Genomic DNA, 45,973 nt, shown 5'->3' on the forward strand with positions numbered 1-45,973 from the left:
ATTCATTTCGCAAAACCCCTATCTGCGTGAGCAGGTAGGGGTTTTGTCTTTTCTGGTTCCGACCGCTACGCTCCTCTGGCAAGCGGTCAGGCATCCAGAGCCATCCCTATGGCCATCATCTCCCACAATTTGAGTCAGAGCACTAGAATAGCGTCCATTCATCTATTCAGACTTTCGATATGCCTAATTCTGTCGACTCCGAAGCGCTGCTGGCCCATTTGCCGCTGGATAAGCTTGTGGCTTGTCACGAATGTGACCTGTTGATGCGTAAGCCGGTGTTGCAGAATGACGAAAAGGCACATTGCCCACGCTGTGGCTACGAGCTCTATGCCCATCGTCACAACGTGGTCAATCGCAGCCTCGCGTTAGTATTGACGGCTTTGCTGCTCTATGTGCCCGCCAACTTTCTGCCCATCATGCAGCTGCACTTGCTCGGCCAGACGTCGGACGACACTGTCTGGAGTGGGGTGCTGGGCCTATTCAACTCGAACATGCGTGGCGTTGCAGTCGTCGTATTCCTGTGCAGCATGGCGATCCCGTTGCTCAAGCTTCTCTGCCAGTTACTGGTTCTGTTGAGCATTCGCCTGGGTATCGGGCGAAGTTACGGATTGCTCTTCTATCGTATTTATCACCACCTGCGTGACTGGGGCATGCTCGAGGTCTACTTCATGGGAGTTCTGGTTGCCATCGTCAAACTGGTCGACCTCGCTGAACTGACCATAGGCCTGGGGCTGTTTTGTTTCATCAGCTTGTTATTGGTCCAGGTATGGCTGGAGGTAGTGATGTCGCCACATCAGATCTGGAGTGCGCTGTCGGGGGAGGATGAGCATGCGGGCGATTGATGCAGGCATCCTGGTCTGCAATGAGTGTCATGAGCTGAACCGGCAGGTGTCAGACAGTGATGAGCAGTCTTGTACCCGATGTGGTGCCATCGTCCATGCGCGGCGACCCAACAGCATCGTACGCACCTGGGCGCTGCTGATTACCGCGTCCATTCTCTATATTCCCGCCAACGTATTGCCAATCATGACGGTAAGCGCGCTGGGGCAGGGCAGCCCGGACACGATCATGTCTGGTGTCATCACCCTGCTCAAGCACGGCATGTTGCCTATCGCCGCCGTGGTGTTCATTGCCAGTATCCTGGTGCCCACCTTCAAGCTGGTGGGTATAGGGCTGTTGTTGTATTCGGTGCAACGTCACCAACCACTGTCGGCGCGTCAGCGGATCCTGATGTACCGCTTCATCGAATTCATTGGCCGCTGGTCCATGCTGGATATCTTCGTCATCGCCATCCTGGTGGCGGTGGTGAATTTCGGCCGTATTGCCAGTGTCGAAGCCAACCTGGGTGCCGTCGCCTTCGCCTCTGTGGTGATACTGACGATGCTCGCAGCTTTAACTTTCGATCCCCGACTGATTTGGGATAACACGGAGTCGGATAACGACCATGAGTGACATGCCTACGGCTAAAACCCGCCCAGCTTCGAACTGGTCGGCGATATGGATTTTGCCGCTGATTGCCTTACTGATAGGCGGCTGGCTGGCGTGGCAGGCCTATCGTGATTCGGGGGTAGATATCCAGGTTCGTTTCCTGTCCGGGGAAGGCATCGTCGCCAACAAGACAGAAGTGATCTACAAAGGCATGTCCGTCGGCAAGGTGAAGACTTTGGTGCTCGATGCCAAAGGAAGCAATACGGGAGTCATCGCCACCATCGAGATGAGGAAGGAGGCCGAGCCGCATCTGACCGCCGGGACGCGCTTCTGGCTGGTCAAGCCGAGCGTCAGCCTGGCGGGGATCACAGGTCTGGAAACCCTGGTTTCAGGTAACTACATTGCTGTCAGCCCCGGCGAGGGGGAGAAGACCAAGCGCTTTACCGCTCTCTCCGAGGCACCGCCGTTGTCCGATAGCGAGCCTGGCCTGCACCTGACCCTCAAGGCGGATCGCTTGGGCTCGCTCAATCGCGACAGCCCCATTTTCTACAAGCAGATCCAGGTCGGTCGTGTGAAGAGCTACCGCCTCTCCGAAGACCAGGACACGGTTGAGATCAAGGTGTTCATCGAGCCGGTTTACGCCAATCTGGTGCGCAAGCACACGCGATTCTGGAATGCCAGCGGCATCAGCATCGATGCGGATCTGTCGGGTGTGAAGGTCCGCAGCGAATCCTTGGCCAGTATTGTCGCCGGGGGGATAGCCTTTGCCACGCCTGAGTACCGCAAGGACAGCCCTCCCACCGACCCCAGCCTGCCTTTCCGCCTGTACGAGGACTTCGATGCTGCTCAGGCGGGTATCCGCATCAAGGTTAAGCTGACCGACTACGAAGGCCTGCAGGCCGGGCGCACTCCGGTGATGTACAAAGGTATCCAGGTGGGGTCGCTGAAGACGATGAAGATCGCGGACGATCTGACCAGCGCCACGGCCGAGCTGACTCTTGACCCGCTGGCCGAAGACTACTTGGTCGAAGGGACGCAGTTCTGGGTGGTCAAGCCTTCCATTTCGCTGGCCGGTATCACGGGCCTGGAGGCGTTGGTCAAAGGCAACTACATCGCCATACGTCCAGGCGAGAAGGGCGCCAAGCCGCAGCGCGAGTTCGAGGCGCGCCCGAAGGCGCCACCGTTGGACTTGAAAGCGCCAGGCCTGCACATGGTGCTGTTTGCCGATAACCTGGGGTCGCTGGAAGTCGGAAGCCCGGTGATGTATCGCCAGGTCAAGGTCGGTAGCGTGCAAAGCTACCAGTTTGCCCGCAACAGCAAGCGCATCCTGATTGGCGTGCATATCGAGAAGGAGTACGCCCACCTGGTCAACGGCTCCTCGCGCTTCTGGAATGCCAGTGGCATCACCTTGTCTGGCGATCTCTCGGGGATCAAGGTCAAGAGTGAATCGCTGCAGACGCTCATGGCGGGTGGTGTGGCGTTCGATACGCCAAAAGCTGATGTGCCTTTGAAACGGCGCATTCCACGTTTCCGTCTGCACGACAGCCAGGAGGCTGCGGATCGTGCAGGTACCCTGATCACCATTCGTGTGGATCGCGCCGATGGCCTCAAGCCGGGCACGCCTATCCGCTTCCGCGGCCTGGATGTGGGCAGTGTGGAAAGCGTCGACCTGACGTCCGACCTACAGGCTGTGCTGCTGCGGGCGCGCATTACCGGTGCTCAGGACCGCATCGCCCGGGTCGGCACCCGGTTCTGGGTTGTCAAGCCGGCCTTTGGCCTGGTACGTACCGAAAATCTCGATACCCTGGTAGGCGGGCTCTACCTTGAAGTCCTGCCGGCTTTGAAGTCCAAGGGGCCGCAGCGCGACTTCATCGCCTTGCCTGAGGCGCCTGAGATGACCGAGCCGGAGGTCGGCTTGCCGCTGACCCTCAGTGCACCGCGTCGTGGGTCCATCAAGCCCGGCGTGCCGGTGACCTATCGTGAGGTGACGGTGGGGAAGGTGACCGGCTTCGAGCTGGGGCAAACCGCTGATCGTGTACTTATCCACATCCTTATCGAGCCTCGCTATGCGGGCTTGGTGCGCGGTGGGAGCCGGTTCTGGAACAGCAGTGGCTTTGGCTTCGACTGGGGCCTGTTCAAGGGTGCCACGGTTCGGACCGAGTCCCTGGAGACCCTTATCGATGGCGGCATTGCCTTCGCGACGCCCGATGGCGACAAGATGGGCAGTCCGGCCCGGCCGCAACAGACCTTCGCCTTGTTCGACAAACCTGAGGATGAATGGCTGCTGTGGGCGCCGAAGATCCAGATCGGCAAGTAGAACGTGCAAAAGGGGCCGCAGTGCGGCCCTGTCACCATGCAAGGCTCGGCGCATGGCGTGGTGACGGGGTCTCACTGCGGCCCCTTTTCATTGGCTCAAATCGCAGGCAATAAAAAACCGACCCTAGGGTCGGTTTTTCGACAAGCGCATCGCTTAGGCAGCTGCAGCTTCTTTCAGCGCCTTGATGTGGCCATTCAGACGGCCTTTGTGGCGAGCAGCCTTGTTCTTGTGGATGATGCCTTTGTCGGCCATACGGTCGATAACAGGCACAGCCAGGGTGTAGGCGGCTTGCGCTTTTTCGGCGTCTTTTGCGTCGATGGCCTTGACTACATTCTTGATGTAGGTGCGGACCATGGAACGCAGGCTGGCGTTGTGGCTGCGACGCTTCTCAGCCTGTTTTGCACGTTTCTTGGCGGAAGGTGAGTTGGCCACCGTCGAGCTCCTCGAAAGACTTTAGGTAAATAGCAAACAAAATAGGCCGCGAATCATGCCGATCAGTCGAACGGTTGTCAAGGCCACCTTGAGGGTTCCGCCGAGCGGTTCGCGAGCGTGAAGGAATGATTCCTTTCTGCGCAGCGACCTGTAAACTCGGGAGTTTTGGCTTCCCCTTCAACGGCGCGGAAGTATCGCACACTCGGGCGCCTTCTGGCAGCGCCCTCCGTCCCTGGCGTGAAATTTTTCCATGAACCTGCTCAAATCCCTGGCCGCCGTCAGTTCCATCACCATGATCTCCCGGGTACTCGGGTTCATACGCGACACCATCCTGGCGCGGGTTTTCGGCGCCGGCATCGCTACCGATGCCTTCTTCATCGCCTTCAAGCTGCCCAACCTGCTGCGCCGGATCTTCGCCGAAGGTGCATTCTCGCAGGCGTTCGTGCCGATCCTGGCGGAGTACAAGACCCAGCAGGGCGAGGAAGCCACCCGCACTTTCATCGCCTACGTCAGCGGCCTGCTGACCCTGGCGCTGGCTCTGGTCACCGCCCTGGGAATCCTCGCCGCGCCCTGGGTGGTCTGGGTGACCGCTCCGGGCTTCGTCGACAGTGCCGAAAAATACGAGCTCACCACCGCCCTGTTGCGGGTGACATTTCCTTATATATTGCTGATCTCGCTGTCCTCGCTGGCTGGAGCGATCCTCAATACCTGGAACCGTTTTTCGGTGCCGGCCTTCACCCCGACGCTGTTGAACGTCGCCATGATCGCCTTCGCCGTGCTGCTCACCCCGTATTTCGACCCACCCATCATGGCCTTGGCCTGGGGTGTGCTGGCCGGTGGTCTGGCGCAGCTGCTGTATCAGCTGCCTGCGTTAAAGAAGATCGGCATGCTCGTGCTGCCGCGGCTGAACCTGCGCGACACTGGCGTCTGGCGTGTGCTCAAGCAGATGCTGCCGGCGATCCTCGGGGTATCCGTCAGCCAGATTTCCCTGATCATCAACACTATCTTCGCCTCCTTCCTGGTGGCCGGCTCGGTGTCCTGGATGTACTACGCCGACCGTCTCATGGAGTTGCCTTCCGGCGTGCTGGGCGTGGCGCTGGGCACCATCTTGCTGCCGACCCTGGCCAAGACCTACGCCAACCGTGATCGACACGAGTATTCGCGGATCCTCGATTGGGGGCTGCGCCTGTGCTTCCTGCTGGTGCTGCCTTGCACCCTGGCCCTGGGGATCCTCGCCGAGCCTTTGACCGTCGCGCTGTTCCAGTACGGCAAGTTCACTGCATTCGATGCTGCCATGACCCAGCGCGCCCTGATCGCCTATTCGGTCGGCCTGCTCGCGCTGATCTTGGTCAAGGTGCTGGCCCCGGGCTTCTATGCGCAGCAGAATATCCGCACGCCGGTGAAGATCGCGATCTTCACCCTGGTCTGCACCCAACTGCTCAACCTGGCCCTGATCGGTCCGTTGCAGCATGCGGGCCTTGCCTTGGCGATCAGCCTTGGGGCCTGCCTGAATGCCGGTCTGCTGTACTGGAAGCTGCGCAGCCAGCAGTTGTTCCAGCCGCAACCGGGCTGGGCGGTCTTCCTGTGCAAACTGGTGCTGGCAGTGGGCCTGATGTCCGGTGTACTGCTGGTTGGCATGCACTACATGCCCGCCTGGGAGCAGGGCGGGATGCTTGAGCGATTCCTGCGCCTGGGGGCGTTGATCCTCGCGGGTGTGGTGACCTACTTCGGTTGCCTGTACCTGTGCGGGTTCCGCCCTCGGCATTTTGCCCGCAAGGCCTTGCACTGAGGCCGATGGCGGGTCAGACGTCGGTTTTTCGCATTCCACGCCACCCCTTGGCGCTGCTGCCTGTCACCGGCGCCCGGGTGTGGTTATAATCGGCCACTTTATGAGCAAGAAGCGCGTTATGCAGCTGGTTCGAGGTCTTCACAACCTGCGCCCCGAGCACCGGGGCTGTGTCGCCACCATTGGCAACTTCGACGGGGTTCACCGTGGCCACCAGGCAATCCTGGCGCGCCTGCGCGAGCGTGGGCAGGCGCTTGACCTGCCGACCTGCGTGGTCATCTTCGAGCCCCAGCCACGTGAATACTTCGCCCCCGATACCGCACCCGCTCGCCTGGCCCGGCTGCGCGACAAGGTCGAACTGCTGGCTGCCGAGGGTATCGATCGAGTCCTGTGCCTGGCCTTCAACCAGCGCCTGAGCCAGCTCAGCGCCCAAGAGTTCGTCAAGGCCATCCTGGTCGACGGCCTGGGTGTGCGCCACCTCGAAGTTGGCGATGACTTCCGCTTCGGCTGCGACCGTGCCGGCGACTTCGCCTTCCTGGTCGAGGCCGGACATCAGTATGGTTTCAGCGTGGAAGCGGCCAACACCGTCATCCAGGACGGCCTGCGCGTCAGTAGCACCGAGGTGCGCAAGGCGCTGGCCCAAGCCGATTTCGAGCTGGCCGCGCACCTGCTGGGCCGCCCCTACCGTATCACCGGCCGGGTATTGCACGGCCAGAAGCTGGCACGCCAGCTCGGCACACCCACCGCCAATATCCAGCTCAAGCGCCGCCGCGTGCCGCTGAGCGGCGTCTACCTGACCAGCGCCGAGATCGACGGCAAGGTCTGGCCAGGTGTCGCCAACATCGGGGTTCGTCCCACCGTCGCCGGTGATGGCCGTCCCCATCTGGAGATTCATCTTTTGGATTTCGCCGGCGATCTGTATGGCCGGCGCCTGACGGTGGAGTTCCACCAGAAGCTGCGCGAGGAGCAGCGTTTCGCCTCCCTGGAGGCGCTGAAGTCGGCGATCGACGCGGACATCGCCGCCGCACGTGCCCATTGGCACGCTCAACCGCTAACGAAGAGCCTGAAATGACCGACTACAAAGCCACGCTTAACCTTCCGGACACCGCCTTCCCGATGAAGGCCGGCCTGCCTCAGCGCGAACCGCAGATCCTGCAGCGCTGGGACAGCATTGGCCTGTACCAGAAGCTGCGCGAAATTGGCAAGGATCGTCCGAAGTTCGTCCTGCACGACGGCCCGCCCTATGCCAACGGCAAGATTCATATCGGTCATGCGCTGAACAAGATCCTCAAGGACATGATCGTCCGTTCCAAGACCCTGTCGGGCTTCGATGCGCCTTACGTACCGGGCTGGGATTGCCACGGTCTGCCGATCGAGCACAAGGTCGAGGTCACCCACGGCAAGCACCTGACTGCTGACCGCACCCGCGAGCTGTGCCGTGAGTACGCCGCCGAGCAGATCGAAGGCCAGAAGACCGAGTTCATCCGCCTGGGCGTGCTGGGCGACTGGGACAACCCCTACAAGACCATGAACTTCGCCAACGAGGCCGGTGAAATCCGTGCCCTGGCCGAGATGGTCAAGCAAGGCTTCGTGTTCAAGGGCCTCAAGCCTGTGAACTGGTGTTTCGACTGCGGATCGGCCCTGGCCGAGGCCGAAGTCGAGTATGCCGACAAGAAATCCCAGACCATCGACGTGGCCTTCCCGGTCGCCGATGCCGACAAGCTGGCTGCCGCCTTCGGCCTGGCGAACCTCGCCAAGCCCGCCGCCATCGTCATCTGGACCACCACCCCCTGGACCATCCCGGCCAACCAGGCGCTGAATATCCACCCGGAGTTCAACTACGCCCTGGTCGACACCGGTGAGCGTCTGCTGGTGCTGGCCGAGGAATTGGTCGAGTCGTGCCTCAAGCGCTACAACCTGGAGGGTTCGGTGATCGCCACCGCGCCGGGTTCGGCACTGGAACTGATCAACTTCCGTCACCCGTTCTACGACCGCCTGTCGCCGATCTACCTGGCCGACTACGTCGAGCTGGGCGCTGGTACCGGCGTGGTTCACTCCTCGCCCGCCTACGGTGAAGACGACTTCGTCACCTGCAAGCGCTACGGCATGGTCAACGAAGACATCCTCACTCCGGTGCAGAGCAACGGCGTGTATGTCGAGTCGCTGCCGTTCTTCGGCGGCCAGTTCATCTGGAAGGCCAACCCGGCCATCGTCGACAAGCTGAGCGAAGTCGGCGCGCTGATGCACACCGAGACCATCAGTCACAGCTACATGCACTGCTGGCGCCACAAGACCCCGCTGATCTACCGCGCCACCGCCCAGTGGTTCGTCGGTATGGACAAGCAGCCCACCACCGGCGAGCCGCTGCGTGAGCGTGCCCTCAAGGCCATCGAAGACACCAAGTTCGTGCCGTCCTGGGGCCAGGCCCGCCTGCACGCGATGATCGCCAACCGCCCGGACTGGTGCATCTCGCGTCAGCGCAACTGGGGCGTGCCGATTCCGTTCTTCCTCGACAAGCAGACCGGCGAGCTGCACCCGCGCACCGTCGAGCTGATGGAAGCAGTGGCCAAGCGCGTCGAGAAGGAAGGCATCGAGGCGTGGTTCAAGCTGGACGCCGCCGAGTTGCTCGGTGACGAAGCCGGCCAGTACGACAAGATCTCCGACACCCTGGACGTCTGGTTCGACTCCGGTACCACCCACTGGCATGTGCTGCGTGGCTCCCACGATATCGGCCATTCGACCGGCCCGCGCGCCGACCTGTACCTGGAAGGCTCCGACCAGCACCGTGGCTGGTTCCACTCTTCCTTGCTGACCGGCTGCGCCATCGACAACCATGCACCATACCGCGAGCTGCTGACCCACGGCTTCACTGTGGACGAGAGCGGTCGCAAGATGTCCAAGTCGCTGGGCAACACCATCGAGCCGCAGAAGGTCAACGACACCCTGGGTGCCGACATCCTGCGCCTGTGGGTCTCGGCCACCGACTACTCCGGCGAGATGGCGGTCTCCGAGCAGATCCTGCAGCGCAGCGCCGACGCCTACCGTCGTATCCGCAACACCGCGCGCTTCCTGCTCTCCAACCTGTCCGGCTTCGACCCGGCCCGCGACCTGCTGCCGGCTGACGACATGCTGGCGCTGGACCGCTGGGCCGTCGATCGCACCCTGCTGTTGCAGCGTGAACTCGAAGAGCACTACAGCGAGTACCGTTTCTGGAACGTCTACTCCAAAGTGCACAACTTCTGCGTCCAGGAGCTGGGCGGCTTCTACCTCGACATCATCAAGGACCGCCAGTACACCACCGGCGCCAACAGTGTCGCCCGCCGCTCCTGCCAGACCGCGCTGTACCACATCAGCGAGGCCCTGGTGCGCTGGATCGCCCCGATCCTGGCGTTCACCGCCGACGAGATCTGGCAATACCTGCCAGGCGAGCGCAACGAGTCGGTCATGCTCAACACCTGGTACCAGGGGCTGTCCGAGCTGCCGGAAGGCTTCGAGCTGGATCGTGCCTACTGGGATCGCGTCATGGCGGTCAAGGCAGCGGTCAACAAGGAGCTGGAGAACCAGCGCGCGGCCAAGGCCATCGGTGGCAACCTGCAGGCTGAAGTTACCCTGTTCGCCGAGGAAGGCCTGAGCGCCGACCTGGCCAAGCTGGGCGATGAACTGCGCTTCGTGCTGATCACCTCCGCCGCCAGCGTGGTGCCGTTCGTCCAGGCGCCGGCCGATGCCGTGACCACCGAAGTCGAAGGCCTCAAGCTGAAAGTCGTCAAGTCCGGCCATGCCAAGTGCGGCCGTTGCTGGCACTTCCGCGCCGACGTCGGCAGCCACCCGGAGCATCCGGAAATCTGCGGCCGTTGCGTAGACAACCTCAGCGGTTCCGGCGAGGTGCGCCACTATGCCTAATCCTGCAGCGGGGCGCTTCGGGCGCCTTGCCTGGCTCTGGCTGAGCCTGGTGGTCCTGGTCCTTGACCAGGCCACCAAGGTCTATTTCGAGGGTGCCCTTAAGCTGTACCAGCAGATCGTGGTCATCCCCGACTACTTCAGCTGGACCCTGGCCTACAACACCGGCGCTGCATTCAGCTTCCTGGCCGACAGCTCCGGCTGGCAGCGCTGGCTGTTCGCCCTGATCGCCGTGGTGGTCAGCGCGGTGCTGGTGGTCTGGCTCAAGCGCCTGGGGCGCAACGACACCTGGCTGGCCGTGGCCCTGGCGCTGGTGCTGGGCGGTGCGCTGGGCAACCTGTACGACCGCATCGTGCTGGGCCACGTGGTCGACTTCATCCTGGTGCACTGGCAGAACCGTTGGTATTTCCCGGCCTTCAACCTGGCCGACAGCGCTATCACCGTTGGTGCGGTGATGCTGGCGCTGGATATGTTCAAGAGCAAGAAGTCCGGAGAACCTGTCCATGACTGAAACCCGTATCGGTCAGAACACTGAAGTCACCCTGCACTTCGCGCTGCACCTGGAAAACGGCGACACCGTCGACAGCACGTTCGACAAGGCTCCGGCCACCTTCAAGGTGGGCGACGGCAATCTGCTGCCAGGCTTTGAAACTGCGCTGTTCGGCTTCAAGGCCGGTGACAAGCGTACGCTGACCATCGTCCCTGAGAACGCCTTCGGCCAGCCGAACCCGCAGAACGTGCAGGTCATGCCGCGCTCGCAGTTCGTTGACATGGAGCTGTCCGAAGGCTTGCTGGTGATCTTCAACGACGCTGCCAACGCCGAGCTGCCGGGCGTGGTCAAGGCGTTCGATGACGACCAGGTGACCATCGATTTCAATCACCCACTGGCTGGCAAGACCCTGACTTTCGAGGTGGAGATCCTCGAGGTCAAGGCCCTGTAAGCCTGGAGCCGAGCATGCAAATCAAACTCGCCAACCCTCGCGGCTTCTGTGCGGGGGTCGACCGGGCGATCGAGATCGTCAACCGCGCCCTGGAAGTCTTCGGCCCGCCGATCTATGTGCGTCATGAAGTGGTGCACAACAAGTTCGTGGTCGAGGACCTGCGCAACCGCGGGGCCATCTTCGTCGAAGAGCTCGACCAGGTGCCGGACGACGTCATCGTCATCTTCAGCGCCCATGGTGTTTCCCAGGCCGTGCGCCAGGAAGCGGCCGGCCGGGGGCTGAAGGTGTTCGACGCCACCTGCCCGCTGGTGACCAAGGTTCACATCGAAGTGGCCAAGTACAGTCGCGATGGCAAGGAATGCATTCTCATCGGCCATGCCGGGCATCCGGAAGTCGAGGGCACCATGGGCCAGTACGACGCCAGCAATGGCGGCGCGATCTACCTGGTCGAGGATGAGGACGATGTCGCCAACCTTCAGGTTCGCGATCCCGAGCACCTGGCTTTCGTGACCCAGACGACCCTGTCGATGGATGACACCAGCCGTGTCATCGACGCCCTGCGTGCGCGCTTCCCGAACATCGGTGGCCCGCGCAAGGACGACATCTGCTATGCCACGCAAAACCGTCAGGATGCCGTCAAGCAACTGGCCGATGAGTGTGACGTGGTGCTGGTGGTCGGCAGCCCCAACAGTTCCAACTCCAACCGCCTTCGCGAGCTGGCCGAGCGCATGGGGACCCCGGCGTACCTCATCGACGGTGCCGAGGACCTGCAGCAAGGCTGGTTCGAGGGTGTGGCCCGCATTGGCATCACCGCTGGCGCCTCGGCCCCCGAAGTACTGGTGCGTGGCGTGATCGAACAGCTGCGTGCCTGGGGCGCCACCGGCGCTGAAGAGCTCGATGGCCGGGAAGAGAACATTACCTTCTCCATGCCCAAGGAACTGCGGGTTCGCTCGCTGATCTGATCAGGCGCCTGTGCACCGTGATGAGTCTCTCGTTCCGGTGCGCAGGTCGACCCTGCCGCTGGGGGCCAGCACCACCCAATAGCGGCTCGCTTGCTCTGTACGTGGACAAATCTCCAAGGTAGCCCCGAGAAATCCGCGATTTCCCCGCAGCGGAACGCCCAGGCCGCTGAATGTCACCTCATTGTCCACATTGCTGGCGATCTCGAGCCTGCGCGCGAGGCGTTGTTCGTGCAGTAGTTGCCCGTTGTGTGCCAGGTGTGTACGCCAGCCCAGTCCCCAGTCCCCCTCCAGCGCTTGTACCTGCACCGCTTGCTGCTGCAACACGGCATGGCTGCGTGCGCTACGCAGTGCTTGCGCCAAGTAGCGGGCCGCGGCGGCTTGGTGTAGGTCGTGGCTGAGATTGGCGTAGGCCGGCAATCCAACCTGTGCCAGAAGGCTGATCAGCGCCAAGGCGCACATCATTTGTATCAGTGTTGCTCCACGTTGCTGCACCGTGCATTCCTCCCAGGACGTGCTTCGCTGTAGCTTCGAGGCCGACGGATGGGGCGTCCAGTCGGCAGATTTGGAGAGCAAGGGCAGGAAAATTCCCAGGAGGGGAGGATGCAAGCGAAGGAGCGCGGCATAACGCTGTTGGAAGTGCTGTTGACGATGACTGTGCTGGCGCTGGGGTTGTTCGCTGCCGCGGCTCAACAGTTGCGGGGGCTGCAGGTAAGTGACGAGGCGCGACGTGACAGCCAGGCGGTCTATCTGGCGCAAGGGCTGTTGGAGCGGGGCAGGGCGGTCGGTGCCCTGCCGGAGACCGAGCGAGCGGATTGGCAAGGCCGGATCCGCCGGCTGCTGGGCGCTTCGGCGCAAGGGCGGGCGACGGGCGCCGGTGATATCTGGTCGTTGGAAATTCACAGGTCAGGCCAGGCGCTCATCAGCTTGCAGGGCAGGGTATCGCCATGAGACATACCCAGGCAGGCTTCGGGTTGCTCGAAGCCTTGCTGGCGCTGACGATCGGGCTGGTACTGCTGGGGGCGGCGAGCCACGTGTTCGTGTCCACCTATCAGGCTTGGCAAGCGCAGGCCGCCACGGCACGGCTGCAGGATGACGCCCGGCTGGCGTTGCATCGCATGGCTCAGGACATCCGTTCGGCCGGTATGTTGGGCTGCCTGCGTCACGACGCCATCACCTTCGATAGTCCGACGGCTGCCGCGGCCTTCACCCAGCCTGTGCGCATCGCCCGAACCGGCGACGGACGCCTGGAGAGCCTGAACCTTGTCGGTGAACAATTACCCGGTACCGGGCGACAACCGGACTGGGTACTGCTGACCGATTGCCTGAGCTGGGCGCAGGTCAGTAACCCACGCGACGCCAATGCGCGACCCGATGCGCTGCTGTTCCCGCTCCAGCGCGTCGCCTACCAACTGCAGGGCAATGACTTGCGACTGGTGCGTGGCAACCAGTCCCAGACTCTGATCGACCAGGTGCGTGACCTGCGCGTCACACTGGTGCCGACACAAGAGGGCGGGCGCGTCGATGTGCAACTCACGTTGTTCGAGCCGCGGCACCAGATCGAGCTGCGGCATGAGATGAGTGTGGCCCTGCGCAACCGGTTGCCCGAATCATGAGGCGCCAACGGGGCATCGTCCTTCTGACTGGAATGCTGCTGAGTCTGCTCTTGGGGCTGCTGGCGGCATCGGCGCTAAACGATGCCCTGCGACTGGCGCGCTCGACTGCTCAACTGCTGGTCAGTGCCCAGGCACTGGAGCAGGCCGAGGCAACCTTGCTGGAGGGACGTGACCGCTTGCTGCGTGCGCCACCTGGGCCCTGCTCGCCGCCATGTGCGCCGCCCGCCGAAGCCCATGACGTGCGGGGCGGGGAGGCGGCATGGCAGCGAGTGGAGCAGGGGTTTTTCTTGCTGCAGAACCTGGGTGAAAGCTCTCGGGTTGTACACCTTCCCGAAGACATCCCTGTGCGTCTGTTCAGGGTCACAGCGGTGAGTCAGCATCTGACGGCGCGGCATGTGCTGGAAGCGATCTACGCCGTTGAGACAGGGCAAGAGACGCGCGCCCAGCGCATCGTGTGGCGTCAACGATTGAGGGAGCAGTGACATGCAGCGAGGCCTTGGCCTGATCGAAGTGTTGATTGTGCTGGCTGTGACCGGCATTCTGGCAGCCATTGCCTACCCCAGTTACAGCGACCAGCTCAGGCGTGCCGCGCGAAGCGAAGTGATTGGCCTGCTACAGGATGCAGCCCTGCGTCTGGAGCGCCACAAAGCGCGTACCGGCCAGTACGCCAACCCTGACCCTCAGGTATCCCCTTTGCCTGTCGGCACACGCTATTACCGCTTGCTGGCGCAACGTGACGACGACAGCTTCGTACTGCTCGCCAGGCGCCTGCCCGATGGCCTGATGGCTGATGACCATTGTGGCGACTTCCAGCTCGACCAGGCTGGAGTGCGTGGCAATCCCGGCGCTGGCATGCCGGCCGAAGATTGCTGGGGACGTTGAAGGCCCGGTTTTAATTCAGGTAGTGGATCGACAGATGAGCAAGCAAGTAGTGATTGTCGGCGGTGGGGTGATCGGGCTGCTGACGGCGTTCAACCTGGCGCCGAAGGTCGACCAGGTGGTGGTATGCGATCAGGGCGAGGTGGGGCGCGAGTCGTCCTGGGCCGGCGGCGGTATCGTCTCGCCGCTGTACCCCTGGCGCTACAGCCCGGCGGTAACTGCCCTGGCGCACTGGTCGCAGGACTTTTATCCACAGTTGGGTGAGCGCCTGTTCGCCTCTACTGGCATCGATCCGCAAGTGCACACCACCGGCCTGTACTGGCTGGACCTGGACGACGAAGCCGAAGCCCTGGCCTGGGCGCAGCGTGAGCAGCGGCCATTGAGCGCTGTGGATATCTCGGCGGCATACGATGCAGTACCGGTACTTGGCCCTGGTTTCAAGCGCGCCATCTACATGGCGGGGGTGGCCAATGTACGTAACCCGCGCTTGGTGAAGTCACTCAAGGCAGCATTGCTGGCGATGCCCAATGTGACCCTTCGCGAGCATTGCCCGGTCAGCGGATTCTGCCAGGAAGGTGGCCGCATCACGGGCGTACACACCGCCGAGGGCGTGCTGGCGGCGGACGAGGTGGTTCTCAGTGCCGGTGCCTGGAGTGGCGACCTGTTGCGAACCCTTGGGTTGGAACTGCCGGTGGAGCCGGTGAAGGGGCAGATGATCCTGTTCAAGTGCGCCGAAGACTTCTTGCCGAGCATGGTCCTGGCCAAGGGGCGCTACGCCATTCCGCGTCGGGACGGGCACATCCTGGTGGGCAGTACCCTCGAGCACGCCGGGTATGACAAGACTCCCACCAACGAGGCGCTGGAAAGCCTCAAGGCTTCGGCGGTTGAGCTATTGCCGGCGCTGGCGAATGCCGAGGTGGTAGCGCATTGGGCTGGCCTGCGGCCTGGCTCGCCGGAAGGGATTCCCTACATCGGGCCGGTGCCTGGGCATGAAGGGCTGTGGTTGAACTGCGGGCATTACCGCAATGGGCTGGTGCTGGCGCCTGCATCGTGCCAGCTGTTCACCGACCTGTTGACCGGCGGTGAGCCGATTATCGATCCGCGGCCCTATGCGCCAGGTGCGCGTCTGGTTTGACTCCGCAGCTCCCACAGGGATCGTTACCCACCCTGTGGGAGCGGGTTTACCCGCGAATGGGCCGCGCAGGCAGCAGTTCCTGCAGCCAACGATCTATATCAGCGTTGCTGCCCTGGTCCTTGCTCCAGATGAGCCTGGCTGCAATACCAGTCATTGCCCCGCCGCAGGGCGCGATCGTTGGGCAGGTGCACGCCGCAGTGGGCGCAGCGCACCATCTTCAGTGGGTCATCGAGCTTGGGCTCGGAGGAAGACTGCTGGCTGGCGTTGAATTTGCGCCACAGCCAGAACGCAGCGCCGATCACGGCGATCCAGAAAAGTAGACGAACCATGGTGTCCAGTTTGTCGAGAGGAAAGACCGACAGTCTAGGGCGCAGCCAATAAAAAAGGGAGGCCTTGGGCCTCCCTTTCTGTTGCGCGTGATATCAGTCGAACAGACCAAAGGTCATGTAGCTGAACCACGAGCGGTCTTTTTCGGCTTCTTTCGGGCCTTCCGGCAGGATCGGGTTGCCGTCCTCGTCCTTGGGCAGCAGCTCTTCAGGCATCTCCGAGCGTGCATCCTGGAACTGCTTGACCACGTCTTGGTTGGCGCGGGTTTCGCCCGGCGGCAGCGGGGTTTCGGTTTCAATCAGGCCCAGGGTGGCCTTGGACAGCCAGGAGCGGTTGTCGGCTTCTTCCTGCTTGGGCTGGAACTGACCGTCGACCAGGCTCGGGTGGTCCGGGTAGTTGAGCTTGAGGGTTTCCAGGCTGGTGGCAGCCAGTTCGTCCAAGTGCAGGCGCTGGTAGGCCTCGACCATCACGGCCAGGCCGTCGCCCACCGATGGGGTTTCCTGGAAGTTCTCGACCACGTAGCGGCCACGGTTGGCGGCGGCCACATAAGCCTGGCGGCTGAGGTAGTAGTCGGCGACGTGGATCTCGTAGGAAGCCAGCAGGTTGCGCAGGTAGATCATGCGCTGCTTGGCGTCCGGCGAGTAGCGGCTGTTGGGGAAGCGGCTGGTCAGCTGGGCGAACTCGTTGTAGGAGTCGCGGGCGGCACCTGGGTCACGCTTGGTCATGTCCAGTGGCAGGAAGCGCGCCAGCAGGCCGCGGTCCTGGTCGAACGAGGTCAGGCCCTTGAGGTAATAGGCATAATCGACGTTCGGGTGCTGCGGGTGCAGGCGGATGAAGCGCTCGGCGGCGGATTTGGCAGCCTCCGGCTCGGCATTCTTGTAGTTGGCGTAGATCAGTTCCAGCTGTGCCTGGTCGGCGTAGCGGCCGAACGGGTAGCGCGATTCCAGGGCCTTGAGCTTGTTCACGGCGCTGGTATAGCTGTGGTTGTCCAGGTCGGCCTGCGCCTGCTGGTACAGCTCGGCCTCGCTGAGGTTCTCGTCGACGACTTCCTTGTTGGAGGAACAGGCAGCGGTGAGCCCGAGAATGGCGATCAGCAGCAGGTGTTTCACTTGCATGGCGGCTTGCGTCCCTTTGACGGCCGCTGTCTTGGGCGGTGCCGTCCTGTTATGATGAGCGCCCCCGGCCAAACCCGGGGCAAAAGAAGCCGTATTTAACCACAAGCGTGCAGCTGAAACCAAAGGCTGTGCGCCCGCCGAATCGAGCATGTCCGAGATCATTCAACTTAGCGCAGAGGTCCCGTCCGAACTGGGCGGCCAACGCCTCGACCAAGTCGCCGCCCAACTCTTCTCCGAGTACTCGCGCTCGCGCCTGTCCTCGTGGATCAAGGACGGCCGCCTGACGGTCGACGGCGCGGTACTGCGCCCGCGCGATATCGTCCACAGCGGCTCCGTCCTGGCCCTCGATGCCGAGCAGGAAGCCCAGGGTGAATGGGTAGCCCAGGACATCGAGCTGGACATCGTCTACGAAGACGACCAGATCCTGGTGATCAACAAGCCTGCCGGGTTGGTGGTACATCCGGCGGCGGGCCATGCCGACGGCACCCTGCTCAATGCCTTGCTGCACCACGTGCCGGACATCATCAACGTGCCGCGTGCCGGTATCGTGCATCGCCTGGACAAAGACACCACCGGCCTGATGGTGGTGGCCAAGACATTGCAGGCCCAGACCAACCTGGTCGACCAGCTGCAAAAGCGCTCGGTCAGCCGCATCTACGAGTGCATCGTGGTCGGCGTGGTCACCGCCGGTGGCAAGATCGATGCGCCCATCGGCCGTCACGGCGGTATGCGCCAGCGCATGGCGGTGACCGACGGCGGCAAGCCTGCGGTCAGCCACTATCGCGTGCTCAAGCGCTTCCGCTCGCACACCCATGTGCGGGTCAAGCTCGAAACCGGCCGTACCCACCAGATCCGTGTGCACATGGCCCATGTGGGCTTCCCGCTGGTCGGCGACCAGACCTACGGCGGGCGCTTCCGCATTCCACCGGCAGCCAGCGTGGCCATGGTCGAGGCGGTCAAGCACTTCCCGCGCCAGGCCTTGCATGCGCGCTTCCTGGCGTTGGACCATCCAACCACTGGTGAACGCATGGAGTGGGCCTCGCCGCTGCCGGACGATTTCGTCTGGTTGCTGTCGCTGCTTGCCCAGGACCGCGAGAGCTTCATCGGATGAGCGGCCTGACGCAGTCGCTGCTGTTCCCCGACTGGCCGGCCCCGGCCTCGGTGCACGCCTGCGTCACCACCCGCGAGGGCGGCGTCAGCCTGCCGCCCTATGAGACCTTCAACCTGGGTGACCACGTGGGCGACGACCCGGTTGCGGTCGCCGAGAATCGCCGCCGCCTGAGCGACGCCTTCGGCATCCGGCCAGCCTGGCTCAAGCAGGTGCATGGCCTGGTTGTGGCCGATGCCGACCCGGCGGTGGTGGCCGAGGCCGACGCCAGTTTCACCGACCAGCCCGGCATTGCCTGCACGGTGATGACCGCCGACTGCCTGCCAGCCCTGTTCTGCGACCGCGCCGGTACCCGCGTGGCGGCTGCTCATGCGGGCTGGCGCGGATTGGCCGGCGGTGTGCTGGAAGCCACGCTTGATCGTCTCGGTGTTCCAGCCGACGAGGTGTTGGTGTGGCTGGGCCCGGCCATCGGGCCGCAGGCGTTCGAGGTGGGGCTGGAGGTGCGCGATGCTTTTACCGCCGTGTACCCCGAGTCTGCAGCAGCCTTCGTCGACGGAGAGCGCCCGGGCAAACTGATGGCCGATATCTACCAGTTGGCGCGTATCCGCCTGGCGGCACGTGGGGTCACCGCTGTGTATGGTGGCGGTTTCTGCACGGTCAACGACCCTCGCTTCTTCTCTTATCGCCGCACGCCGCAAGGCGGTCGTTTCGCTTCGTTGGTCTGGTTGCGGCCTTGATGGCCTTGGGGCCGCCTCGCGCCCCATCCCAGGTTTCGCCAGCGCTTACAGCACCCGCAGCTTTCACAGATACCACAGCAGTGGCGCAGTCTGGAGCTGGCAACGCCTGCGATTTAGCTCCCGATCAAGACCTGCACTGCTGACTTATGTCAACCCCGCTAAGCTTGAAAAACCCAGAATCAGCCTTATCTATATGGTCATCTCAGGCAGGTTCTTCATTACAGGTGCTATCCATCGCTCCGCCTGCCCTTATCAGGAAGGTATCCCCATGCGAATAGACCGTTTGACCAGCAAGCTGCAACTGGCGTTATCCGATTCCCAATCCCTGGCCGTTGGCATGGACCATCCGGCCATCGAACCCTTGCACTTGATGCAGGCGCTGATCGACCAGCAGGGCGGGTCCATCAAGCCGCTGCTGATGCAGGTCGGCTTTGACATCAATGGCCTGCGTCAGGCTCTGGCCAAAGAGCTGGACCAACTGCCGAAAATCCAGAATCCCACGGGCGATGTGAACATGTCCCAGGATCTGGCGCGCCTGCTCAACCAGGCCGACCGCCTGGCCCAGCAGAAGGGCGACCAGTTCATTTCCAGCGAGCTGGTGCTGCTCGCCGCCATGGATGAGAACAGCAAGCTTGGCAAACTCCTGCTCAGCCAGGGCGTGAGCAAGAAGGCGCTGGAAAATGCGATCAACAACCTGCGCGGCGGTGCGGCGGTCAACGACCCCAATGCCGAGGAGTCGCGCCAGGCCCTGGACAAGTACACCGTCGACCTGACCAAGCGCGCCGAGGAAGGCAAGCTCGACCCGGTGATCGGCCGTGACGATGAGATCCGCCGTACCGTGCAGGTCCTGCAGCGTCGTACCAAGAACAACCCCGTGCTCATCGGTGAGCCTGGTGTGGGCAAGACCGCCATCGCTGAAGGCCTGGCCCAGCGCATCATCAACGGCGAAGTGCCCGATGGCCTCAAAGGCAAGCGTCTGCTCGCCCTAGACATGGGCGCGCTGATTGCTGGCGCGAAGTATCGCGGTGAGTTCGAAGAACGCCTCAAAGCGTTGCTCAACGAATTGTCGAAGCAGGAAGGCCAGATCATCCTGTTCATCGACGAACTGCACACCATGGTCGGCGCCGGCAAAGGCGAGGGCGCCATGGACGCCGGCAACATGCTCAAGCCGGCCCTGGCCCGTGGTGAACTGCACTGTGTGGGCGCAACCACGCTCAACGAGTATCGCCAGTTCATCGAGAAAGACGCAGCGCTCGAGCGCCGCTTCCAGAAGGTGCTGGTCGAGGAGCCGAGCGAGGAAGACACCATCGCCATCCTGCGTGGCCTGAAGGAGCGCTACGAGGTGCACCACAAAGTGGCCATCACCGACGGTGCCATCATCGCCGCAGCCAAGCTCAGCCACCGCTACATCACCGACCGTCAGTTGCCGGACAAGGCTATCGACCTGATCGACGAAGCGGCCAGCCGCATCCGCATGGAGATCGACTCCAAGCCTGAAGTGCTCGACCGCCTCGACCGTCGCTTGATTCAGCTGAAGGTGGAGTCCCAGGCGCTCAAGAAAGAAGAAGACGAGGCCGCGAAAAAACGCCTCGAGAAGCTGACCGAGGAAATCGAACGTCTGGAGCGCGAGTACTCCGACCTGGAAGAAATCTGGGCCTCGGAAAAAGCCGAGGTGCAGGGTTCTGCGCAGATCCAGCAAAAAATCGAGCAGGCCCGTCAGGAACTCGAAGCTGCCCGCCGCAAGGGTGACCTGAGCCGCATGGCCGAGCTGCAGTATGGGATCATCCCTGATCTTGAGCGCAGCCTGCAGATGGTCGACCAGCACGGCAAGACCGAGAACCAGTTGCTGCGTAACAAGGTGACTGAGGAAGAAATCGCCGAAGTGGTCTCCAAATGGACTGGCATCCCGGTGGCCAAGATGCTCGAAGGCGAGCGTGAGAAGCTGCTGAAGATGGAAGAGTTGCTGCACCAGCGCGTGATCGGCCAGAACGAAGCCGTCACCGCCGTGGCCAACGCCGTACGTCGCTCCCGGGCCGGTCTTGCCGACCCGAATCGTCCAAGCGGCTCGTTCCTGTTCCTCGGCCCGACCGGTGTGGGCAAGACCGAGTTGTGCAAGGCGCTGGCCGAGTTCCTCTTCGATACCGAGGAGGCCATGGTGCGGATCGACATGTCCGAGTTCATGGAGAAGCACTCCGTGGCTCGCCTGATCGGCGCTCCACCCGGATACGTCGGCTACGAGGAGGGCGGTTACCTGACCGAGGCCGTGCGTCGCAAGCCGTACTCGGTGGTGCTGCTGGACGAAGTGGAGAAGGCTCACCCGGACGTGTTCAACGTGCTGTTGCAGGTACTTGAAGATGGCCGCTTGACCGACAGCCATGGCCGTACCGTGGACTTCCGTAACACGGTGATCGTGATGACCTCCAACCTGGGCTCGGCGCAGATCCAGGAACTGGCTGGTGACCGTGAGGCGCAACGTGCGGCGGTGATGGACGCGGTGAGTTCGCACTTCCGTCCGGAGTTCATCAACCGGATCGACGAAGTGGTGGTGTTCGAGCCGCTGGGCCGCGAGCAGATCGCCGGTATCACCGAGATCCAGCTTGGCCGCCTGCGCAGCCGTCTGGCCGAGCGCGAGCTGTCGCTGAGCCTGAGCCCGGAGGCCTTGGACAAACTGATCGCAGTCGGTTACGACCCGGTGTATGGCGCACGGCCACTCAAGCGTGCGATTCAGCGCTGGATCGAAAACCCGCTGGCGCAGTTGATCCTCGGTGGGCAGTTCCTGCCTGGCGCGGCGATCACCGCCAAGGTCGAAGGCGACGAAATCGTCTTTGCCTGAGCCCGGCAATCAAGAAAGAGCCCCGCATTTGCGGGGCTTTTTCGTTTTGGCGTTCTGGTGTTGGGCCTGACGTAGCAGCTGCGGGGCAACGCAAACCCCTGATTTTTCTGGCTCCGATCTAACTTGCTGAATATTTTGAAAAAAATGCTTGCACAGAAAATCGAGTGCCCCTAATATACGCCCCGCTGTCAGGCACTACACAGATCACCGGCGGTACAAGGGATCTGAAAACAATTTGCAAATCAGTAACTTGAAAGCAAATTGGGGGTTGACAAGCAAAACGAAGAATGTAGAATAGCCGGCCTCAGCAGCGACAACGCTGAAGAGTTCGAAGCTAACACAGACTTCGAAGTTGTACGAAGTTCAGTTCCGCGATAGCTCAGTCGGTAGAGCAAATGACTGTTAATCATTGGGTCCCTGGTTCGAGTCCAGGTCGCGGAGCCAATTTCGGGGTGTAGCGCAGTCCGGTAGCGCGCCTGCTTTGGGAGCAGGATGTCAGGAGTTCGAATCCCCTCACCCCGACCATTTTCAGGGTCGTTAGCTCAGTTGGTAGAGCAGTTGGCTTTTAACCAATTGGTCGTAGGTTCGAATCCTACACGACCCACCATGTAAAAAGGGCATCTCGAATGAGATGCCCTTTTTCTTTTGCCTCGAATTTATCCAAACCTGTCAGTGCCGAGTCTGTTGAAGCGGGTTCACCCGCGAAAGCGATGGTGGATTCACTCCCGTATTCGCGGGTAAACCTGCTCCCTAAGTCACGACGACGCCCGTCAGCGCCGCTTCAAGTCCCCGGCGTTGTCGCACAAAAAAAGCACCTTCCGGTGCCTTGATGTGTATCGCTACCCCTTGTGGGAGCGGGTTTACCCGCGAAAGCGATAGCCGATTCACTATCGTACTCGCGGATAACCCCACTCCCTCAAGTGAGGGTCTGGCACTGTCAGTGCAGCTTAAGACGCGGCTCAGTACCCCGACCAATCTTGCTGCCCAGCATCATCAGCGCCGTGCGGAAGAACCCGTACAACGCCATCTGGTGCATCCGGTACAGCGACACATAGAACATCCGCGCCAACCAGCCCTCCAGCTTCACGCTGCCCATCAGGTTACCCATCAGGTTGCCCACCGCCGAGAAGCGCGACAGCGAAACCAGCGAGCCGTAGTCCTTGTATTCATAAGTCGGCAGCGGCTTGTTCTCCAGTCGAGCCTTGAGGCTCTGGGCAAGCATCGAAGCCTGCTGGTGCGCGGCCTGGGCCCGCGGCGGTACGTTGCGGTCGCTACCTGGTTGCTGGCAGGCGGCGCAGTCGCCGAAGGCGAAGATGTTGTCGTCGCGGGTGGTCTGCAGGGTCGGGCGCACCACCAGCTGGTTGATGCGGTTGGTTTCCAGGCCATCAATGTCCTTGAGGAAGCCTGGCGCACGGATACCGGCAGCCCATACCTTGAGGCTCGCCTGGATCACTTCGCCGGAGGCCGTCTTCAGACCATCCTCGGTCACTTCGCTGACCGCCGCGTTGGTCATCACTTTCACCCCGAGTTTTTCCAGGGTCTTGTGCACCGGTACGCTGATGCGCTCAGGCAGGGCAGGCAACACGCGTGGGCCTGCCTCGATCAGGGTGATGTGCATGTCCTTGGGCTGGATGCGGTCCAGGCCGTAGGCCGCCAGTTCGTGGGCCGCGTGGTGCAGCTCGGCCGCCAGTTCCACACCGGTAGCGCCGGCACCGACGATGGCCACGCTGATCTTCTCGCTGGCCGCGTCACCGGCATGGGCGCGCAGGTAGTGGTTGAGCAGCTGCTGATGGAAGCGCTCGGCCTGCTTGCGGGTATCCAGGAACAGGCAGTGCTGCGCTGCACCGAGTGTGCCGAAGTCGTTGGTATTGCTGCCCACGGCGATGACCAGGGTGTCGTAGCCCAGGGTGCGCGCAGGCAGCAGTTCGCGACCTTCTTCATCGAGGGTTGCGGCCAGTTGGATCTGCTTGGTCTCACGGTCCAGGCCGCTCATGCGCCCCAGCTGGAAATTGAAGTGATTCCACTTGGCCTGGGCCACGTAGTTCAGTTCGTCTTCCGAGGAGTTCAGCGAGCCGGCGGCCACTTCGTGCAGCAGGGGCTTCCAGATGTGCGTGAGGTTGGCGTCGACCAGGGTGATCTCGGCCTGCTTGCGCTTACCCAGGCTTTTACCCAGGCGGGTCGCCAGTTCCAGGCCGCCGGCGCCGCCGCCGACAATCACGATGCGATGAGTCATGGGGATATCTCATAAGGTTTAAGGAATTCTTGGCCCCAAGGGCCGGCCGCGACAGGGGCGAGGGGAGGGCGAGCGCAAGGCAGCTCATAGCACCAGTCCACTCAACAGGCGGCTAAGCAGGCCCAGGCCGATGGTCACTGCCACCACCACCACGAGGAGCAGCAAAGGCCGGAATGGCTTGCGCTCGACTCGATGCTGAGGGGCTTGCAGGTATTCATCGACACGACGCTGATCTTCTGGATTCAAGCGGCTGGTCATGGTGGGCCTCGTCAGATAGACGCTTGTGACTGCGAAAACACCACAGGGTTCTCGCAAGCACTTGATATCGAATGATAATGCTTTCTATCACTGGCGCCGAGTGTACGCCATCGCAAAGACTCTCGGCAGTGGATCAAAGACTGATACCGACATCGAAGACAATGCTGCGCCCCAGGTTCCCGCGCAGAAAATCCGGTGCATCGGGGTGGGCGAACAGCACCCGGGCGAACGTCGGTCCCACCAGCGACAGCGAGCGCCACCCCTGGCGCAGGTACTCGGTGGGCGGCGGGAAGTGGCTGTTGAGGTCCAGCACCTCGCGCTTGAGGCTGGCGAAGGCGATGATGTCCAGCTCGCTCAGGTCCAGCCCGCGTTCCCGATAGTTGTGCGCCTTCTTGCGCAGCGTCGGGGCCAGGCGCCCGAGCAGCTCCTGGGCGCTGATCCGCCTTGGCCGCGCCTCGCGACGCACCAGCTGGCTCAGGGAAAACGCACTGCGCCGGCGTTGCAGCTCCTCGCGCCATTCGTCATTGAGCCGACGCCCTTCATCGAGTACGAAGAACACCTCGAAGGCGGCATCACGAAACAGCACATCGGGCGGCTCCTGGCCCGCCGGTGTGAAGTCCTCGCTGCGATAAGCGATGTTCAAGCCTTGCAACAGGCGCTGGCACACCCAACGCTCTCGTTCCCATTTACGGGCGTTGGAGAGAAAGGCATTGGCTTGTTCGGCCTGGATGGTGAGCAGGCGCAGGTAGTCTGAGTCATCCATGGGAACAAGCTTAGTCGCTAATCCATGACGGTAAGATGCTGTTTGTGCGCAGGAATCCGGTGGCCGAACGATAGCCTTGGCAATCGGGTGTAGACTCGGCGTATCCGCGACCGTCCGAAGGAGCGAACCGGTGATCAGTGCGCAGGTCCTGTCCACCACCAGCCTGACCCTGGGTTGGCTCGGCTATGTGCCCCTGTTGGTATGGGCCCTGAGCCGCACGCGTTGGGTCGAGTTGTTCAGTGACAGCCGCCGCCAGCATTTGCTGTTTGGCACGGTCTTCGGCTTGTTCGTGCTGTGGTTGGTCCGGCGGGACTTCGACACAGGCGTCTCCTACCACTTCATCGGCATGACTGCGGTGACCCTGCTGCTGGACTGGCCGCTGGCGATTCTCGGCGGTTTCCTCGCCCAACTCGGATTGCTGGCGCTGGGCCGTCAGGACCTGGCCGCCTTGGGCGTCAACGGCCTGTTGATCATCGGCCTGCCGGTGCTGGTCACGGAAGTGTGCGCGATCCTGGTCGAGCGCGCCCAGCCGCGTAACCTGTTCGTCTATATCTTCTCTGGATTTTTCGCCGCGGCGTTGTCGGCCTTGCTGTGCGTCCTGGCTGGGCTTGGCCTGCTCTGGCTGGATGGGCGTTTCGCCATGCCGGAATGGCTGTCGGACTTCATTGGCTACCTGTGGTTGATCATCTTCCCCGAGGCTTTTATCAATGGCACGGTGATCAGTGCGTTGGTCGTGTTTTGTCCGGAGTGGTTGGAGACGTTCAATCGCACCCGATATTTACAGGCGCCTTGGAATGACGACGAGAGGCGTTGAATAGTTATCACCGGTAGTCAGTTCTTGTTTGATAGTTCCAACAGCGCTTGTAGTACGTTTCCTTGTTTGACCTTTTACTGCGCTTGCGCCGTTGCCGCGTGCTTCATACGTCCCTACTCTCGATCAGCTGTTGGTGCTGAATCATTAAGGGAAATACGTATGAGGTACATGAGTGTCTGAAGCCCGGTCATTTATCAATCTTGAAACCAAGAATTACGAATCGCTTAAATCAGAGTTGGTGCTTTCACGAAACCAACTCGCGAAATTCGATGTTTTGAATGCGCATCTTGCCGGCGGTGTGGTGATAAAAGGTGAGCTGGTTATTCTCGGTGATCCTTCTACACCAAACTGCACCAGCCATGAGGCCTTTCTGATGGCCGAGGCTGCAAACATCCACGCGGATCTGGTCCGCAATGGTCCAGATGACTTCCTTATCCAGAACTTTGACTTCATTAAAGGCTTGCTGGCCCACGCTTCCATGGGGGTGGGCATGGCCAGTGATGCCTGGAGCAGGCATCTGGAGAGCATCAAGAAAACACTTCAGGAAATGGAAAAGCTTTATCAGGACTTTCTGAGGGATGGACGTGGCAACCGGCGTGATAGGTTTTATGTAAAGCGCGCGGATTTGTTTGCGAGGTTGAGGCAGCAGCTGCGCTTCTTCGCCTCCTTTGGCTCGGGGCTGCGGGGAGACGGATCGATAAAAAGTCGGTTGGGTATCTCGACGAAGAGCTTTTTGCATACCGGTGAAATACCGGGGTATGCCGAAAAGGTTGCGGGTGTGGTGCGGGCGTCGAATCTGCTCAAGAAGGGGACCTACCTAGCCATGACAATCGAGGTGGGTTCTACGGCATTGTCTATTAATAAAGCCTGCACCTTGGGACGTGAGGAAGAATGTCGTAAAGCCAAATATGTAGAAGGCGGAGCGCTGGTCGGTGGTGTCGGTGGAGGCTGGGGGGGAGGCATTCTCGGCGCCGGTGGCGCTTCGTACATATGTGCCGCACTCGGGATTTCTTCATTGGGCACAGGCGCATTGATTTGTTCAGTTCTGGGGGGAGCGGTAGGAGGAACAATAGGAGGGATGCGCGGGAGCGAGTTGGGCGAGGCACAAGGTCTCAAGTTATATGAGGGGGGAGGGCTTTGACTATCAGTCTCGGGCTAACGATAGGGTTATTGATATTGGGTTCGCTGTGGGTTTCTCTTTGCGTATTGGCATATGTGTCGTGGCGCTATCTAGACTATCTAGAATCCTTGATGTCGAGAAGCAAATATGTGCTAGAGACTCGAGAGTATTATTCTAATGCGGGACTGCCGGGGCGAATGATTCGGCTCATCTCAATTTCTTTGGCGCTGTCTTATCCCAAGATTGGAGTGCGTAAAGGATTTGTGAACGCTGAGGATGTAAAAAACTTTCCGCTGCATGTAAAAAGAAGATTGATTTTGCTGTTGTATTTTCTCCATTTTTCCTTAGCGGCGTTGATTCTCGGTAGTTATCTGACGCCAAGCTGACCAATTTTCGCTTGCAGATAAAAAAGAGTCTCTACCTCTGTCAAGCAGGGCTGGCGAAGCAGTGCTACAAAGGGGCGCAATGCGCCCCAAAACGCCACCGATCAATGCCTCGGCTCCAGATCCCCGGAATACAACTCATCCTCCGACTCTTCCGAAGCCGGAATCTTATGCTCCTCAGCCGCCCACGCGCCCAAGTCGATCAGCTTGCAACGATCAGAACAAAACGGCCGAAACGGGCTCTTCTCGCTCCATTCCACAGGGGCCCCGCAAGTCGGGCAGTCAACGGTCAATGGCTGGCTCATGGCTGGCCTCCTCGTAAAGTCAGGTAAAAGTGATGCAGACGATCAATCTGCTCATGCAACCAGCCCAGGTCCCGGTCGTTGACCACCACGTCATCGGCATGGCGCAACCGCTCCTCGCGGGCGGCCTGGGCCTTGAGAATCGCCTGCACCTGTTCCGGGCTGGTGTTGTCGCGGGCCAGGGTGCGTTGGATCTGCAGCTCCTGTGGCGCATCGATCACCAGTACTCGCTGGGTCTTCGCGATCTGGCCGGACTCCACCAGCAGCGGCGACACATAGATCGCATAAGGCGATTCCGCCTTGGCCAGGTAGCTGAAGATTTCCTGGCCGATCAGCGGATGCAGCAGCGCCTCCAGCCATTGGCGTTGGGCGGGGTCAGCGAAGATCAGCTTGCGCAGGGCTGCACGGTCAAGCTGGCCGTCTTCCTGCAATACGCCCGCACCGAAGCGCTCGACGATGCTCGCCAGCGCCGGCCGGCCAGGCTCCACGACCCAACGCGCCGCCTGGTCGGCATCGACCAGATGTACACCCAGCTCGACGAATCGCTCGGCCGCAGCGCTTTTGCCGCTGCCGATGCCGCCGGTGAGCCCGAGAATCCAGGGGGTAAATGCCGCAGTGGTCATCAGTGTCCAAACAGTTGCAGGTAGGAGACGTACATTTCATCACCCCAGAGCACTGCGATCCAGCCCGCAATGGCCAGATACGGCCCAAACGGCATGGCCGACCCCATCGATGCTCTGCGCAAGCGCAACAGGCACAGGCCAATCACCGCCCCTACCACCGATGACATTACCAGCGTCAACGGCAGCACCTGCCAACCGCCCCAGGCGCCGATCAAGGCCAGCAGCTTGAAGTCGCCATAGCCCAGCCCTTCCTTGCCAGTGAGCAGCTTGAATAGCCAATACACCCCCCAAAGGCTCAGATAGCCGATGGCCGCGCCCCAGAGCGCATCGGGCAGAGGCGTGAACAGGCCAAAGGCATTGCACAACAGCCCCAACCAGAGTGTGGGCATCACCAGTACATCGGGCAGCAGTTGGTGGTCTGCATCGATCAAGCTCAGGCTCAGCAGGCACCAGGTCAACAGCAGGGCGAACAACGCTTGCAGCGACGGCCCGAACTGCCAGGCCACCACTATCGAAAGCACTGCACAGCCCAGCTCCACCAACGGATAACGCACCCCAATGGCAACCTTGCACGCCGAGCAGCGCCCGCGCAGCCACAGATAGCTCAGTACCGGGATGTTCTCCCAGGCGCGAATGCGATGGCCGCAATGGGAGCAGCGCGAGGCCGGCAGGCACAGGTCGAAGCGCTCGTGCGTCACCACCGGCAGGCCCAGCACCTCCTGCGCTTCGCGGTGCCACTGACGCTCGAGCATGATCGGCAACCGATACGCCAGCACATTGATGAAGCTGCCGAGCAACAACCCCAGCAGCCCGGCAAAGGCCAGAAACAGCACCGGCTGATTGGCGAAAACAGTCCAAAGATTCATGTCAGACCAAGTTACCCAGCTGGAAGATCGGTAGATACATGGCGACCACGAGGCCACCCACCACCACCCCAAGGACCAGCACGATGGTCGGCTCCAACAGGCCGGTCAACTGGTCGAGTGCCTGGTTGACCTGTTCCTCATAATGGGCCGCGGCCTTGTTCAGCATCTGGTCCAGCGTGCCACTGGACTCACCGATCGCCGCCAACTGCACCAGCATCGGCGGAAACAACGTATCCGCCTCCATCGCCTGATGCAGCCCCCGGCCATTGCCCATGGCCTGGCGCAGCCGCCCAATCGCCTGTTCATGCACCGGCCCACCGCTCACCGCCGCCACCGTGCCCAGCGCATCGAGCAACGGCACCCCAGCCCCATAGGCCGTGCCCAGGCTGCGGGAAAATCGCGCCAACGCCGCTTCGGCCAGCAACGTGCCGAGCACAGGCAAGCGCAACACCTGCCGAGATATCCACAGGCGGGCAGGGGCATGGCGCTGATAAAGCTGGCGCAACGACACACCCAACATCACAAGCGCGCCCAGCAACCACGGCGCATGCCGCCCCAGCGCTGTGGATAAGTCGATCACCCACTGCGTGAACGGGGGCAGCGCCGAATCGAAACTGGCGAACAACCCCTGAAACCGCGGCACGACCTCCAGCAACAACAACGCCGAGACGCCCAGGCCCGTCAGCAACAGCAGCAGCGGATACAGCATCGCCTTGCGCACCCGCCGCTGCACCGCCCGGCGCCGCTCCAGCAGGTTGGCGAGTTGCTCGAGCTGCCGATCCAGCGTGCCGGACTGCTCACCCACCCGCACCAGGTTGCAATACAACCGGTCGAACCACCTCGGGTGACGCTGCAGCGCATCGGCCAGGCCCAGCCCTGCGCCCACATCCTGTTGCAATTGCGTCAGCAGTCGCCCCAGGTGTTCATCCCCACCGCTGCGCCCCATCACCTCGAATGCCTGCAACAGCGGCACCCCGGCCCTGAGCAAGGTCGCCAGTTGCCGGCTGAAGCCCGCCGCATCCGCCTTGTCGCGCCCAGCGGGCCAGCGCCACTGCACCCGGCTCGCCGGCCGCACGCGGGCAGCGCGGATGCCCTGGCGCAGCAACTCGGCCCGCACGAACGCCTGGCTGCGCCCCTCGGTGCGGCCATTGATCTTGTTGCCGTTGATGGTGGTGCCTTCCCAGGCGTACATGCGTGTCGAATGGCTCATGCAAACGTCCTTAATTGCCGACCGACAAGCCCCGTAACAGCTTGTCGCGTCCCTGACCGGGCGGGTTTCCCTGTTGATCACTAGAGTAGTCCAGCGAGCCCGGTCACCCGACGGGCAGGGGTGACAAAAGGTGTCGGTTCGGCTCTACTGCGCGCCTGTCTGCCCGGGGCCGAGACTGCAACCCAGGCATAGCCGTATCAACAAGGAAAAGCGTTCATGAAAGGGCAACGGGGCATCACCCTGATCGAGCTGATGATTGTCGTGGCGATCATCGGCATCGTGGCGACCATCGCCATACCCATGTACACCAACCAGCAAGCCCGCGCCAAAGCCGGCGCCGGCCTTGCGGAAATCTCCGCACTCAAGACCGCAATGGAACTGCGCTTGAACGAAGGCAAGGACGTCACCGACGTCGCCGCCCTCGGTGGCCAGCCCAGCACCGCCCACTGCGCCATCACCGCCCGCGGCACCGCCGCCGATGGCACGGCCAGCATCACCTGCACCCTCGCTGACGCCCCCGCCAACGTGCTCGGCAAAACCCTCACGCTCACCCGCTCCGCCACCGGCTGGACGTGCAGCACCAACGTCGAAGCAGACCTCGCCCCGACCGGGTGCAAGGCCTCCTGACGCAGGCGCCGGGGGAGGGGGAATAAGCGAGGCGAAACAGGCGTTTGCGTAACCGCCACGGCAGTGGTAGCGTTGCGCTCACGCCGGTGTAGCTCAGTCGGTAGAGCAGCGCACTCGTAACGCTCCGGTTACTCGTTAGCTCCAATAAAATATGCCACCCTCACCCCCTGAAATTGCTGGCTTTCGGCGATTTCCCTCTTGCATATTTCCTTCTGAAATTTATGCAGCTCCTTATTATGGCCCCGGTCAGTTGAGCCTCGGCATGGCCTGTTCCTGAGTTTTTAATCTCGGGTATCGAGCGAACGCGGTGGGCGAATTTCAGCTTTCCGTTGGCGTGGTCCTGAGCTAAGCCAGGCAGGCTCACAAATTGAAATGACATAGCCAAGGGAAGCACCTGACCCTAGGTGAAGTACACGCGCTCAGTTGCCCCAATCTCTCCTCAGGCTCGTGGATCCGTAGCACTTTAAAATAGGTGTCATACGGTGACACCTCCCCCACTGGCGAGTGCATTGGTTGTCTTCATGCTGAGACACCACCGACTGCGGTCCCGAATGCTCACGTACTTTCTGCTCACCGCTGGCGGAAAATCAGCCTGTGCCAGGTTGGCTTCGTCTCTTAGCTACCGAAGGGCTTGAGCAGAGGTATTTTTCAGCTCCCGCAGCGCGGTAACCCAAAAGTGAACACTTGCCAGAGTTGGAAGACAGCGGTGGGAAGAACCGTGTCCTGCTCCCTTGGGATGCGGTGCTTGAAGTGCAGTCATACGAGATTTGATTTGGTTCGAATTTCCGCGTGCTCTGAACACTTCACCTCTTGAATCTCCGAGCGGACGAGCGTGAGTAGCTCCTCCACCCCGAGTTCTGCTGACTCGTTCAGATAAGAAAGTGTGAACAGCGTAAGAGGGTGAACGCCGAGATGATCAGCGATTTGTCCCACCCGGTCCCATGAAGGAATTTTCTTGCCGAGTTCAAGCTTGCTGACGTTGGTCTGATTAATGCCAAACCCCTCCTGAGAAATTCCCTTAGCGCGGCGCAGTGACCGAAGCGCGGTTCCGAAGGAGGGTGTGTGTTTCACATTTAGGCCTTGGCAAATGAAAAACATGGGGCCACAATGCGGGTAAAACGACCAGACCCTATAGGGTCTATTTTCAGATTATTATATACCTTGCGGCCTGCTGCCCTCGTTGGAGCACTCAGCTTGTGATGAGACGGTCGTACATTTTTCCGAGAATCGAGCGATGTTTGAAACCCACGATCAAGCAGAACTGCCGAGCTTTTTCCAGCTGGACGAGGGAACCCGTAGTTGGGGGTATATAGCTCAGACATCGAATCAGGAGTGGTTTTACGTCACTCATGAGACCTCAGACGCTGAGACCCGCTGTCTCCAGCAGTTCATGATTCCGATGCCTCAGTTTGTTTTGGAGTTTGCTTCCAGAGATGTGCCAGAGGCGTTCATTTGCGAGATCCAGCTGGTGTCACCGCCTTGGTTGAATGAGAAGGGAGCATGGCTAATGGAGCCGATGCGAGCGATTCACAAAGTAGGTGAGCGGTTCTGTTATGAGTTGGCAGATGGCCAGATTTATCCTGTAGAGCTTGCAGGACTCGCCCGTCAGACCCTGTGGTCCAAAGATGTATGAGTTCGCGCAAGCTCGCCTTAGTGCGAGACACAGTACGTTGCTCGCCCAAGGCGGTAATTCCGAAGGACATGCCTTTACGTTCGAGTGCCACAACGGGTGGGCGGGCCTTATCGATGGCGTGCTCCATCTGGTTGGCCGGTATGCTGCCGATGTGAAGCTGGAGGTGCGGATAACGACCGTCAAAGAAAAATTCGGCCAGCTGAGAATTTACCAGCATGGTGGAGATGTGATCGTGGATCAGGCGTTTGACATTACCGAGATGGTCTCCGGCCACGTATGTGAGCTATGTGGTAAGCCTGGCTCGGTGATGGATCATGAGGGATGGCTACAAGTACGATGTGAGCACCATCAAGGTGCGAGTGCATCAGAAACCTACTGTCCGATTCTGTTTGATGAGCAATATGTGTCCAACTACGTAGGATGCCTAGCAATGATATTGTGGATGTTTAAGTCCGGCGCTGCCCTTTGGGTCCAACGCAGGAACATCGGTCTCGGAGGGCTACGACCGCGAGAGGTCTTAGCGACAGTACACGGGTGCGAAGATGTATATCTGCTGCTCCAGCGTTTAGCCCATGGGGCGTTGGTCTAAAATCCTATGAAGCTCACATCTGCGCCACGCTTAGTCATGGCTGACTACCCGAATCTCCTTATGTACCTCCGTCAAAGGTTGGTGTGGGAGTTCGAGAACGGGATTGTGGATTTCAAGCTGCTTCGGAGTCTCGTGTCGTCACCTAATTTGGCTGCAATGTACGTGAGAGCCTTCAGTCATCCTTCCTTGCGTGCTGCGGGCGAAACGTACCTAGATGCTCGCACTATGCTGGCTGATCGTCGTCAAAGGACGTACGCGCTATCATTGAGCGAATGGGAGCAACTGGCCCATCATGTAGAAGTCCTCGATGAATATCAGTTTACTGACTCTTCCATAATGAGGCTTCAAATTTGGCCCTTTGATCCGAGAGCGCTGGATGATTTCCAGATGGCCATCGCCGTGTCACTGAGCTTCCTTCCTAGTGAGCTGATGGCTGATTCGAGGATCTCTCTCGCTATCGACGAGCTTGTCCAAAACTGGGGATTTTGTGCCGATGATTGTTAATCCCAGGTTTGGGAGCGATCTTTAATTTCTATACGCGGGTGGTGGATTCGGCACGTGATCCGCCATTGAGGTACTAAGCGAAGCCGGGAGGCAGACCGGTCTGAGTGCTGTTGAGGTCCATGCCGAGCTGGTACCCAGGCGCCCAGCCATAGCTTTGGAGATGGTATCTTAGAAGGGGCTCGACGTACCGAAACGTACCTGATACTGTCCGACCCGGAGGGTATAGCCGGTGTAGCTCAGTCGGTAGAGCAACTGATTCGTAATCAGTAGGTCGCAAGTTCGATTCTTGTCTCCGGCACCATTCTACTGTTCCGATACGTCTCTTCTTGTACACGGAATCCCCTGAAAAGCCCGCCAAGTGCGGGCTTTCTTGTCTCTGGCTGTCTCATTCTGTCTCTAGGCATATACCGATTTTAGGTATACGTTAGGGTATACGCCGGTTCGACGAGAAAACGTATACCTATGGCACGCACCGTTACACCCCTCTCAGACCCCAAATGCGAGGCCGCCAAGCCGCGGGACAAGGACTACACCCTGTTCGACGGTCAGGGCTTGTTCCTGCTGGTCAAGAAGAACGGCAGCAAGATATGGCGTATGAAGTTCAAGCGGCCGGATGGCAGAGAGGGGCTGGCCACCTTCGGCAACTACCCAGCGCTAACACTCAAAGCCGCCCGTGCGCGCCGAGCCGAAGCGCTGGAGTTGTTGGCGCACGGTAAAGACCCGATTGAGAGCGCCAGGCAGGGGAGGGTCGAAGCGGCGAACGCGAGGGCCAACACCTTCGGCGTGCTGGCCAAGGACTGGCACGACGCCTGCTCTAAGAAGTGGTCCCCAGGTCATGCCGCGACGGTGTGGCGGCGGATCGAAACTTACCTACTCCCGGCCCTGGGCCAGCGCCCGGTGGCCGGCCTCAAGACCCGCGACCTGCTGGCGCCGCTCAAGGCTGTGGAGAAGCGTGAAGTTCTGGACACTGCCGGTCGGCTACGGCAGTACATGACTGGGATCATGCGCATGGCTGTCCAGCACGGGCACATCGACACGAACCCTGCAGTCGACCTACAGGGCGCAACTGCTACACGCAAGACCGTCCACCGACCTGCGCTGGCGCTGGATCGGCTGCCTGAGCTGCTGCAACGAATCGACAGCGACACTGGTCGGCCGCTGACACGGTTGGCCACCCAGCTCACCCTGCAGGTTTTTATTCGATCCAGCGAGTTGCGGTTTGCGCGCTGGCCAGAGATCGACGCCTTTCGCTCCATGTGGGAGATCCCCGGGGAGCGCCAGGAGATCGAGGGTGTGAAGAACTCGCATCGCGGCTCCAAGATGAGCACGCCCCACCTGGTACCTCTCAGTCGCCAGGCCTTGGCCACGCTCGAGCAGGTGCGCCAGCTCACCGGACGCTTCGACTTGGTGTTCGCGGGTGACAGCAACCACTGGAAGCCGATGAGCGAGAACACGGTGAACAAGGCGCTTCGGCGCATGGGCTACGACACCAAAACTGAGGTGTGCGGGCACGGGTTCAGGGCCATGGCCTGTTCTGCCTTGGTCGAATCGGGGCTGTGGAGCAAGGACGCGGTAGAGCGTCAGATGAGCCACCAAGAGCGTAATAGTGTGCGGGCAGCTTACATCCACAAGGCCGAGTACATTGAGGAACGCCGGCTTATGGTTCAGTGGTGGGCCGACTATCTGGATGCCAACCGAGAGAAGCACATCACGCCTTATGACTTTGCTCGCGTTGGGGAGGGAGTAAGCAATGTGGTGCGTGGAACATTTGGCATGATTGGACAGCAATGAAAACAAGTATTCAATTTAAAGCCGGTGTTCTTGGTGTTCTTGGTGTTCCAAAATTGCTGGAAGCCAAAAAACACGCGGTCTGTAGCCAAGGAACACCTTTGCCTAAACGGCGGAACACGAAGACGCCGGAACACCCAAGGTGTTCTCTGAACGAGGTGACTCGCCCCGTGCGCCCGTCTACGCAAGCGCGAGCCTCCTCCCCCTCCTGCTGGCCGCTCTTCCGATGCGCTCACGCACTCAGTCACGGCCCGGCGCGGCTTTGTCTGCGCCAACCGGGGCGAGGGGATCGTCAAATAGCTAACGGCGCGTTGCTATGACTCTTGGCAAATTAATAAGTCCTCTGAACCTCGACCTCGACGAACTTGAATTGGAGTTGGAGTGGTTGCCGCTTTATGGCGAATTCGCCGAGCGCTTCAATGAGGCGCTTGATCTAGTGGCGGCTGGTATCGAAATGTGGCGCCCCGATGAGCGCGAAGAATGGGCAATTGAGGCAGCAGCAGCGATCAGCCGAAAGCTTTATAACATTGAGCAGGCGCTGAATCGGTTTCCAACACTAGGCATCGCTTGGGCAGTGCGTAACGCGGGCTCATGGGAGGAGCGTGCCACCGATTCACAGCTTGCGGCAGCACTCGCTATGGCATATGGCTGTCGGGCGATAAATGTTCTTCGCACATGGCTAGCGCAATTGGCTGACCGAATGGTCGAGGCGTCTGGGCGCGCGCTTGTTGAAGACACGATTATTAATTATCCCGATGTTTACGCCGCAATTATTAACGACCACCGCCTTGAGGATTCAGTTGCTGAGATCGAGGCAAGGGAGTCGGCTGCCGATCTGCTGGGGCGCGCACGCAATTCCATCATCTTCGCGGAGCTTTATCGGAATCCAAATATTTCACCCGAAGAAATGGCACGACTTAATGAACAAGCAGTAAAGAAATCTCGCGCAGAGACTGGCAGAAAAGGTGGAGAGAAGAGTGGGGTATCCAGGCGACAGGATAGTGTCAGCCGTGACCAACGTATCTGTCGCACAGGCAAAGGACTTCTTGCGCAAGGCAGGTCGGCACGTGAGATTTCGGGGATCATTACCGGGATGCCTGTCGCAGAAGGTATTACGCGGAAGACCGTACTGAAGGTGTTACGTGATGGGGGAGTTTTGCCATCAGCCGACAATGAAAGGGAAGTGAACTAGGTTCATTTCCCTTCATATCCATACCGTTGCCACCGTTGGTTTCATCAAACCCGGGGGCATCGCATGCAACTCAATCGAACTGTGACAACCGTTTCACCCGCTGACCTCCTCACGCCTGAGCAGGCAGCCCAATTGTTGGGCCTATCGGTCAAGACCCTGGCCACCTGGCGCAGCACTGGTCGGCACGCTCTCCCGTTCATCCGCTGCGGCACACGTATCCGTTATCAGCGCACCGAGCTGGTCGCCTGGCTAGCAGATCGGCGCCATACCCCCGCCGCGCCTCGGGGGGAAATCTAATGTCCTCGAATCAAACCTTTGGCAAAACTCCCGCCCAATCGACCCCTTACTGTGCGCTTGCCCGCGAGGTCTCGGGGCGTAATCTGCGCCAGGACATTGGTCAGGCTCCAAGTTTTGACCCTGCTGCCACGCTGATTCGCTTCCCCGATGTAGTAGCGATGACCGGCCTAGCTCGCGCAACTATCTACAAGCGCCTCAAGGACGATCCGACCTTTCCCCGCCCCGTGCCGTTGAGCAACAGCACGTCACGCGGAGCGCCAGTGGGTTTCGTTCTCGCAGAGGTGCAGCGCTGGGCGCGTTCACGTATTGAAGCTCGGGGGATCACTGCATGAGACCCGCTCGTACGCCCTTTACTGGCCCCTTCTTCGACACATACGGAATTGGCTTTGCCCTGTACCAGCCGGGCCGCAACAACTGGAAGCAACGTACCGTCGCGGGTGTAAGTTGGAACGGTCTGGAAGGAAAAGCGCACTTTTTCAACCCTGATGGCCTGGTGCTTCCGCTGGTTCCTTCCCCTTTGGAACTGCCTGCCGTGTTGCGCCAGCAGAGGACGCGAATGGAGCGAGCACAGGTGATGGGGTCAGGCGTATTTGCAATGACCCATCCCGCTGGAGATGCGGTGCCATCGAAAGAATCAAACCAGTGGGTCACTTACTGGCTTGTAGGAAGTGATGCGGCCTATGCAAATTGCCCGGAGGTATGGGGTGCCTATGTGGAATCTCAAGTAGCGGCTGAGCGCAAAGCGGCCGAACACAACTACGTTGATGCCCGCCGTATCAGCCAACGCGTAGAGCATGAGCCGACCTGTGATGGTCTGTCCGAATGGGTCCGCGTAAACACTGAGGATTGCCGCCGCATGCTGCGTGCTGAGTATGAGCGCGAATGTGCGGAGGATCAGCGAGTTGCGGACTGGTTGCGAGGGGGCACCGCATGAAACCTATTTTCCTGCCCGCCGCTGCCCTTGATGCCATGGACGAACTGGGCCCAAAGGCACCTTCGCCTGGGCGACTGGAGCGACTGCAAAAACTCCGCGACGAAGCACTGGCCAAAGGGGCTCATGTTTTGCTGCTGGTTTGGCCGACCCTGGATTGGGTGCTGCTCGCTGTCGAGGCTCCTGGGGACGTAGTAATTCGGGATGCAGCGCAGTTGGTGCCCAATGTGCTGGCCAATCCCGATGCGTTAGGACAGATGTATGAGAAGGCCAGGCAAGGCCGCAATCTCACTTGGCTCAAGCTTGAGCGTCGCCCGGCCATTACCCACTAACGAAAACGCCCCCGGCTGCAACCGAGGGCGTCTGAGGATCTTCACTTTGCCCGCTCACTCTATGCCATGGCCTGGAGCCATGCAACCTGCCCGCACCACCCAGCTTGCGCTTCATCGGGTCACACGTTACTCTGCGCCTGTCGCTGCAAATTCAGCGACCGGGTTTGGCGACCCGATCAACATAAGGCGCACAGGCGCCCCCATCACGATTGCAGGCGCTTTTTTTGTGCCCGTACGTCCGTGTTATGGCGGCTGTGCGTGGGAGACCTTCGGGTCTGCCGGTTTCCTTATGTACCGGTTCGCCAACCTGCGCACAGCTGCCACCCTAATTCGTTTGGCGACGGACCGTGGCAGCTCCACACATAAGGAGCGTCACCCCATGCACACCCTCAATCCGTCTGCTCTCCAGAGCCACATTGCCGCCCTGAAGGCCCGTGCTATTGCGGCACTGCACGCCAATTCATCCCTCTCCGTCCGCTTGGCGCGTTACAACGCGGCGATGGCCCGTGCCCGCGCCCTGGAAGAAAACGGGTGCGCCCAATGACTACTCAACTACAGCACTGCTCTCAACCCGAAGATCTGCTTTGCGTTACCGCACAGGCGCCCGCTGGCGTCCCAATAGATGCGATCACCTGTGCCGTTGAGCGAGCCCAGGCAGTGCTGTGTTTGCTGGAGGATCAGTTCGAGGCGGAGCAGGGTCAGCGTCTGAATAACCGCGTGATTCTCGGCGCCCTGTGGGATGTACGTGGGACGCTGGAGCAGATTCGTGTTCTGGTCGTGCATGCCGACGACTCGACCCGCCATGTCGCGGAAAGGGGGCGGAAATGAGCGGGCGTGTTCAGGTTAATACAGCAGGTGGTGCCACCTTCTCTAAGCACAACTCGTCGAACGTACCATTCTTCCGTGTGTGCCCCGGGATCTCCGGTGAGGAAGCGTTGGAGCAAGCCTCGGTACTCATGAACTGCGTGAACAAATTGACGCAGCTAGCCGGCGTGAGCGACGACAACAATGCGCTGGTGTGGGCTGCGCACTATTTGGGTGAGCAAGCTAAGGCTCTTGTCGATGATGTGACCACTGGGATTCAGATTGCCGAGAGTGGTCAGGCATGAGCAGGAAGATGCCCAGCTCCAGGCATCCGACCTTTGCGCAGGTCAAGGCCGCTTCCTGCGCGGCGATTGATCGCGTGCTGGCCCACTGGCTTCCCGGTGGTAAGCGCGTAGACGGTGGCAAGGAATACACCGCCCCCAACCCAACAAGAGCAGATAAGCATTCAGGCTCGCTCAAGGTGAACTTGGCCAAAGCCACCTGGTGCGACTTCGCCACTGGTGACAAAGGCGGGGATTTGATTGACCTGGTGCGCTACCTTGATCGCGGCACCGATGTGGAGGCGTGCAACAAACTGGCAGCCTTCCTCGGTGTCGAGGCAACGAGCAGCTTCAATGTCACGCCTTCCACCAGCCCGGCTAAGAAACCAGAGTGGGTGCCCGTGCTGCCCATTCCTGAGCAGGCAATGCAGAAGGTGCTGCAAGCGCACCGGCAGCACGGTAAACCTTCCAAGGTTTGGATTTACCGTGACGCCAACGGTCAGCCACTTATGGTGCTGTACCGCTTCGACCTCAGGCCGGATGAGAGCGGCACACTGCGCAAAGTGTTCGCGCCCCTCACGTGGTGCAAACACTCTGCAAATGACTCGCTGGCTTGGCGCTGGCAGGGTTTATCGGAGCCTCGCCCGCTGCTGCGTCTTGATGAGCTGGCTAAACGCCCCTTGGCACCGGTAGTGCTGTGCGAGGGCGAGAAGGCCGCCGATGGCGCTGCCGATCTGTTGCCCGAGTATGTTGCCACCTGCTGGCCCAACGGGACGAACTCTTGGCAGAGGGCTGATTTCGCGGCGCTAGTCGGGCGTGACGTGTTGCTGTGGCCTGACAACGATGCCCCAGGCATGAAGTGCATGGATGCCTTGGCCGACCACCTGCGAAAGCTTGGAGCTGCCTCGGTACAGACGGTAGCCTTGACGGTGTTCGGGCAGCTCCCTGGTATGGACGGTGAGCGCCCCACTTTCGCCCCAGGCGGTGAGTGGGGTGAAGGTGACGATGCGGCGGATGCCCAATCCAAAGGCTGGACTGCTCAACACTTGGCAGAGCTGCAGCGCACCGGGGAGCTGTTCGCCCTCGCACCTGCCGCCACACCCACTCCCGCCAAGCAGAGCAAGACCACTGGCCAGGCCAAGCCGCAACCTGAAAAGAAAACCGCCCCGGCCCCGAGTGGCTTCCGTGTCACCAAGGATGGGGTGTTCTATGCCGGTGAGGATGGCGAAGCACGCCCGGTTTGTTCACGGCTAGAGATATTAGCTCGCACCCGTGACGAAAAGGGCCACGGCTGGGGCTTGCTGGTGGAGTTCGATGACCCGGATGGGGCCAACAAGCGCCTCAACATTCCGGCTAGGGCAATGGCGGGCGACTTTGGCAAGGAAGTGCTCGCGCCACTGGTTGATATGGGGCTACGCCTGGCGCCCGTGCGCACTGCTCGCAATTCGCGCAACGATCTACAGAGCTACTTGCAGGGCTATGACAGTGCTGAGCGGGCTCGCCTGGTCACTCGTCTGGGCTGGCACGGGGATGCCTACTTGCTGCCAGATCGGCAGATAGGTGCCAGCGCCGAATATCTGCACTTCTACGAAGCCGGTGCTCAACTTCCGCCGATCACTCAGGCGGGGACACTGGAACAATGGCAGCAGCAAATCGGTGCGCTTTGCGTGGGTAATAACCGCCTGGCGTTCGTCGTATGCGTGGCTTTCGCTGGCGCGGTTTTGCATCTACTCGGGCACGAGTCGGGCGGTTTCCACCTGTACGGCGATAGCTCGGGCGGGAAGACCACCCACCTGCAGGTGGCTGCCTCGGTTTGGGGTGGGCCACGTCTGGTGCGTTCCTGGCGCTCTACAGACAACGCCCTGGAAAGTATCGCGGCGGCTCATTCGGACGGGTTGCTGGTGCTCGATGAGATCGGGATGTGTGACCCACGGATCATTGGGGAAACGGTCTACATGCTGGGTAACGGCACCGGAAAGGCGCGGGCCAATGACCGGGGTATGAGCGGTCGCCAAGTTCAGGAGTGGCGCTTGCTGTTTCTCTCCACCGGGGAGAAAACCCTCGCGCAACACATGGCCGAGGCAAACAAGGAATTGAAAGCCGGTATGGAGGTGCGACTGCTTGCTGTACCGGCTGACGCTAGCAAAGGGCTAGGGTTGTTCGAAGAGCTGCATGGTTTCGACGATGCAGCTGCGCTGTCGGATGCACTCAAGGCTCGGGTGAGCCGATGCTATGGCACGCCAGCCCTTGCTTTCCTGTCGGCCCTCTGTGAGCCCGGCAAGCTACGGGCATATGCGGCCATGGTGCGCAGCACCATGGAGCGGTTTACCACTGAGGCATTGCCTGCCAGCGCCAGTGGCCAGGCACAGCGCGCCGCAACTCGCTTCGGACTGGCAGCAGCGGCGGGTGAGTTGGCCACAGCGTTGGGCGTTACAGGGTGGCCAGACGGTTTAGCGCTGCACTCCGCTCGTGTGTGCTTGGATGCTTGGTTGGCTGAGCGTGGCGGTGCTGGAAACCTGGAAGGGGACGCTATCGTTGCCAGGCTGCGCGGCATGGTGGAGCGCTATGGAGAAAGTCGCTTCACGCGATGGGACTCTATTGCCGCGAAGACCGATGACCATGCGCCACGTACAGCAGACCGCCTTGGCTTTCGCAGGACTATGGATCATGGCATTGGTGACTCTCTATATACGTCGGTGACCTATTACTTCCTCGGCACAACTTGGCGCGATGAAGTTTTCAAAGGGATGAACTTGCGCAATGTAAACAGGGAACTGGTTGCGCGCGGAATACTTGAGCCGAGCGGAGACGGAAAAGCCGCCCAATCCGTAACACTACCCGGAATGCCGAAAGGACGGGTTTATGTTGTGAATTCAAACGTATTGCTTAGCGACTAACTAGTAGCATTCAACTAGCCGGGAGATTAGTGGCCACTTATAGGCTCGGCCTGCCTACGCCTACGCTTTCCTAAATTTAATTATTGGAGTCCAAAATGAGCACGAATTTGTCCATGCTGAAAAAATGCCAAACTGAACTGGCAAGCTTGAAGAAAGATATTCCTCGGCTAAAAGCCGTCGCTGACGAGGCAGAGAAAACATTCGCGAATAGCCGTCAAGGAAGACCTGTATATCCTCGGGATCAGATTGCGCCTTACTCCAATGCTAAGGCCAAAATTGATGAGCTATCTCGAGAAATTTCCCGACTCCAGGGTTTGGTTAGCTGGGAGGAGGGTGTAAAGTCTGCCTCTGAAAACGTGCGGCAGGCAAGAAAAGACATAGCCAAGATTCAGAGCGAAATTAAAAATCTGCGCGAAAAACGAGAGACGCTGGAGTCCAAAAGGGCAGGTCTTGTTGCGAAGCACGAGCGCGAATTTAAAGCTGCAGAACGCGATGAACATGAAGCCGCCCAAGCTTACGCCCAGGCGATGGGGGAGAACGATAGCGGGGTTGAGCGCAAGGCAGAGGGATTGTTGCACAAAGCGTCCCACGCGCTGGCGATAATAAAACAGACGCTTCAAGGTGCTAATACAGTCTCGTCTGCACTTAGTACTCAGCTCTCGGAGCTTGATGATTCTATTCAAGAGAAGCAGGACGAGCTTAACAATTTGAACTCGAAAGTTCTTCAGGCTGCTCGGTTCTATTGGGCTGACCGCTTTGAGACGGCGGCACATGAGCTGGCGACACTCGCATCACATGTTGCCGCAGCTGAAAAACTACTTGGCTATGGTGATAGCTTGACCGACATCTACATTCCAAATGTTTCTCCTAAAAAGGGTCATTTCATTTCTCATCGTGGGGTTTTGGAACGACGCAGCAATATCAAGCTGGATCAGTTGACAGATATCTAGCTCTAACTTGCAGAAGCTCAGCTTCACTACCTGGTCAGAACACCACCTCTAGATAAGTCGTGATGGTGTTCTGGTCTGTTAGCATTAAATCAAGTGCCATCTACACTTAGCGGCATAGCTCGCAAGTCAAAGATTTATTTACGTACGCCCCGAGGTCCGTATGAAAATCAATTATTTGTGCTGGATGGTAGTGTGTTTTAATGCACTCAGCAGGTATATCGTGCTTCACTACATAGCAGGGCGCCGACGACATTCTCAGCGGCTTTCTCGCTCGAAGCTGCCCCCACTCCGAGAGGATCATCTTTCCGACTTCACGTTTCTGCGCGTCAGGGATCAGAGCCACCGGGATATTGACCTCTAAGATAGTGGGGATACCGATCTGCCGCAGGCGTAACCGATAGTCTTCTCCCCATCGATCTCCGTCACTCATACGAGCAGCAAGAGCCATCAGATACTCACTACCGTGGATAATGTAATGGCCATGTTGCTCGATCATTTTTCTATCGTCACTCGATAGCCAAGTACGGCCCCGTTCGCTTATGCCACGCTGATGCAACCGCTCAATTGCACGCTGTCGCAATTCGCTCGGAACGTCAGCGTAAATTCTGTGGAATTTTGTCAGAATTTTTTCTACAGCCTGTCCTTTTAGACCACTCTCAAAATACGAAGATAGGCTTTCCGGCCTGCATCCATGAAACCCCTTAGCGTGAGTGTAGTAGCCCCAAAGGGTCTCACAAAAAGCTGGCACTAGATGCTCGTGATTAGGCAGCCAATCCATCACATCTGACCAGCAATCGGGCCGGGTACGCTCAAGGCGCTTGCGTACATGTGGTGTCAAAATCAGGGAAGCGTACCTAGGAACTGCTCTTAGCCAGGCACGACGATCGCGCCAATCGAGTACACGCTCATTCATAGTATTCTCTGTCAATGCTTTACGATGTTTCTTTATTTTTTCTTAACGTCTCTTTCGTGTTTGGATATATAGATCCTAGGGGTGAGTCCATGAGTTCTAACTAACTTGTGCCAGGATTCTACGGCCAAAAGGAATTGAATTGAGTTTACATCAGTGATTTTCTCTACATCGTCTTCAAATACGAACCAAAGGGCAGCGATTTTAAGTTCGCCATCAAACTTTATTGCCTTGTTTTTTATTAGTGTGATGGCGTCTCGGGATTGCTCGATATTGTAGATTAGCTCTGGCTTTTTCTTTGAGATTTTTACAGATATGATTTCCCCGTCGTTATAGATATCGGCGACTTCTACCTGATAGCTTCGTCTTTTTTGTTCGAGTGATTTAATGTCCGTCAGCACCCGATCTAGAAGTTGAAAACCCCTTTCGTTACATATTTTCTGATTGAAATACGCCTCTCGATAGTCAATTTTGTCGTCGTCTGGTTTCGCATTTTTCCTTTTCTCTGTTTGCCAGGCAATGAAAGCAGACTCAACCAGCGGCTCTTCCAGTTTGATTTCAATGCTGCCTAGTGATCGCTTCAGGTAGTTCATAAAAGTTTGGTTAAAGACAAACCACTCGCCATTCTTTAGGAAGTATTGTTGCTCTTCGTATTCGATTGGGCAGTCAAGAATCTCCTTCAGGGTTCGTGTGAATCGGCCCGTATCTTCGCTTTTGAATTGAACAGTAACGTTGTTAATGTCAGTGATGTCAGGGTGGTCGCCCAGGAAGTCCGAGATGGACTGAATGTCAATAATATTACCCAGAGACTTGCGATGACTACCCTTGTCTGCTTTTGCCTTAATTTCATAATCGTAATCATGGAAATTAAAGCATATGGCTATCCCGTGCACCTGAAACTCTTCGATGAGAACTTGGCCATCTGCATTCTTGAGGTGTTCGAGCAATAGTTTGTCAAGTTCACTTGCTGTTTCGGTACCTACTGATTCAAGCTTAGGCAAATGTATAATTTTTTCACCACGGAAACTCTCATCAATCTGTTGAAAAATTTCGGATAATTCCAAAGGTTGTTTGTCCATATCCATCTGAATGGAGTCGGCAAAAATTATGTTACGCTCACCCCAAATTTTCTTGTTAGCTGCCTTAAGCTTTAAGTGGTCGACCGATTCGCCTGCTTCATAACTATCTATCTGGAAACGTTGATAGGAGGACACGTCTTGTCGCTTAGTTCCTGTGAAATAACGACTTTTTTTCAGCAGTATTGAATTCTCATCTGCAACGCGTATTGCAAGATCGATCCCGAAGTCGAGGTGAATAAATTTTGAGAGATAAAAGTGAGACTTCCCCAGGCTTACTGCATAGACCTGCTCTTCGTTCTCTAGGTTTTGGCATAATAGCACGCCAAAGTTAAAAGTATTTTTTGGCTCTTTTACATTGTCGTTGAAGAATTCTCTGTATGTATTCCACCACCAAACATCATTGCCTTTAATGTTTTCTGAAAAATAAAAGGTCTTCGAGTAATTTAAAGTTGGAAGGGTCTTCTGCTCGACCAGGCCTACGGACTGAAGCTTGTCCTTTAGTTCTTTTAGCTTGTGGTGTTTAATTTTGTAAATATTATAAGTGTTTGGCATGTTGTTTCCATTCGGTGATGGCCTGATCCGAATGAGAAATTGCCATTTGCCAGCATGGAGTGCAATACCTTGATTTTGGAAAGGATATTATTCAATAAAATCAGTGGCTTATAAGTTTTCAGTACAGAACCTACTGCCAGCTGGTGCGTCCAGTGCGACACCTCTACCAGCGAGACGATGTGCGGACGTGCCAGATATGGAACTGGCCGACATCTCTGCGTATAAATAAACGTGAAGCTAACCGTGAAGCTTGGTCAATTTAATTTCAGGGGGAGCCTCGTGAACGTGGGCGAATTGACGTTTGCGTTGAGTGAAGGCAGCGCTGAAGCAGTCCGGCGTGGTTGCTGACCACGCTGACGATGCTTGTGGCGTATACAAAAGCAAACTCGCAGAATGTGTGCTTATGGCCGATCGTTGACCTTCGCCAGAGGCCCCTATGGGTCGTTTGCGACCACTCGCAAACGGCCGCTATCGACCCAGGCTGTGTGAAAACACCTGCGATTGTCTAACCTTCTGATCGTCGAG

Annotated in this window: 49 protein-coding genes and 4 tRNA genes; 39 read left to right on the forward strand and 14 right to left on the reverse strand. The window is 59.5% G+C overall.

Annotated features, from left to right (window positions below; genetic code table 11):
- The first annotated feature begins 179 nt into the window (after positions 1 to 179).
- From ABOA88_RS22965 to ABOA88_RS22975, 3 genes are read left to right on the forward strand one after another with little or no spacing between them, the layout of a single operon-like run.
- Positions 180 to 842, forward strand: coding sequence for a paraquat-inducible protein A (locus tag ABOA88_RS22965; protein ID WP_196170728.1), 663 nt, complete (start codon positions 180 to 182; stop codon positions 840 to 842).
- Positions 829 to 1,452: a paraquat-inducible protein A gene (locus tag ABOA88_RS22970; protein WP_196170729.1), complete on the forward strand. Its 624-nt coding sequence runs from the start codon at positions 829 to 831 to the stop codon at positions 1,450 to 1,452. The genes ABOA88_RS22965 and ABOA88_RS22970 overlap by 14 nt, the downstream gene beginning before the upstream one ends.
- Positions 1,445 to 3,745, forward strand: a complete 2,301-nt coding sequence (locus ABOA88_RS22975; RefSeq protein WP_196170730.1) for a PqiB family protein — start codon at positions 1,445 to 1,447, stop codon at positions 3,743 to 3,745. Before ABOA88_RS22970 ends, ABOA88_RS22975 begins: the two co-directional genes overlap by 8 nt.
- Before the next feature lie 153 nt (positions 3,746 to 3,898).
- On the opposite strand, the gene rpsT is transcribed toward ABOA88_RS22975, so the two are convergent.
- The gene (gene rpsT, locus ABOA88_RS22980) at positions 3,899 to 4,177 is read right to left on the reverse strand and encodes a 30S ribosomal protein S20 (protein WP_010220592.1); all 279 of its coding nucleotides are present in this window, start codon (positions 4,175 to 4,177) and stop codon (positions 3,899 to 3,901) included.
- Positions 4,178 to 4,427: 250 nt separating this feature from the next.
- Between rpsT and murJ the strand changes: the two genes are divergently transcribed.
- From murJ to ispH, 6 genes are all read left to right on the forward strand, one after another.
- The gene (gene murJ / locus ABOA88_RS22985; protein ID WP_367852205.1) at positions 4,428 to 5,966 is read left to right on the forward strand and encodes a murein biosynthesis integral membrane protein MurJ; all 1,539 of its coding nucleotides are present in this window, start codon (positions 4,428 to 4,430) and stop codon (positions 5,964 to 5,966) included.
- 118 nt (positions 5,967 to 6,084) lie between these two features.
- The gene (ribF, locus tag ABOA88_RS22990) at positions 6,085 to 7,035 is read left to right on the forward strand and encodes a bifunctional riboflavin kinase/FAD synthetase (protein ID WP_367852204.1); all 951 of its coding nucleotides are present in this window, start codon (positions 6,085 to 6,087) and stop codon (positions 7,033 to 7,035) included.
- Positions 7,032 to 9,863 carry an isoleucine--tRNA ligase gene (gene ileS / locus ABOA88_RS22995; RefSeq protein ID WP_196170732.1) on the forward strand — a complete coding sequence of 944 codons (2,832 nt, stop codon included), beginning with the start codon at positions 7,032 to 7,034 and terminating at the stop codon, positions 9,861 to 9,863. The genes ribF and ileS overlap by 4 nt, the downstream gene beginning before the upstream one ends.
- Entirely contained in the window at positions 9,856 to 10,371 is a 516-nt protein-coding gene (gene lspA / locus ABOA88_RS23000; RefSeq protein ID WP_070093373.1) for a signal peptidase II, read from the forward strand. The genes ileS and lspA overlap by 8 nt, the downstream gene beginning before the upstream one ends.
- On the forward strand, positions 10,364 to 10,801 hold the full coding sequence (fkpB, locus tag ABOA88_RS23005) for an FKBP-type peptidyl-prolyl cis-trans isomerase (RefSeq protein WP_043209672.1): 438 nt from the start codon (positions 10,364 to 10,366) through the stop codon (positions 10,799 to 10,801). Before lspA ends, fkpB begins: the two co-directional genes overlap by 8 nt.
- Before the next feature lie 14 nt (positions 10,802 to 10,815).
- Complete coding sequence (ispH, locus tag ABOA88_RS23010; RefSeq protein ID WP_043209670.1) at positions 10,816 to 11,763, forward strand: 4-hydroxy-3-methylbut-2-enyl diphosphate reductase; 948 nt, start codon at positions 10,816 to 10,818, stop codon at positions 11,761 to 11,763.
- On the opposite strand, the gene ABOA88_RS23015 is transcribed toward ispH, so the two are convergent.
- Positions 11,764 to 12,255 (reverse strand): GspH/FimT family pseudopilin, encoded by a 492-nt coding sequence (locus ABOA88_RS23015; RefSeq protein WP_196170733.1) that lies wholly within the window; start codon positions 12,253 to 12,255, stop codon positions 11,764 to 11,766.
- Positions 12,256 to 12,363: 108 nt separating this feature from the next.
- Here ABOA88_RS23015 and ABOA88_RS23020 point away from each other — a divergent pair, with 108 nt between their 5' ends.
- The 5 genes from ABOA88_RS23020 to thiO are packed head-to-tail and all read left to right on the forward strand — an operon-like array spanning position 12,364 to position 15,390.
- Entirely contained in the window at positions 12,364 to 12,711 is a 348-nt protein-coding gene (locus tag ABOA88_RS23020) for a type IV pilus modification PilV family protein (RefSeq protein WP_437437112.1), read from the forward strand.
- Positions 12,708 to 13,376 (forward strand): PilW family protein, encoded by a 669-nt coding sequence (locus ABOA88_RS23025; protein ID WP_367852203.1) that lies wholly within the window; start codon positions 12,708 to 12,710, stop codon positions 13,374 to 13,376. Before ABOA88_RS23020 ends, ABOA88_RS23025 begins: the two co-directional genes overlap by 4 nt.
- Positions 13,373 to 13,858 (forward strand): hypothetical protein, encoded by a 486-nt coding sequence (locus ABOA88_RS23030; protein WP_367852202.1) that lies wholly within the window; start codon positions 13,373 to 13,375, stop codon positions 13,856 to 13,858. Before ABOA88_RS23025 ends, ABOA88_RS23030 begins: the two co-directional genes overlap by 4 nt.
- Position 13,859: 1 nt before the next feature.
- A complete protein-coding gene (locus tag ABOA88_RS23035) occupies positions 13,860 to 14,258 on the forward strand; it encodes a type IV pilin protein (protein WP_274093149.1) in 399 nt (132 codons plus the stop codon).
- Between the two features lie 34 nt (positions 14,259 to 14,292).
- Entirely contained in the window at positions 14,293 to 15,390 is a 1,098-nt protein-coding gene (gene thiO, locus ABOA88_RS23040; protein ID WP_367852201.1) for a glycine oxidase ThiO, read from the forward strand.
- 98 nt (positions 15,391 to 15,488) lie between these two features.
- On the opposite strand, the gene ABOA88_RS23045 is transcribed toward thiO, so the two are convergent.
- Both ABOA88_RS23045 and ABOA88_RS23050 read right to left on the reverse strand, forming a co-directional pair.
- Positions 15,489 to 15,719: a PP0621 family protein gene (locus ABOA88_RS23045; protein WP_043209659.1), complete on the reverse strand. Its 231-nt coding sequence runs from the start codon at positions 15,717 to 15,719 to the stop codon at positions 15,489 to 15,491.
- Positions 15,720 to 15,812: 93 nt separating this feature from the next.
- Positions 15,813 to 16,832, reverse strand: coding sequence for an outer membrane protein assembly factor BamD (locus tag ABOA88_RS23050; protein ID WP_043209657.1), 1,020 nt, complete (start codon positions 16,830 to 16,832; stop codon positions 15,813 to 15,815).
- 148 nt (positions 16,833 to 16,980) lie between these two features.
- Here ABOA88_RS23050 and rluD point away from each other — a divergent pair, with 148 nt between their 5' ends.
- From rluD to ABOA88_RS23080, 6 genes are all read left to right on the forward strand, one after another.
- Positions 16,981 to 17,943: a 23S rRNA pseudouridine(1911/1915/1917) synthase RluD gene (rluD, locus tag ABOA88_RS23055; protein WP_043209655.1), complete on the forward strand. Its 963-nt coding sequence runs from the start codon at positions 16,981 to 16,983 to the stop codon at positions 17,941 to 17,943.
- The gene (gene pgeF, locus ABOA88_RS23060) at positions 17,940 to 18,677 is read left to right on the forward strand and encodes a peptidoglycan editing factor PgeF (protein ID WP_367852200.1); all 738 of its coding nucleotides are present in this window, start codon (positions 17,940 to 17,942) and stop codon (positions 18,675 to 18,677) included. Before rluD ends, pgeF begins: the two co-directional genes overlap by 4 nt.
- A gap of 268 nt (positions 18,678 to 18,945) precedes the next feature.
- A complete protein-coding gene (clpB, locus tag ABOA88_RS23065) occupies positions 18,946 to 21,510 on the forward strand; it encodes an ATP-dependent chaperone ClpB (protein WP_043209651.1) in 2,565 nt (854 codons plus the stop codon).
- A 368-nt stretch (positions 21,511 to 21,878) separates the two neighbouring features.
- Positions 21,879 to 21,954, forward strand: a tRNA-Asn gene (locus ABOA88_RS23070).
- Between the two features lie 4 nt (positions 21,955 to 21,958).
- A tRNA-Pro gene (locus tag ABOA88_RS23075) sits at positions 21,959 to 22,035 on the forward strand.
- A gap of 6 nt (positions 22,036 to 22,041) precedes the next feature.
- Positions 22,042 to 22,117 (forward strand) — tRNA-Lys (locus ABOA88_RS23080).
- Between the two features lie 330 nt (positions 22,118 to 22,447).
- On the opposite strand, the gene ABOA88_RS23085 is transcribed toward ABOA88_RS23080, so the two are convergent.
- From ABOA88_RS23085 to ABOA88_RS23095, 3 genes are all read right to left on the reverse strand, one after another.
- Positions 22,448 to 23,743 carry an NAD(P)/FAD-dependent oxidoreductase gene (locus ABOA88_RS23085; protein WP_367852199.1) on the reverse strand — a complete coding sequence of 432 codons (1,296 nt, stop codon included), beginning with the start codon at positions 23,741 to 23,743 and terminating at the stop codon, positions 22,448 to 22,450.
- Between the two features lie 84 nt (positions 23,744 to 23,827).
- Positions 23,828 to 24,001 carry a DUF3094 family protein gene (locus tag ABOA88_RS23090; RefSeq protein WP_043209647.1) on the reverse strand — a complete coding sequence of 58 codons (174 nt, stop codon included), beginning with the start codon at positions 23,999 to 24,001 and terminating at the stop codon, positions 23,828 to 23,830.
- Between the two features lie 133 nt (positions 24,002 to 24,134).
- On the reverse strand, positions 24,135 to 24,764 hold the full coding sequence (locus ABOA88_RS23095) for a DUF1780 domain-containing protein (RefSeq protein ID WP_043209644.1): 630 nt from the start codon (positions 24,762 to 24,764) through the stop codon (positions 24,135 to 24,137).
- Between the two features lie 130 nt (positions 24,765 to 24,894).
- On the opposite strand from ABOA88_RS23095, the gene ABOA88_RS23100 reads away from it, so the two are divergent.
- The 3 genes from ABOA88_RS23100 to ABOA88_RS23110 all read left to right on the forward strand — a co-directional run bounded on the left by ABOA88_RS23100 (position 24,895) and on the right by ABOA88_RS23110 (position 27,084).
- A complete protein-coding gene (locus tag ABOA88_RS23100; protein ID WP_196170741.1) occupies positions 24,895 to 25,578 on the forward strand; it encodes an energy-coupling factor ABC transporter permease in 684 nt (227 codons plus the stop codon).
- A gap of 172 nt (positions 25,579 to 25,750) precedes the next feature.
- Positions 25,751 to 26,719, forward strand: coding sequence for a hypothetical protein (locus ABOA88_RS23105; RefSeq protein ID WP_367852198.1), 969 nt, complete (start codon positions 25,751 to 25,753; stop codon positions 26,717 to 26,719).
- A 110-nt stretch (positions 26,720 to 26,829) separates the two neighbouring features.
- On the forward strand, positions 26,830 to 27,084 hold the full coding sequence (locus tag ABOA88_RS23110) for a hypothetical protein (protein WP_196170743.1): 255 nt from the start codon (positions 26,830 to 26,832) through the stop codon (positions 27,082 to 27,084).
- Positions 27,085 to 27,185: 101 nt separating this feature from the next.
- On the opposite strand, the gene yacG is transcribed toward ABOA88_RS23110, so the two are convergent.
- Genes yacG through ABOA88_RS23130 form a run of 4 tightly spaced genes read right to left on the reverse strand, consistent with a single transcriptional unit; the run spans position 27,186 to position 30,082 of the window.
- The gene (yacG, locus tag ABOA88_RS23115; protein WP_043209639.1) at positions 27,186 to 27,386 is read right to left on the reverse strand and encodes a DNA gyrase inhibitor YacG; all 201 of its coding nucleotides are present in this window, start codon (positions 27,384 to 27,386) and stop codon (positions 27,186 to 27,188) included.
- The gene (gene coaE / locus ABOA88_RS23120; RefSeq protein ID WP_043209638.1) at positions 27,383 to 28,006 is read right to left on the reverse strand and encodes a dephospho-CoA kinase; all 624 of its coding nucleotides are present in this window, start codon (positions 28,004 to 28,006) and stop codon (positions 27,383 to 27,385) included. The genes yacG and coaE overlap by 4 nt, the downstream gene beginning before the upstream one ends.
- The gene (locus ABOA88_RS23125) at positions 28,006 to 28,872 is read right to left on the reverse strand and encodes a prepilin peptidase (RefSeq protein WP_367852197.1); all 867 of its coding nucleotides are present in this window, start codon (positions 28,870 to 28,872) and stop codon (positions 28,006 to 28,008) included. The genes coaE and ABOA88_RS23125 overlap by 1 nt, the downstream gene beginning before the upstream one ends.
- A 1-nt stretch (position 28,873) precedes the next feature.
- A complete protein-coding gene (locus ABOA88_RS23130) occupies positions 28,874 to 30,082 on the reverse strand; it encodes a type II secretion system F family protein (protein ID WP_367852196.1) in 1,209 nt (402 codons plus the stop codon).
- Positions 30,083 to 30,298: 216 nt separating this feature from the next.
- Here ABOA88_RS23130 and ABOA88_RS23135 point away from each other — a divergent pair, with 216 nt between their 5' ends.
- The gene (locus ABOA88_RS23135) at positions 30,299 to 30,709 is read left to right on the forward strand and encodes a pilin (RefSeq protein ID WP_182816426.1); all 411 of its coding nucleotides are present in this window, start codon (positions 30,299 to 30,301) and stop codon (positions 30,707 to 30,709) included.
- Positions 30,710 to 31,465: 756 nt separating this feature from the next.
- On the opposite strand, the gene ABOA88_RS23140 is transcribed toward ABOA88_RS23135, so the two are convergent.
- A complete protein-coding gene (locus ABOA88_RS23140) occupies positions 31,466 to 31,780 on the reverse strand; it encodes a helix-turn-helix domain-containing protein (RefSeq protein WP_367852195.1) in 315 nt (104 codons plus the stop codon).
- Between the two features lie 163 nt (positions 31,781 to 31,943).
- Between ABOA88_RS23140 and ABOA88_RS23145 the strand changes: the two genes are divergently transcribed.
- The 15 genes from ABOA88_RS23145 (at position 31,944) to ABOA88_RS23215 (ending at position 42,907) form a co-directional block, all read left to right on the forward strand.
- Positions 31,944 to 32,342 (forward strand): hypothetical protein, encoded by a 399-nt coding sequence (locus tag ABOA88_RS23145; protein WP_367852194.1) that lies wholly within the window; start codon positions 31,944 to 31,946, stop codon positions 32,340 to 32,342.
- 442 nt (positions 32,343 to 32,784) lie between these two features.
- On the forward strand, positions 32,785 to 32,931 hold the full coding sequence (locus ABOA88_RS23150) for an antitoxin Xre/MbcA/ParS toxin-binding domain-containing protein (RefSeq protein WP_440127991.1): 147 nt from the start codon (positions 32,785 to 32,787) through the stop codon (positions 32,929 to 32,931).
- A gap of 36 nt (positions 32,932 to 32,967) precedes the next feature.
- On the forward strand, positions 32,968 to 33,435 hold the full coding sequence (locus tag ABOA88_RS23155; protein WP_367852192.1) for a hypothetical protein: 468 nt from the start codon (positions 32,968 to 32,970) through the stop codon (positions 33,433 to 33,435).
- 225 nt (positions 33,436 to 33,660) lie between these two features.
- Positions 33,661 to 33,736: transfer RNA gene (locus ABOA88_RS23160), tRNA-Thr, on the forward strand.
- 161 nt (positions 33,737 to 33,897) lie between these two features.
- Positions 33,898 to 35,226, forward strand: a complete 1,329-nt coding sequence (locus ABOA88_RS23165; protein ID WP_367852191.1) for a tyrosine-type recombinase/integrase — start codon at positions 33,898 to 33,900, stop codon at positions 35,224 to 35,226.
- 313 nt (positions 35,227 to 35,539) lie between these two features.
- Positions 35,540 to 36,415, forward strand: coding sequence for a hypothetical protein (locus ABOA88_RS23170; RefSeq protein WP_367852190.1), 876 nt, complete (start codon positions 35,540 to 35,542; stop codon positions 36,413 to 36,415).
- A 63-nt stretch (positions 36,416 to 36,478) separates the two neighbouring features.
- Positions 36,479 to 36,712: a helix-turn-helix domain-containing protein gene (locus ABOA88_RS23175; protein WP_367852189.1), complete on the forward strand. Its 234-nt coding sequence runs from the start codon at positions 36,479 to 36,481 to the stop codon at positions 36,710 to 36,712.
- Positions 36,712 to 37,044: a helix-turn-helix transcriptional regulator gene (locus ABOA88_RS23180; protein WP_437437111.1), complete on the forward strand. Its 333-nt coding sequence runs from the start codon at positions 36,712 to 36,714 to the stop codon at positions 37,042 to 37,044. Before ABOA88_RS23175 ends, ABOA88_RS23180 begins: the two co-directional genes overlap by 1 nt.
- Entirely contained in the window at positions 37,041 to 37,646 is a 606-nt protein-coding gene (locus ABOA88_RS23185) for a hypothetical protein (protein ID WP_367852188.1), read from the forward strand. The genes ABOA88_RS23180 and ABOA88_RS23185 overlap by 4 nt, the downstream gene beginning before the upstream one ends.
- Positions 37,643 to 37,975 (forward strand): hypothetical protein, encoded by a 333-nt coding sequence (locus ABOA88_RS23190; protein ID WP_367852187.1) that lies wholly within the window; start codon positions 37,643 to 37,645, stop codon positions 37,973 to 37,975. Before ABOA88_RS23185 ends, ABOA88_RS23190 begins: the two co-directional genes overlap by 4 nt.
- Before the next feature lie 379 nt (positions 37,976 to 38,354).
- Entirely contained in the window at positions 38,355 to 38,519 is a 165-nt protein-coding gene (locus ABOA88_RS23195) for a hypothetical protein (RefSeq protein WP_367852186.1), read from the forward strand.
- Positions 38,516 to 38,803 carry a hypothetical protein gene (locus tag ABOA88_RS23200; RefSeq protein ID WP_341785601.1) on the forward strand — a complete coding sequence of 96 codons (288 nt, stop codon included), beginning with the start codon at positions 38,516 to 38,518 and terminating at the stop codon, positions 38,801 to 38,803. The genes ABOA88_RS23195 and ABOA88_RS23200 overlap by 4 nt, the downstream gene beginning before the upstream one ends.
- Entirely contained in the window at positions 38,800 to 39,084 is a 285-nt protein-coding gene (locus ABOA88_RS23205; RefSeq protein ID WP_367852185.1) for a DUF3077 domain-containing protein, read from the forward strand. Before ABOA88_RS23200 ends, ABOA88_RS23205 begins: the two co-directional genes overlap by 4 nt.
- Entirely contained in the window at positions 39,081 to 41,957 is a 2,877-nt protein-coding gene (locus ABOA88_RS23210) for a DUF927 domain-containing protein (protein WP_367852184.1), read from the forward strand. The genes ABOA88_RS23205 and ABOA88_RS23210 overlap by 4 nt, the downstream gene beginning before the upstream one ends.
- 95 nt (positions 41,958 to 42,052) lie before the next feature.
- Positions 42,053 to 42,907: a hypothetical protein gene (locus ABOA88_RS23215; RefSeq protein ID WP_367852183.1), complete on the forward strand. Its 855-nt coding sequence runs from the start codon at positions 42,053 to 42,055 to the stop codon at positions 42,905 to 42,907.
- 106 nt (positions 42,908 to 43,013) lie between these two features.
- Here the strand turns inward: ABOA88_RS23215 and ABOA88_RS23220 are convergent, their stop codons facing one another.
- Positions 43,014 to 43,820, reverse strand: coding sequence for a hypothetical protein (locus tag ABOA88_RS23220; RefSeq protein WP_367852182.1), 807 nt, complete (start codon positions 43,818 to 43,820; stop codon positions 43,014 to 43,016).
- A 32-nt stretch (positions 43,821 to 43,852) separates the two neighbouring features.
- Positions 43,853 to 45,448, reverse strand: coding sequence for a DUF6119 family protein (locus ABOA88_RS23225; protein WP_367852181.1), 1,596 nt, complete (start codon positions 45,446 to 45,448; stop codon positions 43,853 to 43,855).
- Positions 45,449 to 45,973: the final 525 nt, after the last annotated feature.

Source organism: Pseudomonas sp. PKS (genome assembly GCF_051913525.1).
Lineage (GTDB): Bacteria > Pseudomonadota > Gammaproteobacteria > Pseudomonadales > Pseudomonadaceae > Aquipseudomonas > Aquipseudomonas guariconensis_D.

What these genes read in the sequence shown, in the direction of transcription:
- ABOA88_RS23125 (WP_367852197.1), bottom strand. Translation starts at nt 28,872, where the DNA reads ATGAATCTTTGGACTGTTTTCGCCAATCAGCCGGTGCTGTTTCTGGCC.
- ABOA88_RS23150 (WP_440127991.1), top strand. Translation starts at nt 32,785, where the DNA reads ATGTTTAAGTCCGGCGCTGCCCTTTGGGTCCAACGCAGGAACATCGGT.
- ABOA88_RS23200 (WP_341785601.1), top strand. Translation starts at nt 38,516, where the DNA reads ATGACTACTCAACTACAGCACTGCTCTCAACCCGAAGATCTGCTTTGC.
- ABOA88_RS23020 (WP_437437112.1), top strand. Translation starts at nt 12,364, where the DNA reads ATGCAAGCGAAGGAGCGCGGCATAACGCTGTTGGAAGTGCTGTTGACG.
- ABOA88_RS23090 (WP_043209647.1), bottom strand. Translation starts at nt 24,001, where the DNA reads ATGACCAGCCGCTTGAATCCAGAAGATCAGCGTCGTGTCGATGAATAC.
- murJ (WP_367852205.1), top strand. Translation starts at nt 4,428, where the DNA reads ATGAACCTGCTCAAATCCCTGGCCGCCGTCAGTTCCATCACCATGATC.
- pgeF (WP_367852200.1), top strand. Translation starts at nt 17,940, where the DNA reads ATGAGCGGCCTGACGCAGTCGCTGCTGTTCCCCGACTGGCCGGCCCCG.
- ABOA88_RS23050 (WP_043209657.1), bottom strand. Translation starts at nt 16,832, where the DNA reads ATGCAAGTGAAACACCTGCTGCTGATCGCCATTCTCGGGCTCACCGCT.
- ABOA88_RS23145 (WP_367852194.1), top strand. Translation starts at nt 31,944, where the DNA reads ATGTTTGAAACCCACGATCAAGCAGAACTGCCGAGCTTTTTCCAGCTG.
- ABOA88_RS23185 (WP_367852188.1), top strand. Translation starts at nt 37,041, where the DNA reads ATGAGACCCGCTCGTACGCCCTTTACTGGCCCCTTCTTCGACACATAC.
- ileS (WP_196170732.1), top strand. Translation starts at nt 7,032, where the DNA reads ATGACCGACTACAAAGCCACGCTTAACCTTCCGGACACCGCCTTCCCG.
- lspA (WP_070093373.1), top strand. Translation starts at nt 9,856, where the DNA reads ATGCCTAATCCTGCAGCGGGGCGCTTCGGGCGCCTTGCCTGGCTCTGG.
- ABOA88_RS23190 (WP_367852187.1), top strand. Translation starts at nt 37,643, where the DNA reads ATGAAACCTATTTTCCTGCCCGCCGCTGCCCTTGATGCCATGGACGAA.
- ABOA88_RS22970 (WP_196170729.1), top strand. Translation starts at nt 829, where the DNA reads ATGCGGGCGATTGATGCAGGCATCCTGGTCTGCAATGAGTGTCATGAG.
- ABOA88_RS23170 (WP_367852190.1), top strand. Translation starts at nt 35,540, where the DNA reads ATGACTCTTGGCAAATTAATAAGTCCTCTGAACCTCGACCTCGACGAA.
- ABOA88_RS23215 (WP_367852183.1), top strand. Translation starts at nt 42,053, where the DNA reads ATGAGCACGAATTTGTCCATGCTGAAAAAATGCCAAACTGAACTGGCA.
- ispH (WP_043209670.1), top strand. Translation starts at nt 10,816, where the DNA reads ATGCAAATCAAACTCGCCAACCCTCGCGGCTTCTGTGCGGGGGTCGAC.
- coaE (WP_043209638.1), bottom strand. Translation starts at nt 28,006, where the DNA reads ATGACCACTGCGGCATTTACCCCCTGGATTCTCGGGCTCACCGGCGGC.
- ABOA88_RS23135 (WP_182816426.1), top strand. Translation starts at nt 30,299, where the DNA reads ATGAAAGGGCAACGGGGCATCACCCTGATCGAGCTGATGATTGTCGTG.
- thiO (WP_367852201.1), top strand. Translation starts at nt 14,293, where the DNA reads ATGAGCAAGCAAGTAGTGATTGTCGGCGGTGGGGTGATCGGGCTGCTG.
- ABOA88_RS23095 (WP_043209644.1), bottom strand. Translation starts at nt 24,764, where the DNA reads ATGGATGACTCAGACTACCTGCGCCTGCTCACCATCCAGGCCGAACAA.
- ABOA88_RS23110 (WP_196170743.1), top strand. Translation starts at nt 26,830, where the DNA reads ATGTCGAGAAGCAAATATGTGCTAGAGACTCGAGAGTATTATTCTAAT.
- ABOA88_RS23210 (WP_367852184.1), top strand. Translation starts at nt 39,081, where the DNA reads ATGAGCAGGAAGATGCCCAGCTCCAGGCATCCGACCTTTGCGCAGGTC.
- ABOA88_RS23220 (WP_367852182.1), bottom strand. Translation starts at nt 43,820, where the DNA reads ATGAATGAGCGTGTACTCGATTGGCGCGATCGTCGTGCCTGGCTAAGA.
- rluD (WP_043209655.1), top strand. Translation starts at nt 16,981, where the DNA reads ATGTCCGAGATCATTCAACTTAGCGCAGAGGTCCCGTCCGAACTGGGC.
- ABOA88_RS23175 (WP_367852189.1), top strand. Translation starts at nt 36,479, where the DNA reads ATGCAACTCAATCGAACTGTGACAACCGTTTCACCCGCTGACCTCCTC.
- ribF (WP_367852204.1), top strand. Translation starts at nt 6,085, where the DNA reads ATGCAGCTGGTTCGAGGTCTTCACAACCTGCGCCCCGAGCACCGGGGC.
- ABOA88_RS23180 (WP_437437111.1), top strand. Translation starts at nt 36,712, where the DNA reads ATGTCCTCGAATCAAACCTTTGGCAAAACTCCCGCCCAATCGACCCCT.
- ABOA88_RS22975 (WP_196170730.1), top strand. Translation starts at nt 1,445, where the DNA reads ATGAGTGACATGCCTACGGCTAAAACCCGCCCAGCTTCGAACTGGTCG.
- fkpB (WP_043209672.1), top strand. Translation starts at nt 10,364, where the DNA reads ATGACTGAAACCCGTATCGGTCAGAACACTGAAGTCACCCTGCACTTC.
- ABOA88_RS23085 (WP_367852199.1), bottom strand. Translation starts at nt 23,743, where the DNA reads ATGACTCATCGCATCGTGATTGTCGGCGGCGGCGCCGGCGGCCTGGAA.
- clpB (WP_043209651.1), top strand. Translation starts at nt 18,946, where the DNA reads ATGCGAATAGACCGTTTGACCAGCAAGCTGCAACTGGCGTTATCCGAT.
- yacG (WP_043209639.1), bottom strand. Translation starts at nt 27,386, where the DNA reads ATGAGCCAGCCATTGACCGTTGACTGCCCGACTTGCGGGGCCCCTGTG.
- ABOA88_RS23155 (WP_367852192.1), top strand. Translation starts at nt 32,968, where the DNA reads ATGGCTGACTACCCGAATCTCCTTATGTACCTCCGTCAAAGGTTGGTG.
- ABOA88_RS23035 (WP_274093149.1), top strand. Translation starts at nt 13,860, where the DNA reads ATGCAGCGAGGCCTTGGCCTGATCGAAGTGTTGATTGTGCTGGCTGTG.
- ABOA88_RS23025 (WP_367852203.1), top strand. Translation starts at nt 12,708, where the DNA reads ATGAGACATACCCAGGCAGGCTTCGGGTTGCTCGAAGCCTTGCTGGCG.
- ABOA88_RS23030 (WP_367852202.1), top strand. Translation starts at nt 13,373, where the DNA reads ATGAGGCGCCAACGGGGCATCGTCCTTCTGACTGGAATGCTGCTGAGT.
- ABOA88_RS23225 (WP_367852181.1), bottom strand. Translation starts at nt 45,448, where the DNA reads ATGCCAAACACTTATAATATTTACAAAATTAAACACCACAAGCTAAAA.
- ABOA88_RS23130 (WP_367852196.1), bottom strand. Translation starts at nt 30,082, where the DNA reads ATGAGCCATTCGACACGCATGTACGCCTGGGAAGGCACCACCATCAAC.
- ABOA88_RS23205 (WP_367852185.1), top strand. Translation starts at nt 38,800, where the DNA reads ATGAGCGGGCGTGTTCAGGTTAATACAGCAGGTGGTGCCACCTTCTCT.
- ABOA88_RS22965 (WP_196170728.1), top strand. Translation starts at nt 180, where the DNA reads ATGCCTAATTCTGTCGACTCCGAAGCGCTGCTGGCCCATTTGCCGCTG.
- ABOA88_RS23195 (WP_367852186.1), top strand. Translation starts at nt 38,355, where the DNA reads ATGCACACCCTCAATCCGTCTGCTCTCCAGAGCCACATTGCCGCCCTG.
- ABOA88_RS23045 (WP_043209659.1), bottom strand. Translation starts at nt 15,719, where the DNA reads ATGGTTCGTCTACTTTTCTGGATCGCCGTGATCGGCGCTGCGTTCTGG.
- ABOA88_RS23165 (WP_367852191.1), top strand. Translation starts at nt 33,898, where the DNA reads ATGGCACGCACCGTTACACCCCTCTCAGACCCCAAATGCGAGGCCGCC.